Annotated in this window: 52 protein-coding genes, 2 tRNA genes, 1 pseudogene and 1 riboswitch (2 of these 56 cut by a window edge); of the genes and pseudogenes, 20 read left to right on the top strand and 35 right to left on the bottom strand. The window is 71.5% G+C overall.

The window, feature by feature from the left end; genetic code table 11:
- From ACFWBY_RS31865 to ACFWBY_RS31850, 4 genes are all read right to left on the bottom strand, one after another.
- Positions 1-191, bottom strand: the 5' end (the start) of a protein-coding gene (locus tag ACFWBY_RS31865; protein ID WP_385341187.1) for a glycoside hydrolase family 3 protein. 1318 nt of this gene lie to the left of the window's left edge; 191 of the gene's 1509 nt are visible here — the first part of the coding sequence; its start codon is at positions 189-191; its stop codon lies beyond the left edge, outside the window.
- Between the two features lie 6 nt (positions 192-197).
- Positions 198-1034, bottom strand: coding sequence for a carbohydrate ABC transporter permease (locus ACFWBY_RS31860; protein WP_385341215.1), 837 nt, complete (start codon positions 1032-1034; stop codon positions 198-200).
- Between the two features lie 47 nt (positions 1035-1081).
- Positions 1082-2107: a carbohydrate ABC transporter permease gene (locus tag ACFWBY_RS31855; protein ID WP_385341189.1), complete on the bottom strand. Its 1026-nt coding sequence runs from the start codon at positions 2105-2107 to the stop codon at positions 1082-1084.
- 218 nt (positions 2108-2325) lie between these two features.
- On the bottom strand, positions 2326-3609 hold the full coding sequence (locus ACFWBY_RS31850) for an extracellular solute-binding protein (RefSeq protein ID WP_385341191.1): 1284 nt from the start codon (positions 3607-3609) through the stop codon (positions 2326-2328).
- A 295-nt stretch (positions 3610-3904) separates the two neighbouring features.
- Here ACFWBY_RS31850 and ACFWBY_RS31845 point away from each other — a divergent pair, with 295 nt between their 5' ends.
- From ACFWBY_RS31845 to ACFWBY_RS31820, 6 genes are all read left to right on the top strand, one after another.
- Positions 3905-4669: a GntR family transcriptional regulator gene (locus ACFWBY_RS31845; protein ID WP_214949462.1), complete on the top strand. Its 765-nt coding sequence runs from the start codon at positions 3905-3907 to the stop codon at positions 4667-4669.
- A gap of 224 nt (positions 4670-4893) precedes the next feature.
- Positions 4894-7056 carry a carbon starvation CstA family protein gene (locus tag ACFWBY_RS31840; protein ID WP_385341193.1) on the top strand — a complete coding sequence of 721 codons (2163 nt, stop codon included), beginning with the start codon at positions 4894-4896 and terminating at the stop codon, positions 7054-7056.
- Positions 7053-7250, top strand: coding sequence for a YbdD/YjiX family protein (locus tag ACFWBY_RS31835; protein WP_385341195.1), 198 nt, complete (start codon positions 7053-7055; stop codon positions 7248-7250). Before ACFWBY_RS31840 ends, ACFWBY_RS31835 begins: the two co-directional genes overlap by 4 nt.
- Before the next feature lie 83 nt (positions 7251-7333).
- Complete coding sequence (locus ACFWBY_RS31830) at positions 7334-7831, top strand: GNAT family N-acetyltransferase (protein ID WP_385341197.1); 498 nt, start codon at positions 7334-7336, stop codon at positions 7829-7831.
- A 91-nt stretch (positions 7832-7922) separates the two neighbouring features.
- Positions 7923-8005: riboswitch (cobalamin riboswitch) on the top strand.
- Between the two features lie 175 nt (positions 8006-8180).
- On the top strand, positions 8181-10595 hold the full coding sequence (locus tag ACFWBY_RS31825) for a ribonucleoside-diphosphate reductase subunit alpha (protein WP_385341199.1): 2415 nt from the start codon (positions 8181-8183) through the stop codon (positions 10593-10595).
- Positions 10595-11626: a ribonucleotide-diphosphate reductase subunit beta gene (locus ACFWBY_RS31820; protein WP_385341201.1), complete on the top strand. Its 1032-nt coding sequence runs from the start codon at positions 10595-10597 to the stop codon at positions 11624-11626. Before ACFWBY_RS31825 ends, ACFWBY_RS31820 begins: the two co-directional genes overlap by 1 nt.
- 71 nt (positions 11627-11697) lie before the next feature.
- Here the strand turns inward: ACFWBY_RS31820 and ACFWBY_RS31815 are convergent, their stop codons facing one another.
- Positions 11698-11907, bottom strand: a complete 210-nt coding sequence (locus ACFWBY_RS31815) for a hypothetical protein (RefSeq protein ID WP_385341203.1) — start codon at positions 11905-11907, stop codon at positions 11698-11700.
- Positions 11908-11988: 81 nt separating this feature from the next.
- On the opposite strand from ACFWBY_RS31815, the gene ACFWBY_RS31810 reads away from it, so the two are divergent.
- Positions 11989-12969: a helix-turn-helix domain-containing protein gene (locus tag ACFWBY_RS31810; protein WP_385341205.1), complete on the top strand. Its 981-nt coding sequence runs from the start codon at positions 11989-11991 to the stop codon at positions 12967-12969.
- Between the two features lie 43 nt (positions 12970-13012).
- Here the strand turns inward: ACFWBY_RS31810 and def are convergent, their stop codons facing one another.
- The 8 genes from def to ACFWBY_RS31770 form a co-directional block, all read right to left on the bottom strand.
- Positions 13013-13654 carry a peptide deformylase gene (gene def, locus ACFWBY_RS31805; RefSeq protein ID WP_385341207.1) on the bottom strand — a complete coding sequence of 214 codons (642 nt, stop codon included), beginning with the start codon at positions 13652-13654 and terminating at the stop codon, positions 13013-13015.
- A gap of 91 nt (positions 13655-13745) precedes the next feature.
- On the bottom strand, positions 13746-14741 hold the full coding sequence (locus ACFWBY_RS31800) for a tetratricopeptide repeat protein (RefSeq protein ID WP_385341209.1): 996 nt from the start codon (positions 14739-14741) through the stop codon (positions 13746-13748).
- Positions 14742-14882: 141 nt separating this feature from the next.
- A complete protein-coding gene (locus ACFWBY_RS31795) occupies positions 14883-16151 on the bottom strand; it encodes an HD-GYP domain-containing protein (protein WP_385341211.1) in 1269 nt (422 codons plus the stop codon).
- A complete protein-coding gene (locus ACFWBY_RS31790) occupies positions 16148-17716 on the bottom strand; it encodes an HD-GYP domain-containing protein (protein ID WP_385409732.1) in 1569 nt (522 codons plus the stop codon). Before ACFWBY_RS31790 ends, ACFWBY_RS31795 begins: the two co-directional genes overlap by 4 nt.
- Positions 17717-17936: 220 nt before the next feature.
- On the bottom strand, positions 17937-18266 hold the full coding sequence (gene rsrA / locus ACFWBY_RS31785; protein ID WP_385335632.1) for a mycothiol system anti-sigma-R factor: 330 nt from the start codon (positions 18264-18266) through the stop codon (positions 17937-17939).
- Positions 18263-18907 carry a sigma-70 family RNA polymerase sigma factor gene (locus ACFWBY_RS31780; RefSeq protein ID WP_008741505.1) on the bottom strand — a complete coding sequence of 215 codons (645 nt, stop codon included), beginning with the start codon at positions 18905-18907 and terminating at the stop codon, positions 18263-18265. The genes rsrA and ACFWBY_RS31780 overlap by 4 nt, the downstream gene beginning before the upstream one ends.
- Before the next feature lie 299 nt (positions 18908-19206).
- Complete coding sequence (locus tag ACFWBY_RS31775) at positions 19207-19866, bottom strand: alpha/beta family hydrolase (protein ID WP_385335630.1); 660 nt, start codon at positions 19864-19866, stop codon at positions 19207-19209.
- A gap of 27 nt (positions 19867-19893) precedes the next feature.
- A complete protein-coding gene (locus ACFWBY_RS31770) occupies positions 19894-20709 on the bottom strand; it encodes an SOS response-associated peptidase (protein ID WP_385335628.1) in 816 nt (271 codons plus the stop codon).
- Positions 20710-20762: 53 nt separating this feature from the next.
- Between ACFWBY_RS31770 and ACFWBY_RS31765 the strand changes: the two genes are divergently transcribed.
- From ACFWBY_RS31765 to ACFWBY_RS31750, 4 genes are all read left to right on the top strand, one after another.
- Entirely contained in the window at positions 20763-21476 is a 714-nt protein-coding gene (locus ACFWBY_RS31765) for a M50 family metallopeptidase (RefSeq protein WP_385335626.1), read from the top strand.
- A gap of 156 nt (positions 21477-21632) precedes the next feature.
- Positions 21633-22988, top strand: coding sequence for a 3-phosphoshikimate 1-carboxyvinyltransferase (gene aroA / locus ACFWBY_RS31760; protein WP_385335624.1), 1356 nt, complete (start codon positions 21633-21635; stop codon positions 22986-22988).
- 8 nt (positions 22989-22996) lie between these two features.
- The gene (gene rsgA, locus ACFWBY_RS31755; protein ID WP_385335622.1) at positions 22997-24007 is read left to right on the top strand and encodes a ribosome small subunit-dependent GTPase A; all 1011 of its coding nucleotides are present in this window, start codon (positions 22997-22999) and stop codon (positions 24005-24007) included.
- A 119-nt stretch (positions 24008-24126) separates the two neighbouring features.
- Positions 24127-24450, top strand: a complete 324-nt coding sequence (locus tag ACFWBY_RS31750; RefSeq protein ID WP_328300718.1) for a multidrug efflux SMR transporter — start codon at positions 24127-24129, stop codon at positions 24448-24450.
- Here ACFWBY_RS31750 and ACFWBY_RS31745 read toward each other — a convergent pair.
- Positions 24416-25000 (bottom strand): TetR/AcrR family transcriptional regulator, encoded by a 585-nt coding sequence (locus tag ACFWBY_RS31745; protein ID WP_385335652.1) that lies wholly within the window; start codon positions 24998-25000, stop codon positions 24416-24418. The genes ACFWBY_RS31750 and ACFWBY_RS31745 overlap by 35 nt on opposite strands.
- A gap of 121 nt (positions 25001-25121) precedes the next feature.
- On the opposite strand from ACFWBY_RS31745, the gene hisN reads away from it, so the two are divergent.
- A complete protein-coding gene (gene hisN, locus ACFWBY_RS31740; protein WP_385335619.1) occupies positions 25122-25934 on the top strand; it encodes a histidinol-phosphatase in 813 nt (270 codons plus the stop codon).
- Between the two features lie 162 nt (positions 25935-26096).
- Positions 26097-26492 carry a cyclic nucleotide-binding/CBS domain-containing protein gene (locus ACFWBY_RS31735; RefSeq protein ID WP_385335618.1) on the top strand — a complete coding sequence of 132 codons (396 nt, stop codon included), beginning with the start codon at positions 26097-26099 and terminating at the stop codon, positions 26490-26492.
- 76 nt (positions 26493-26568) lie between these two features.
- Here ACFWBY_RS31735 and ACFWBY_RS31730 read toward each other — a convergent pair whose 3' ends face one another.
- Positions 26569-28041, bottom strand: a complete 1473-nt coding sequence (locus ACFWBY_RS31730; protein WP_385335616.1) for a catalase — start codon at positions 28039-28041, stop codon at positions 26569-26571.
- A 129-nt stretch (positions 28042-28170) separates the two neighbouring features.
- Between ACFWBY_RS31730 and ACFWBY_RS31725 the strand changes: the two genes are divergently transcribed.
- Entirely contained in the window at positions 28171-28587 is a 417-nt protein-coding gene (locus ACFWBY_RS31725) for a Fur family transcriptional regulator (RefSeq protein WP_385335614.1), read from the top strand.
- Between the two features lie 151 nt (positions 28588-28738).
- Here ACFWBY_RS31725 and ACFWBY_RS31720 read toward each other — a convergent pair.
- The 4 genes from ACFWBY_RS31720 to ACFWBY_RS31705 form a co-directional block, all read right to left on the bottom strand.
- Positions 28739-28812, bottom strand: a tRNA-Met gene (locus ACFWBY_RS31720).
- A 158-nt stretch (positions 28813-28970) separates the two neighbouring features.
- A complete protein-coding gene (locus tag ACFWBY_RS31715; RefSeq protein WP_385335612.1) occupies positions 28971-30926 on the bottom strand; it encodes a tetratricopeptide repeat protein in 1956 nt (651 codons plus the stop codon).
- Between the two features lie 216 nt (positions 30927-31142).
- A tRNA-Met gene (locus ACFWBY_RS31710) sits at positions 31143-31216 on the bottom strand.
- Between the two features lie 44 nt (positions 31217-31260).
- Complete coding sequence (locus tag ACFWBY_RS31705; RefSeq protein ID WP_385335650.1) at positions 31261-34140, bottom strand: UPF0182 family protein; 2880 nt, start codon at positions 34138-34140, stop codon at positions 31261-31263.
- A 147-nt stretch (positions 34141-34287) separates the two neighbouring features.
- On the opposite strand from ACFWBY_RS31705, the gene ACFWBY_RS31700 reads away from it, so the two are divergent.
- Positions 34288-34860 carry a PPA1309 family protein gene (locus tag ACFWBY_RS31700; protein WP_385335610.1) on the top strand — a complete coding sequence of 191 codons (573 nt, stop codon included), beginning with the start codon at positions 34288-34290 and terminating at the stop codon, positions 34858-34860.
- Between the two features lie 52 nt (positions 34861-34912).
- On the opposite strand, the gene ACFWBY_RS31695 is transcribed toward ACFWBY_RS31700, so the two are convergent.
- From ACFWBY_RS31695 to ACFWBY_RS31680, 4 genes are all read right to left on the bottom strand, one after another.
- Positions 34913-36001 carry a PDZ domain-containing protein gene (locus ACFWBY_RS31695; RefSeq protein ID WP_385335608.1) on the bottom strand — a complete coding sequence of 363 codons (1089 nt, stop codon included), beginning with the start codon at positions 35999-36001 and terminating at the stop codon, positions 34913-34915.
- A 68-nt stretch (positions 36002-36069) separates the two neighbouring features.
- The gene (locus tag ACFWBY_RS31690; RefSeq protein WP_385335606.1) at positions 36070-36267 is read right to left on the bottom strand and encodes a hypothetical protein; all 198 of its coding nucleotides are present in this window, start codon (positions 36265-36267) and stop codon (positions 36070-36072) included.
- A 125-nt stretch (positions 36268-36392) separates the two neighbouring features.
- The gene (locus tag ACFWBY_RS31685) at positions 36393-36854 is read right to left on the bottom strand and encodes a molybdenum cofactor biosynthesis protein MoaE (RefSeq protein ID WP_385335604.1); all 462 of its coding nucleotides are present in this window, start codon (positions 36852-36854) and stop codon (positions 36393-36395) included.
- Positions 36855-37008: 154 nt separating this feature from the next.
- Positions 37009-38202 (bottom strand): SDR family oxidoreductase, encoded by a 1194-nt coding sequence (locus ACFWBY_RS31680; RefSeq protein ID WP_385335602.1) that lies wholly within the window; start codon positions 38200-38202, stop codon positions 37009-37011.
- Positions 38203-38394: 192 nt separating this feature from the next.
- Here ACFWBY_RS31680 and ACFWBY_RS31675 point away from each other — a divergent pair, with 192 nt between their 5' ends.
- Together ACFWBY_RS31675 and ACFWBY_RS31670 are read left to right on the top strand one after the other, a co-directional pair.
- Positions 38395-39798 (top strand): zinc-dependent metalloprotease, encoded by a 1404-nt coding sequence (locus ACFWBY_RS31675; protein ID WP_385335600.1) that lies wholly within the window; start codon positions 38395-38397, stop codon positions 39796-39798.
- Positions 39795-40319, top strand: coding sequence for an NUDIX hydrolase (locus tag ACFWBY_RS31670; protein ID WP_385335598.1), 525 nt, complete (start codon positions 39795-39797; stop codon positions 40317-40319). The genes ACFWBY_RS31675 and ACFWBY_RS31670 overlap by 4 nt, the downstream gene beginning before the upstream one ends.
- Positions 40320-40394: 75 nt before the next feature.
- Here the strand turns inward: ACFWBY_RS31670 and ACFWBY_RS31665 are convergent, their stop codons facing one another.
- From ACFWBY_RS31665 to ACFWBY_RS31650, 4 genes are all read right to left on the bottom strand, one after another.
- Positions 40395-41150 carry an AIM24 family protein gene (locus ACFWBY_RS31665; protein WP_385335596.1) on the bottom strand — a complete coding sequence of 252 codons (756 nt, stop codon included), beginning with the start codon at positions 41148-41150 and terminating at the stop codon, positions 40395-40397.
- 17 nt (positions 41151-41167) lie between these two features.
- Positions 41168-41848: an AIM24 family protein gene (locus ACFWBY_RS31660; RefSeq protein ID WP_385335648.1), complete on the bottom strand. Its 681-nt coding sequence runs from the start codon at positions 41846-41848 to the stop codon at positions 41168-41170.
- Positions 41849-41877: 29 nt separating this feature from the next.
- Positions 41878-43530 (bottom strand): TerD family protein, encoded by a 1653-nt coding sequence (locus ACFWBY_RS31655; protein ID WP_385335594.1) that lies wholly within the window; start codon positions 43528-43530, stop codon positions 41878-41880.
- Positions 43531-43658: 128 nt separating this feature from the next.
- The gene (locus ACFWBY_RS31650; RefSeq protein WP_385335592.1) at positions 43659-44198 is read right to left on the bottom strand and encodes a M48 family metallopeptidase; all 540 of its coding nucleotides are present in this window, start codon (positions 44196-44198) and stop codon (positions 43659-43661) included.
- 215 nt (positions 44199-44413) lie between these two features.
- On the opposite strand from ACFWBY_RS31650, the pseudogene ACFWBY_RS31645 reads away from it, so the two are divergent.
- Both ACFWBY_RS31645 and ACFWBY_RS31640 read left to right on the top strand, forming a co-directional pair.
- A pseudogene (locus ACFWBY_RS31645) lies at positions 44414-45579 on the top strand (ThiF family adenylyltransferase).
- A 94-nt stretch (positions 45580-45673) separates the two neighbouring features.
- Positions 45674-47005, top strand: a complete 1332-nt coding sequence (locus tag ACFWBY_RS31640; protein WP_385335590.1) for an ABC1 kinase family protein — start codon at positions 45674-45676, stop codon at positions 47003-47005.
- A 39-nt stretch (positions 47006-47044) separates the two neighbouring features.
- Here ACFWBY_RS31640 and ACFWBY_RS31635 read toward each other — a convergent pair whose 3' ends face one another.
- The 5 genes from ACFWBY_RS31635 to ACFWBY_RS31615 form a co-directional block, all read right to left on the bottom strand.
- Positions 47045-47251 carry a hypothetical protein gene (locus tag ACFWBY_RS31635; RefSeq protein ID WP_385335588.1) on the bottom strand — a complete coding sequence of 69 codons (207 nt, stop codon included), beginning with the start codon at positions 47249-47251 and terminating at the stop codon, positions 47045-47047.
- A gap of 125 nt (positions 47252-47376) precedes the next feature.
- Positions 47377-47709 carry a hypothetical protein gene (locus ACFWBY_RS31630; RefSeq protein WP_385335586.1) on the bottom strand — a complete coding sequence of 111 codons (333 nt, stop codon included), beginning with the start codon at positions 47707-47709 and terminating at the stop codon, positions 47377-47379.
- The gene (locus tag ACFWBY_RS31625) at positions 47706-48077 is read right to left on the bottom strand and encodes a WhiB family transcriptional regulator (protein WP_385335584.1); all 372 of its coding nucleotides are present in this window, start codon (positions 48075-48077) and stop codon (positions 47706-47708) included. The genes ACFWBY_RS31630 and ACFWBY_RS31625 overlap by 4 nt, the downstream gene beginning before the upstream one ends.
- A 198-nt stretch (positions 48078-48275) precedes the next feature.
- The gene (locus ACFWBY_RS31620) at positions 48276-48635 is read right to left on the bottom strand and encodes a hypothetical protein (RefSeq protein WP_385335582.1); all 360 of its coding nucleotides are present in this window, start codon (positions 48633-48635) and stop codon (positions 48276-48278) included.
- 168 nt (positions 48636-48803) lie between these two features.
- Positions 48804-51047 carry an ATP-dependent DNA helicase UvrD2 gene (locus ACFWBY_RS31615; protein WP_385335580.1) on the bottom strand — a complete coding sequence of 748 codons (2244 nt, stop codon included), beginning with the start codon at positions 51045-51047 and terminating at the stop codon, positions 48804-48806.
- A 135-nt stretch (positions 51048-51182) separates the two neighbouring features.
- On the opposite strand from ACFWBY_RS31615, the gene ACFWBY_RS31610 reads away from it, so the two are divergent.
- Positions 51183-51443: a mycoredoxin gene (locus ACFWBY_RS31610; protein WP_385335578.1), complete on the top strand. Its 261-nt coding sequence runs from the start codon at positions 51183-51185 to the stop codon at positions 51441-51443.
- A gap of 165 nt (positions 51444-51608) precedes the next feature.
- Here the strand turns inward: ACFWBY_RS31610 and nudC are convergent, their stop codons facing one another.
- The 3 genes from nudC to ACFWBY_RS31595 all read right to left on the bottom strand — a co-directional run.
- The gene (gene nudC / locus ACFWBY_RS31605) at positions 51609-52544 is read right to left on the bottom strand and encodes an NAD(+) diphosphatase (protein ID WP_385335576.1); all 936 of its coding nucleotides are present in this window, start codon (positions 52542-52544) and stop codon (positions 51609-51611) included.
- 107 nt (positions 52545-52651) lie between these two features.
- Entirely contained in the window at positions 52652-54079 is a 1428-nt protein-coding gene (locus ACFWBY_RS31600) for a dipeptidase (RefSeq protein WP_385335575.1), read from the bottom strand.
- A 10-nt stretch (positions 54080-54089) separates the two neighbouring features.
- Positions 54090-55292 carry the 3' end of a UvrD-helicase domain-containing protein gene (locus ACFWBY_RS31595; RefSeq protein ID WP_385335573.1) on the bottom strand. It continues 2409 nt past the right edge of the window, so 1203 of the gene's 3612 nt are visible here — the last part of the coding sequence; its start codon lies beyond the right edge, outside the window — the gene reads right to left on this strand; it ends in the stop codon at positions 54090-54092.

Raw genomic sequence — 55292 nt, 5'->3', positions numbered from 1 at the left:
GCGGCGAGCTGCTCGGGCGAGGCGATGTTGCGCCCGAAGAGGCCGACGGCGGTGAGGCCCTCGGAGACCTGTCGCAGCAGCCAGGCGGGGGCGGTGGTGCCCTCGAAGCCGGGCTGGAGGACCGCGAGCGCGTCCCGGGCCAAGCCGTCGTTCGCGTCGGGCGCAGTCCTACGGTGCGCAAGGACAGTCATGGGCCGTTATCCCTTCACGGCGCCGGCGGTCATGCCGCCGACGGCCTTGCGCTGGAGGAAGACGAAGATGAGCAGCACCGGGACCGCGAAGAGCGAGGACGCGGCCATGGTGGCGCCCCAGTCGTTGCCGAAGGCCGTCTGGAACTGGGTCAGCCACAGCGGCAGGGTCTGCGCGGTCTTGTCCTTGTTCAGGATCAGCACCATCGCGAACTCGTTCCAGGCCGTGATGAAGCCGAAGAGCGAGGTGGACATCAGGCCGGGGGCCAGCAGGGGGAGGATCACCTTGCGGAAGGCCTGGCCGCGGGTGCAGCCGTCGATCTGGGCGGCTTCCTCCAGGGTCACCGGGACGGCGGCGATGAAGCCGCGCAAGGTCCAGATGGTGAAGGGGAGGACCATCACGAAGTAGATCGCGGTGAGCAACGGGAGGCTGTTGAGCATCTCGGAGTCGCGGGCGATCATGTACATCGCGATGACCATGACCTCCCAGGGGGCCATCTGGGCCATCATCACGCCGAGCACGAGGCCCTTGCGGCCCTTGAACTTCATGCGGGCGATGGCGAAGCTCGCCGCGAGGGCGACGACCAGGGCCAGACCGACGGCTCCGACGGTGACGATGAAGCTGTTCGTGACGTAGGTCCAGAACAGGTCGACGCCGGTGGCCTTGGTGAAGTTGTCCGCCGTCGGCGTGAAGACGAAGACGGGGTCCTTGGAGAGGATCTCGCTGGACGGCTTGAGCGCCGAGGAGAACATCCAGTAGACGGGGAAGACGAAGAGGACGGCCAGCAGCAGGGCGCCGACGTTCTTGACGACCGCGGCGGGGCGGACCGGCCGGCGGTTGCGCAGCTGCTGGGGCTTCGCGGACGGCGCGGGCTTCGGGGCGGTGGTCGTGCTCACTGCTCCTCCTCCTGCTTCAGGATCAGACGGAAGTAGAAGGACATGACGACCACGAGCATCACGATCGTCAGGACGGAGATCGCCGCGGCCAGGCCGTAGTGGCCCTGGCTCTGGCCCTCGACGTACGCGTAGATCGTCAGGGTCTCGGAGCCGCGGTCGGGGCCGCCCTTGTTCATCGCGTAGATCTGGGTGAAGGCCTTGAAGACCCAGATGACCTCGAGGAACGTGGTGACCAGGAAGAACGACTTGAGGTTCGGGAAGACGACCTTCCAGAAGGTCTGCCACCCGTTGGCGCCGTCCATGCGGGCGGCCTCGTACAGCTCGCCGCTGACGGTGGTGAGGCCCGCGTACATGTTCAGGGCGACGAAGGGAATGGACCCCCAGGCCACCAGCACCGTGATGATCACCATGGTGGACAGGCCGGTCTCGAACCAGTTGTGCTGGTCGTAGCCCGCGAAACCGAGCGTGCGCATCACCCAGTTCATGACGCCGAACTGCTCGTCGAACAGCCACTGGAAGACGGTTACGGAGGCGACGATCGGCATGGCCCAGGCCATCACCAGCGCCATCGACAGGACCAGGCGCATCCACTTGCCGAGCCGGTTCAGCAGCAGACCGATGAGGCTGCCGATCACCATGATCAGGAGGACGTTGGCGGCGGTGAAGAGGAAGCTGCGGACCACCACGGTCCAGAACTGCGCGTCACCCAGGAGCTCGGTGTAGTTGTCCACGCCGTTGAACGGGGACTTCCGCTGGATGAACTCGATCTTGTCGACCTTCTGGAACGACAGGATGATGTTCTTGACCAGCGGGTACAGCAGGAGGGTCGCCATGCTGAGCACGGCCGGCCCGATCAGGAGGTAGGGCAACCACCCTGAGGGGAGCGACCTCTTGCCCCCGCGAGGAGACGTGGACGCCGCCTTCGTCGCTCCGGTGGGCGGCGGCGTCTGGGCCGGCCCGGCGGACTCGTGTGGTGCGTCCTGTGGAGCGGAGGTCGCCGCTCCCTGGGAGTGCACGGTCATGTCTTGGCTTCCTCGCGGTTGACTGTGGCGACTCGTACCCGCTTCCCCGCTCGGAGCAGGCGGCGCTTGCGTCTGTCAATGCGCGACCGGGGGCCGCGGCGGGCGCTGCGGGCGCCCGCCGCACCCCCGGTGCGTTCACTTCTGGTACTCCGGGAACCGCCCGTACTGCCGTACTCGCGTACTGCCCGTACTACTGGTCCTGCCGGTACCGCGGGGTGTTACTTGTTGATGCGGTTCGCGATTTCCTTGTCCGCGTCCGCACCGGCCTTGGCGGCGTCCTCACCCTTCAGGACCTTGGTCATGAACTCCTTGATGGGGTTCGGCTCGGTCTCGACGTTCGCCCAGCCCGGGGTGACCGGGGTGATCTTGCCGTTGAGGCCCGCCTTGCCCATCGCCTCGGCGAAGGAGCCCGCCGGCGGGGCGAAGTTCGCGCCGACCTGGTTCGGGAGCAGCGCGCCCTTGGTCTCGGCGGCGTACTTGGTCATCTGGTCCTTGCCTGCGGCGAGGGCCAGCCACTCCTTGGCGAGGTCCTTGTTCTTGGAGCGCTCGGCGATCGCCAGGTTCGAGCCGCCGAGGAAGACGGTGCCCGGCTTGTCGGCGGTCTTGCCCGGGATCGGGAAGTAGCCGAAGTCGGCTTCCTTGCCCGCTTCCTTCAGCGCCTTCTCGGCACCGCCGGCCTCCCAGCCGAGACCGATCCAGGAGGCGACGCCGCCCTTGGGAACGATGTCGGTGGACTGCTGCGGGGTCGCCTCGTCCTTGTCCTTCGGAGCGGTGGAGAAGGACTGGAGCTTCTTGTAGAACTCCATCGCGGAAGCGGCCTGGGGGGTACCGAGACCGCCCTTCCACTTGTCGCCGTCCTTGGTGGCGAGGTCGCCGCCCTCGTCCCAGACGAGGCCCGCGAGGACGTACCAGCTCTGGCCGGGCAGGTAGATCGGCTGCGAGGCCGGGTCGGCCGCCTTCAGCTTCTCCAGACCGGCGACCCACTCGTCGCGGGTCTTCGGCGCCGTGACGCCGGCCTTCTCGAAGGCCTTCTTGTCGTAGATGACGACGCGGTTGGCCGCGTACCACGGAGCGGAGTAGAGCTTGCCGTCGATCTCGGCCGAGGCGAGCATGCTCTTCTGCCAGGCGTCCGCGCCGAGCTTGGACTTGTCCTTGGTCAGGTCGGCGAGGCCACCGGTGACCGCGTAACCGGCGGTCTGGGTGTTGCCGAGCTCGAGGACGTCCGGCGGGGTGTTCTCGGAGAGGGCCGTGGTGACCTTCTCCTGGATGCCCTTCCAGGGCTGGACCTCGACCTTGACCGTGACACCGGGGTGCTTGGCCGAGAATTCCGCGTTGACCGCGTCGATCCAGGTCTTCGGTGCGGAGCCGTCCATCACCCAGACGGTGATCTCCTTGGCGCCACCCGCGTCGGTCTTCGCCTTGTCGTCGCTGCCGTTGCCGCACGCCGCGACTCCGACCATCATGCCCGCGACACTGACCGCCGCGATGAGCTTGCGCTTCACGCCACCCTCCTCAGGGATGCTGCCTGCAACTTCCCTCGCCCGCCGCGGTGACTCAAAAGCGTCAAGTACTGCCCGTGGGGCCGGGATCTGATCCATATTGGTGTAGACCAGCAGCTGGAGCTTGGCCTAGACCTTTAGGGGTGTCAAGGGTCTAATGAGCGGGTGCTCGGTCCGTTATCGGACCGACACCTGGGGGAGGGAGGAGGCCTGTCCTCCCGCCCGTGTCACGATGTGACCGCACATATCGGAGGAGCCGGTGACGGCAACGAAACTGGAGTCGGGAAGGCGGGCGGCGATGGCCACCGAAGGGGCGACCACGGAGCCGGACGGCGGGGCAGCGACCCGCACGGCACGCGTGCCCAAGTACTACCGACTCAAGCGGCACTTGCTCGACATGACCGAGACGCTGCCCCCGGGCACGCCGGTACCGCCCGAGCGCACGCTCGCGGCCGAATTCGACACCTCCCGCACCACGGTGCGACAGGCACTGCAGGAGCTCGTCGTCGAGGGGCGACTGGAACGGATCCAGGGCAAGGGCACCTTCGTCGCCAAGCCGAAGGTCTCCCAGCCGCTCCAACTCTCCTCGTACACCGAGGACATGAGAGCCCAGGGCCTGGAGCCCACCTCCCAGCTCCTGGACATCGGCTACGTGACGGCCGACGACACCCTCGCCGGCCTGCTCAAGATCGCCACGGGCGGACGGGTCCTGCGCATCGAGCGGCTGCGGCTGGCGAGCGGCGAGCCGATGGCCATCGAGACCACCCACCTCTCGGCCAAGCGCTTTCCCGCGCTGCGCCGTTCGCTGGTCAAGTACACCTCCCTCTACACCGCCCTTGCCGAGGTGTACGACGTACGTCTCGCCGAGGCCGAGGAGACCATCGAGACCTCGCTGGCCACCCCGCGGGAGGCCGGCCTGCTCGGCACCGACGTCGGCCTGCCGATGCTGATGCTTTCGCGCCACTCGCTGGACGCCGACGGGGAGCCCGTCGAATGGGTGCGTTCGGTCTACCGCGGCGATCGTTACAAGTTCGTCGCCCGACTCCAGCGCCCCGCCCTCTGATCCGTAGTTGACTCTCGTTCCCGCTATGCGGACGGGGGCTTACCTCCAGCGGTCGGGCCCCCGTAGATTCCCTGCGCTTACGCAGATGATCGACGAGGGGACGAGAGATCATGCCGGAACCGGAAGCATCGGAAACAGAACGGAACACGGCGGGCCCGGGCACCACACCGGGCTCGCCTTCCCCGTCACAGGGCCCCGAGGGGGCCCGGGGCGGCCCCGGGGGCATGTCCCCCCGGTCGGTGGCCGTGTGGGTGCTCGTCGGGCTCGTGGGAGCCGTCGGCTGGGGCGTGCTGGCCCTCTCGCGCGGCGAGGAGATCTCGGCGGCCTGGCTGCTCGCCGCCGCGCTGGGCTCGTACGCGATCGGATACCGCTTCTACGCGCGCTTCATCGCGACCCGCGTCCTGAAGGTGGACAAGACCCGCGCCACCCCCGCGGAACGCCTTGACAACGGTGTCGACTTCCACCCGACCGACCGGCGGGTGCTTTTCGGCCACCACTTCGCCGCCGTCGCCGGCGCCGGGCCGCTCGTCGGTCCCGTACTCGCCTCTCAGATGGGCTACTTGCCCGGCACGATCTGGATCGTCGCGGGCGTGATCTTCGCGGGCGCCGTCCAGGACATGGTCACGCTCTTCTTCTCCACCCGGCGCAACGGCCGCTCGCTCGGCCAGATGGCCCGGGACGAGATCGGCCCGGTCGGCGGAGCCGCCGCGCTGGTCGCCGTCTTCATCATCATGATCATCCTGCTGGCCGTACTGGCCCTGGTCATCGTCAACGCGCTGGCGCACTCGCCGTGGGGCGTCTTCTCCATCGGCATGACCATTCCGATCGCCCTCTTCATGGGCTTCTACCTCCGCGTCCTGCGCCCGGGCCGGGTCACCGAGGTCTCCGCCGTCGGGGTGGCGCTGCTGCTGCTCGCCATCGTCGCGGGCGGCTGGGTCGCGGAGTCCTCGCTGGCGGACACCTTCACCCTGGAGAAGGAGACGCTGGTCATCTGGATGGTCGTCTACGGCTTCGTGGCGTCCGTGCTGCCGGTGTGGATGCTGCTCGCGCCGCGCGACTACCTCTCCACCTTCATGAAGGTGGGAACCATCGGCCTGCTCGCCGTCGGTGTGGTGGTCGCCATGCCGACGCTGAAGATGCCCGCGGTCACCGACTTCGCCTCGCGCGGCGACGGCCCGGTCTTCGCCGGCTCGATGTTCCCCTTCGTCTTCATCACCATCGCCTGCGGAGCACTGTCGGGCTTCCACTCGCTGGTCTCCTCGGGCACCACGCCGAAGATGATCCAGAAGGAGACCCAGGTCAAGGTCATCGGCTACGGCGCGATGCTGACCGAGTCCTTCGTCGCCGTCATGGCGATCATCACGGCCTGCATCATCGAGCCCGGCCTGTACTTCGCCATCAACTCCCCCGCCGGGGTCGTCGGCGCCACCGTCGAGACGGCCTCGCAGGCGGTGACGAACTTCGGCTTCTCCATCTCCCCGGAGGCCCTCGCGCAGGCCGCGAAGGACGTGGAGGAGGCCAGCCTGCTCTCCCGTACGGGCGGCGCCCCGACCTTCGCACTCGGGATGTCCGAGATCTTCTCCTCCGTGCTCGGCGGCGGATCGATGAAGGCGTTCTGGTACCACTTCGCGATCATGTTCGAGGCCCTGTTCATCCTGACCACGGTCGACGCGGGCACCCGCGTGGGCCGCTTCATGCTCCAGGACACCCTCGGCAACGTGCACAAGTCCTTCAAGGACGTCAGCTGGAAGCCGGGCGTCTGGTTCGCGAGCGCGGTCGTCGTCGGCGGCTGGGGCTACTTCCTGTGGGTCGGCGTCAAGGACCCGCTGGGCGGCATCAACCAGCTCTTCCCGCTGTTCGGCATCGCGAACCAGCTCCTCGCCGCGGTCGCCCTGGCCGTCTGCACCACGCTGCTGATCAAGTCCGGCCGGCTCAAGTGGGCCTGGGTGACGGGCATCCCGCTGGTCTGGGACGTGGCCGTCACGCTCACCGCCAGCTACCAGAAGATCTTCTCCGACAACCCGAAGATCGGCTTCTTCGCGCAGCGGGACCTCTACCAGGACGGCATCGACGCGGGCAAGGTCCTCAAGCCCGCCAAGACCATGGGCGAGATGCACACCGTGGTCACCAACGCCACGGTGGACGGCGTCCTGTCGGTGCTCTTCGCCCTGCTGATCGTCATCGTCCTGCTGGACGCCGCCCGGACCTGCTTCAAGGCCATCCGCGAGCCGGAGTCGGTGACGCTGGCCGAAGTCCCCTGGACCGAGTCCAAGATCGTCGCTCCGGCCGGGCTGATCCCGACCGCCGAGGAGCGGGCGGAACTCGCCGCCGCCGGCCTCGACTCGGGCGGGGGCCGCGTGAAGGACTCCGTGCGAGAACCCGCGTGACGGGCCTGCGCCGCGCGCTGGGCCGCGCCCGGTACTTCGTACGGGAGTTCTCGGGCGAGGCCGCGTACGACCGCTACGTCGCCCACGCCCGTACGCACGACCCGGACGCGCCCGTACCGACCCGCCGGGCCTTCGAGCGCGCCCGTACGGACGCCCGCGAGGCCGACCCGCGCGACGGGTTCCGCTGCTGCTGAACCGGCGGCCCGGGGCCGTCACGTCTCCCGCACCGCGGGACACGTGACGGCCCTTCTTTCCGTCCTGTCGCACACTCGGTCCCATGGACATCCTCATCAGGCCGGCCGTGGCCGCCGAATACGAAGAGCTGGGCGAGATCACCGCGCGGGCGTACCTCGACGACGGGCTGCTGGACTTCGCCGAGGGCGACCCCTACCTGGACCGGCTGCGCGACGTCGCCGGCCGGGCCGCCGACGGCGAGGTGCTCGTCGCGGAGTACGACGGCACGCTGCTCGGCTGTGTGACCTTCGCCCCTCCCGGCAGCCCGCTGGCCGACATCGCCGGACCCGGCGAGGCGGAGTTCCGGATGCTCGCCGTCTCCCGGGCCGCGCGCGGCCGCGGCGCCGGCGAGGCGCTGGTGCGGGCCTGCATGACCCGCGCCCGGGACCTCGCGGGCGTGAGCCACCTGGTGCTCTCGACCACGCAGAAGATGCTGGGAGCCCACCGGATCTACGACCGGCTGGGCTTCGTCCGGACGCCGGACCGGGACTGGTACCCGATCCCGGGGCTCCCCCTGCTCACCTACCGAGTCGAGCTGTGACGGTGTGCCGACTTCGGTGAACGACACAACATGTGGGGGCTACCGCGAGGGACCGCCCCCACATGTATGCTCATGCTCGCTGTCGTCGCAGGGGAATCCGGTGAGAATCCGGAACTGTCCCGCAACGGTATGAAATGCCCCGATCCGCTCGGCGCATCCGCAAGTCCGAGGACCTGTCGACAGTGCGCCCGGCTCGACCGAACCGGGTGCAGACACGTCCGGGCCCCGCGGTTGGGCCGGTGGACGCCACGTGCCGCTCGCGCGCCCGCCAGGCCCGCGCATTCCCACGTGCGCCGCCTCGCGCCCCGCACCACGGTGTTCCCGGAGCCGAGCGAGGAGAGCTCCCCCCGTGACCATCGCGCCTTCCGCACCGCGCGCCGAGTCCGACCCGTCCGCACACGACACGGTGGCCGGGGGCCCTGGGGCCGCGCTCTTGCGCACGCTCACCGAGCTGACCGCCGACCTGCCCGACACGGACCCGGGCCGGGTCGCCGCCGCCGCCCTGCGCGGCCGCAGCGCCGCCGCCGACGAGGCGGAGCTGCGTACGCTCGCCACCGAGGCGGCCGCAGGACTGATCTCCGAGGACCCGGCGTACTCCCGCCTCGCCGCCCGCCTGCTGACGCTGGCCGTGCGCGACGAGGCCGCCGGCCAGGACGCCACCTCCTTCTCCGGCTCCGTCGAGGTCGGTCACCGCGAGGGGCTGATCGCGGAGCGCACCGCCGACTTCGTACGCCTGCACGCGAAGCGGCTCGACGCGCTGGTCGAGCACGCGCTCGCCGAGGGCGCCGACGACCGCTTCGGCTTCTTCGGCCTGCGCACCCTGCACAGCCGCTACCTGCTGCGCCACCCGATCACCCGCCAGGTCATCGAGACCCCGCAGTACTTCATGCTGCGCGTGGCCTGCGGCCTCGCCGAGAACGACTCGGTCCAGGCCGTCGAGGAAGTGGCCTCGCTGTACCGGCTGATGAGCCGCCTCGACTACCTGCCGTCCTCCCCCACCCTCTTCAACTCCGGTACCCGCCACCCGCAGATGTCCTCCTGCTACCTGCTGGACTCCCCGCTGGACGAGCTGGACTCGATCTACGACCGCTACCACCAGGTCGCGCGCCTGTCCAAGCACGCCGGCGGCATCGGCCTCTCGTACTCCCGCATCCGCGCCCGGGGTTCGCTGATCCGCGGGACGAACGGCCACTCCAACGGCATCGTGCCGTTCCTGAAGACCCTCGACGCCTCCGTCGCCGCGGTGAACCAGGGCGGCCGCCGCAAGGGCGCCGCCGCCGTCTACCTGGAGACCTGGCACGCGGACATCGAGGAGTTCCTGGAGCTCCGCGACAACACCGGTGAGGACCAGCGCCGTACGCACAACCTGAACCTGGCGCACTGGGTGCCGGACGAGTTCATGCGCCGCGTGAACGCCGACGCCGACTGGTCGCTGTTCTCCCCGGCCGACGTGCCCGAGCTGGTGGACCTGTGGGGCGACGAGTTCGACGCCGCCTACCGCAAGGCCGAAGAGACCGGTCTCGCCCGCAAGACCATGCCCGCGCGCGACCTGTACGGCCGGATGATGCGCACCCTCGCGCAGACCGGCCAGGGCTGGATGACCTTCAAGGACGCCTCCAACCGCACGGCGAACCAGACCGCCGAGCCGGGCACCGTCGTCCACTCCTCGAACCTGTGCACCGAGATCATCGAGGTCACCAACGACGGCGAGACGGCCGTCTGCAACCTCGGCTCGGTCAACCTCGGCGCCTTCGTCCTCACAGGAGCGCGCCGGCGGGAGGACGCCATCGACTGGGAGCGGCTGGACGAGACCGTCCGCACCGCCGTGACCTTCCTCGACCGCGTCGTGGACATCAACTTCTACCCGACCGAGCAGGCCGGCCGCTCCAACGCCCGCTGGCGTCCGGTGGGCCTGGGCGCGATGGGCCTGCAGGACGTCTTCTTCCAGCTGAAGCTGCCCTTCGACTCCCCCGAGGCGAAGGCCCTGTCCACGAAGCTCTCCGAGCGCATCATGCTGGCCGCCTACGAGGCTTCGTGCGATCTGGCCGAACGCTCCGGCCCGCTCCCCGCGTGGGAGCAGACCCGCACCGCGCGCGGCGTCCTGCACCCCGACCACTACGACGTGGAGCTGAACTGGCCGGAGCGCTGGACCGCGCTGCGCGCCCGGATCGCCGAGAGCGGCATGCGCAACTCGCTGCTCCTCGCCATCGCCCCGACGGCGACCATCGCCTCCATCGCGGGCGTGTACGAGTGCATCGAGCCGCAGGTCTCCAACCTCTTCAAGCGCGAGACGCTGAGCGGGGAGTTCCTCCAGGTCAACGGCTACCTGGTGCAGGAGCTCAAGCGGCTCGGCGTCTGGGACACCCAGACCCGCGAGGCGCTGCGCGAGGCCAGCGGCTCGGTCCAGGGCTTCGGCTGGATCCCGGCCGAGGTGCGCGAGCTGTACCGCACGGCGTGGGAGATCCCGCAGCGCGGTCTGATCGACATGGCGGCGGCCCGTACGCCGTTCCTCGACCAGTCCCAGTCGCTGAACCTGTTCCTGGAGACGCCGACCATCGGGAAGCTGTCCTCGATGTACGCGTACGCCTGGAAGCAGGGCCTGAAGACCACGTACTACCTGCGTTCGCGCCCGGCGACGAAGATCGCCCGCGCCGCCTCCGGCAGCGTCGTCCCGGCCGCCGCCGCGCCCCTCCCGCAGGCCGTCGACGCCGACGCGCTGGCCTGCTCCCTTGAGAACCCCGAGTCCTGCGAGGCCTGCCAGTAATGAGCTCCAACGACACCCCTGCCGTAACGAGTAAGAACCTCCTGGACCCGGGCTTCGAGCTCACGCTCCGCCCGATGCGCTACCCGGACTTCTACGAGCGCTACCGCGACGCGATCAAGAACACGTGGACGGTCGAGGAGGTCGACCTCCACTCGGACGTCGCGGACCTCGCGAAGCTGACCCCGTCCGAGCAGCACATGATCGGCCGCCTGGTCGCGTTCTTCGCGACGGGTGACTCGATCGTCTCGAACAACCTCGTGCTGACCCTGTACAAGCACATCAACTCCCCGGAGGCGCGCCTGTACCTGTCGCGCCAGCTGTTCGAGGAGGCCGTGCACGTCCAGTTCTACCTGACGCTGCTCGACACCTACCTGCCCAACCCGGACGACCGGGCGGCCGCGTTCGACGCGGTCGAGGAGATCCCCTCGATCCGCGAGAAGGCGCAGTTCTGCTTCAAGTGGATGGACTCGGTCGAGAAGATCGACCGGCTGGAGACGGCCGCCGACCGGCGCCGCTTCCTGCTGAACCTGATCTGTTTCGCGGCGTGCATCGAGGGCCTGTTCTTCTACGGCGCCTTCGCGTACGTGTACTGGTTCCGCTCGCGCGGCCTGCTGCACGGTCTGGCCACCGGCACCAACTGGGTGTTCCGTGACGAGACCATGCACATGAACTTCGCGTTCGAGGTCGTCGACACGGTCCGCAAGGAGGAGCCGGAGCTCTTCGACGACGCCCTCCAGCAGCAGGTCACCGACATGCTGAAGGAGGCCGTCGAGGCGGAGCTGCAGTTCGGCCGCGACCTGTGCGGTGACGGCCTGCCGGGCATGAACACCGAGTCGATGCGCGCGTACCTGGAGTGCGTCGCGGACCAGCGCCTGGTCCGCCTCGGCTTCCCGCCGGTCTACGGCTCGCAGAACCCGTTCTCCTTCATGGAGCTGCAGGGCGTCCAGGAGCTGACGAACTTCTTCGAGCGCCGCCCGTCGGCCTACCAGGTCGCGGTCGAGGGCACGGTCGACCTGGACGAGGACTTCTAGGTCCCGGCCGCCCTTCGCAGCTCGCCGCCGCGGCCGGGATGTCACGGATCCCGGTCACGGGGGGGGCGGGGTCACCGTCCGGGCGCGTGCCGTACGGCGACGCGCGGCGCGCGAGCGCGCGGGGGCTCACGCCGTTGGCGTCGGCCGAGGACCCGCGCCTCCTGGCGGGCCGCGCGGATCTGCCGGTCGACGCGGCGCTCGCGCGCGGCTCCGTAGAGGGAGGGGCCCAGGAGCAGGGCGGCGACGGCGAGGACGACGAGGAAGTCGAGGGATGCGTTCATGACTCCACTCTCGCCAGGTCGCCAGAAACCGGACAGTGGCAGGACTGTCACAAGAGAACGAATTACTGCCACACTGGGGTCATGGTGAAGACTTCCTCGCTGAACAACGTGGCCGTGGCCGTGGTGAACGGGGTGGCCCCCTTCGAGATGGGCATCTTCTGCGAGGTCTTCGGGATCGACCGCAGCGCGATGGGCCTGCCGACCTACGACTTCGCCCTCTGCGCGATGGAGGACAACCCGATCACCGCCGGGGACGGCCACTACCGTCTCAGCCTCCCCCACGGACCCGAGCGGCTGGAGGAGGCCGACCTGATCTGCGTGCCCGCCGACCGCGAGGCACCCAGCCGCGACTATCCCGAGCCGCTCCTGGCGGCCCTGCGCCGGGCCGCGGACCGGGGAGCGCGCCTGTTGAGCGTGTGCAGCGGCGCCTTCGTGCTGGGGGCGGCGGGGCTCCTCGACGACCGGCGCTGCACCACGCACTGGATGCACGCCCCGGCCCTGGCCCGCCGCTTCCCGCGGGCCCGGGTCGACCCGGACGTGCTGTACGTGGACGAGGGCCCGGTGATCACCTCGGCCGGCACCGCCTCCGGGATCGACGCGTGCCTGCACGTCGTCCGGCAGGAGCAGGGCGCGGAGGTCGCCAACACCATCGCGCGCCGGATGGTCGTACCGCCGCACCGGGACGGCGGGCAGGCGCAGTACATCCAGCGCCCGCTGCCCCGCACCGCCTGCGACACGGTGGGCGAGGTGATCGGCTGGATGGCCCGCCACCTGGAGGAGGAGATCACGGTCGAACAGCTCGCGGAGCGGGCCCACATGTCCGCGCGGACCTTCGCCCGCCGCTTCCTGCAGGAGACGGGGACGACCCCCTACCAGTGGGTGCTGCGCCAGCGGGTCCTGCTGGCGCAGGAGCTGCTGGAGTCCACCGACGAGACGGTCGACGCGATCGCGGGCCGCTGCGGCTTCGGCACCGCGGCCGCCCTGCGCCACCACTTCCTGCGCACGCTGGGAACCACGCCGAACGCCTTCCGCCGGACCTTCCGCGGCCCGGCCGCCGCCTAGGCGCCCGGACGCCGGGCGGCCGGGCGGCTGTGCGGCCTGGCGGCTACGCGTTCGGGACCGTCGCGTAGCGCGGGGTGCCCTCTTCCATCTGCTTCAGCGCGTCCTTGCGGTCCCGCTTGGAGAGCCGGTCGATGTACAGGTAGCCGTACAGGTGGTCCGTCTCGTGCTGCAGGCAGCGCGCGAAGTAGCCCGTGCCGCGGACCTTGATCGGGTTGCCCTGCGCGTCCTGGCCCTCGACCTCGGCGTAGTCCGGTCGGGCCAGCGAGGCGTAGGCGGTGGGGACCGACAGGCAGCCCTCGTTGGAGTCGTCCAGCACGCGAGCGGAAGCCGGCAGCTCGATCAGCTTCGGGTTGACCACGACGCCCGTGTGACGGTTGCCGTCGTCGTCCGGGCAGTCGTAGACGAAGACCTTGGCGTCCACGCCGATCTGGTTCGCGGCCAGGCCCACGCCCTCGGCGGCCTTCTGGCTGGCGAACATGTCGTCGATCAGCCGTGCCAGCTCGTCACCGAACTCGGTGACGTCCTTGCACTCGCGGTGCAGGACCGGGTTGCCGACCACCGTGATGGGGCGGGCCGTGCCGCGCTCGCGGTAGGCGAGCTCGCGCGCCTCACAGTCCTCGGTGTCCACGACGTACCCGTCGTTCTCTCCAACGACACCGACAACGTCGTTCTCCTGCTGCGCCATGTCCGCCGTACGCCTTCCGTAAGTCCCGGGCCGTCACGCACCACGTCACCGATGTGCCGGTACAGGTGCCCGTACAGCCTACGGCCCCCGCTCAGCAGACTTCTTCGAGATCCCGCCACTCGCGGCTCTCCGGGCTGTCCGCGACCCATCCGTCGAGCAGCCCGCGCACGAGCCCGGCCGGAGCCGCGATCCCGCACTCCCGCTCCGGCACCCACAGGGATCCCGAGCCCGCCGTGCGGTGCCCCAGCGGACCGGGGTGCCCCGGTTCGCTGTGGTCGTGCGGGTCCAGGTGCTCCCCGTCGCCCTCGCCGCTCGGCATCGCGCTCTCCGAGCAGGTCCGGCACAGCAGCCGCACCGACGAGGACCAGTCCTCGGCGGCGAACCCGGCGTCTGAGGCCAACTGCTCCAGGGCGTTGCGGTCGGCCTCCGTGGCCGCCTCCAGCAGCACCACCCAGGTCGGCACCGGGGAGGGCGCCCACAGCTCGATCTCGTCGAAAACGGGGTACGAGGGCCCGGCCGCGGTGACGCGCTCGCCGTGCGGAACCCCGTCGTGCAGGACGACCTCGCCCCAGCGCCGCCCCGAGGACGGCAGCGGGATCGACAGGACCTCCATGCGGGCCGGGTCCAGCCGTCGGCCCCAGACCACCTCGGCCTCGCCCTCGGGCGACAGCCGCACGGCCGCGCTGCCGAGCTCCATGCCGACGGGCTCGGCGCCCGCGCCCGCGCCGTGCGGGTCTCCCGGCACCTTCAGCCCGTACGCCTGCCAGGCGCGGCGGGCCAGCGGCCAGTCCTGCAGCGCGGTCGCGGCGATCCCGACGTTCCACCAGTCCGGGGCGCCGGTCTCCCGGTCGAGCAGGGCCACGGCGCGCAGCCCCGCTGCCCGCGCCTGCTCCCAGTCGTGGCGGAACTTGTGGAGCAGCGCCAGGTTGAACCAGGACTCGGAGAGCCAGGGTTCCAGGTCCGCGGCTCTGGTCAGGAGCGCGCCCGCGTCCTCGTACCGCCCGTCGCCGATCAGCGTGAACGCGCGGTCGGTGGCCTGCCGCCACGAGGCGGATGGCCTATGCCGTACCTTCCCGAAGATCCTCACGATTCCCGCCTGCCGGTCCGACGATCCAACGGTGCAGCCTTGCGGACTCTTCCGGACACTCCTACTGACACATTCTCGCCCGGGGACACTCTTACTGGCATCCAACCATGCCCACTCGGACGGCCGCTCATTACTCATGGGTTACCCAGGCGGAACGGGTACGACTCTGGCACGTCCGCCACGGGCGAGCACCCTGGCCAGACACTCCACTACTTCTGGCTGATAGTCGTGCCCGGTGCCCAGCCGGAGCCGCTCCAGGGCCTCCAGTGAGCCGCCCGGGTGACCGGCCCCGCCCACGAGGTCGTCGTACGCGTTGACCGTGCGCACGATGCGTGCGGCGACGGGCTGGTCCCGGTACGGATCCGCCTGCAGCTCCACCACCACCGCGACCTCGGCGGGGACCCCGGTCTGCCGTGCCACCTCCCCGCCCAGCCCGGCGATCCGGCGGGCTTCGGCGGCGGGCAGCTCGGCGGTGGCGCCGGCCGGGACGGGGTCGACGAGGGAGAGCTGCCCGATGTCGTGCATGAGGGCGGCGTACTCCAGGACCGTGAGCTCCCGCTCCGAGAGGCCCAGCTCCCGGCCGACGGCGCAGCTGAGGGCCGCCACCCGGCGGGAGTGGCCGGGCCGGGTGTATCCGGCGATCTCGGTGGCGCGGGCCAGCGAGGTGATGGTCTCGCGGTAGGTGGTGCGGATGGCGGTGATCCGGTGGAAGGACATCTGGGTCAGCAGCAGCGGCACGCTGAAGACGGGAACGGCCCACAGGCCGGCGACGGCGGCCCCCAGGGCCATGACCACGCCGGTGGCGCAGATCGCGGAGCCGATGCCGAGCTGGGCGCGCATCTCGTCGCGGAGCAGCGGCGCGAAGGGCCAGCCGGTGCGGGCCCGGGCGAGGACGGCGGCGAGGACGGCGTCGCACAGTGCCGTCAGTCCGAGCAGGCAGATCAGGAACAGCACGAGGTACGACCCCTGGCCGACCCGGTCCTCCAGCCGGCCGGAGTTGTAGAGCGGCTGGAAGCAGACGGCGGCGAAGGTGACGGTGAGGACCCGGCGGGCCAGGTGGTCGAGGGCCGGTCCGCGGCCCCGGGCGATGTGCGGGACGATCCCGACGAGGGCGGCCGCGACGACGACGGCGACGATCTGCAGGACACCGTGACGGGTGGGCTGCCCGGCGTTCTGCCCGAGCAGGGCGTAGGCGAGCGCTCCGGCGGAGCCGAGCGGCGCGGGCCCGCGGCGGGCGGCGTCGCCGGGATCTCCGGGATCGCGGCGGACGAGCTCGCCGATGGTGATCAGGGTGCCGAAGGCCAGCGCGGTACCCGGCTCGACGAGTCCGTTCCACAGGGTGTGCCCGAGCGCGGCCGCCGTCAGCAGTCCCGCGGCCCCGCGCACGACCCCGGCGGCGCACACCCTCACGTGTCCGCTCCCGCCGGGCCGGCGCCGTCGGTGTCACGGCCCGCCGCGGCGGGCCCGGCCGCGGATCCGGCCGGGCCGGCGGGGGGCGCGGCCCCGGCCTGCGCGGGCCGGCCGGCCTGCGCGGGAAGTCCGGCGAGCACCGGGGCGCTCTGCTCCCCGTCGGTCCCCGGGGGGCGGGCGGGGGCACCCGCTCCGGCCGGGGCGCCCGAGGGGATCACCTGGAGGTCCTCGTCCGAGGTCACCTTCGGGTGCCAGCCCTGTCGGCCGATCGCCTCCACCAGGGCCCGCACCATCTCCGGGTCGTACTGCGACCCCGCGCACCGTTCGAGCTCGGCCAGGGCCACCGGCACCGGCCGGGCCCGGCTGTAGGACCGGGTCGATGTCATCGCGTCGAAGGAGTCGGCGACCGCCACCACGCGGGCCAGCACGGGGATCTGCTCGCCGGTCAGCCCGTAGGGGTAGCCGGAGCCGTCCACCCGCTCGTGGTGGTGCAGGATCGCCGCCCGGGCCTCGCCCAGGAAGCCGATGCCGCGCACCATCTCGTGCCCGTACTCGGGGTGCAGTTCGATGATCCGGCGTTCCTCGGGGGTCAGCGGCCCGTCTTTGCGCAGCAGTCGGGTGGGGACGCCCAGTTTGCCGACGTCGTGCAGGATCCCGGCGATGCGGACGACTTCGAGGCGTTCCTCGCCCATGCCCAGCTCGCGGGCGATCATGGCGGAGGCCTGGCCGACGCGCTCGCTGTGTCCGCGCGTGTAGCGGTCCTTGATGTCGACGGCCTGGACGAGTGCGCGGATGGTGGCCTGGTGGGCGGCGCGCTCGCGGTGGTACTGGGCGAAGACCCAGCAGGAGATGTACATCGGCAGCAGGACGAGCAGAGCTGCGGGGAGTCCGTACGGGCTGCGCCACATGACGGCCATCATCAGCCCGGCGAGGCCGTGCACGCAGTGCGGGGCGAGGGACCGGGTCAGCAGTCCGCGCCAGGCGGTGGCCGCGGGCCGGCGTTCGGCGGTGGCCAGGATGCCGCCGTCGAGGGCGGTGAGCACCAGGCAGAAGGCGACGGCCGCCGCGGCGGCGGGGAGCATCACGAACGGGAAGTCGGCGACCCAGAGCGCGGGGCCGGGGGCTGCCTGCGCCCCGGGAGGGCCGGTACCGCCGGAGGAACCGGAGCCCAGCGCCGCGGGCCCGCCCAGCAGCCCGTAGACGTGCCCGGCGGTCCAGGCGGCTATCGCCTGCTGGGCCGCGTGCCAGGTGCGCCGTACCGCGGCGGGCCGCTGCACCACCGTCCCGGCGAACGCGCCGGGCAGCACGACGAGCGCGGCGGCGGGCGGCGGCAGCAGGAACACGGCGGCCAGCACCACGGGGAAGAAGGAGCCGAGCCCCTCGGGCACCCGGCGGCCCATGAGCGGGCAGACCTTGACGAGTTCACAGCCGAGGTAGAGCAGGGCGAGCAGCGCGACGGAGGGCCACGCGGTGGCGGGATCGACGAGGGCCGGGGCGAGGCAGGCGCAGGCGGCGAGGACGGCGCACACGATGGAGGCGCGCGCCGCCGAGGGAAGTCCCCGCATGGCGCTCTCCTCCCCCTGGGCCGTGCAAGCCGGGTACCGAATCAAACCAGTACCGAATGGGGAGGATAAGTGGGGCCGGGAGCGAGCTGGGCCACATTTTCGCATTGCGCCATGCGGACGCCCCCGGATTACCACCTTCGGGTGAAGGAAGTGCCCTTCCGGGGGCGGCTGTTCGTGATCGATCAATCGGCGATCACGTCATCGGCGCACGCGGTCGAATTCAGCCCTTCGCCGATCCCGGCAGTGGTTCGGCGACGGTCGGCGCGGCGGTGATGTCATGGTCCGGCACGGCCTGACCGGAACGGATCAGTTCGATCCGTCCCATCACCTTCGACCGCAGGTCGGTCGGTACGTCGTCCGATCCGCAGCAGCGCTTGACCAGCTTCTTCACGGCCTGTTCCAGACCGTACTTCTCAAGACAGGGATTGCACTCGCCGAAGTGCGCCTCGAACTTCGTGCAGTCGCCTTCGGGCATCTCCTGGTCCAGGAACTCGTATAGGTGGTCCAGGACCTCGGAGCACTCCGTCTCGTGCGCATCTCCGCAGCTCATGAGCCCGAGCCTTTCAGGTCGTTCGACTCTCCCGCGCCGGCCGGGACGAGCCCGCGCTCGCGGGCGTAGTCCTCCAGCATTCCGCGGAGTTGACGGCGGCCACGGTGCAGTCGCGACATGACCGTACCGATGGGTGTACCCATGATGTCCGCGATCTCCTTGTACGCAAAGCCCTCTACGTCGGCAAGATAGACCGCGATGCGGAACTCCTCCGGAATGGCCTGAAGCGCTTCCTTCACATCCGAATCGGGCAGGTGGTCGAGCGCCTGCGACTCGGCGGAACGCAGCCCCGTCGACATGTGCGACTCGGCGCGCGCCAGCTGCCAGTCCTCGATCTCCTCCGCCGCACTGCGCTGGGGCTCGCGCTGCTTCTTGCGGTAGGAGTTGATGAAGGTATTGGTCAGAATGCGGTACAGCCATGCCTTGAGGTTGGTGCCCTCGCGGAACTGGTGGAACGACGCGTACGCCTTCGCGTACGTCTCCTGGACCAGGTCCTCGGCGTCGGCCGGATTGCGCGTCATGCGCAGGGCGGCCGAGTACATCTGGTCGAGGTAGCCGAGGGCGTCCCTCTCGAAGCGCGCGTTGCGCTCCGGGGTCGTCTCCTCCGCGTGGCCTTCGTCGGTCCCAGCGACAGGACCCACCTCCTCCGACTGCGTGGCGACTCCGAAAGCGGACCCGCTCGAATCGGAGAATAGTCGACCATCCCGGTCGGCCGCCGCCCGAAGCGTGCCGCGCTGGGGAGCAGGCAGCACTGTCCAGTCCAGGTCAGCGGCCTGCGGACGGTTCTGGCTGATGACCTGCGTCATGCGCTCGCTCTCCTCACGACATGTTCCCGTACGTACCGACATCCGGGACAACAGAAGGGCGGGGCGGCGCATTCCCCGGCGGCGCCGGTTCCGGCCCGTCCGGGTCGTCCCGTGCCGATCCGCCGGGGGCCGGATCACACGGCAAGCCGGTCGAGCCAGCCCGCCACCGCCCCGGTGATCACCTCCAGGGCCTCCTCCTGCGTCAGGTCCGCCTTCTTCGGCACGGCGAAGCCGTGGTCGCCGAAGGCCACCTCCACCAGCTCGTACGGGGCTTCGCGCCCGCCCGGCTCCGGGAACTCCGCGGGCTGCCCGAAGGGGTCGCGGCCGCCCTGGACCACCAGCGTCGGCCGCCCGGCGCCCAGCAGTTCGTCGGCCCGGGACTTCTCGGGCCGGCCCGGCGGGTGCAGCGGGAAGGCCAGTGCGAGCACCGCCGCGGCGCCCAGCTCGGCGGCGGTCCGGCAGGCCACCCGGGCCCCGGCGCTGCGCCCGCCCGCGACGACCGGCCGCCCGGACGCCGCCAGCGCGGGCCACAGGGCGCGCCAGCCCTCGTCCAGCACCTTGGGCGCGGCGGCGACCTTCTTCCCCGCGACCCGCCACGGCTGTTCGACCAGCGCCACGGTGATCCCGTGGGCGGGCAGGGCGGCCGCCAGCGCCCGGAGGTCCCGGGCCTCGATGCCGCCGCCGGCGCCGTGGCCGAGGGCCAGCACGAGGCGGGCCTTGCGGGCCGGGGCCGGATGCCAGGTGATGCGGGCCTCGCCCGCCGGGGTCGGGGCGCTCTCGGTACGCGTGGTCATCCCCCGATCATGCCGGTTCGGGGAGGGTCAGAAGAGCGTGCTCTCCTCCGGCGCGGCCAGCTCCTCCAGCAGCTCGGGCCCGTTGTTGCGCACGTTGCTCACGGCCGTGGGCACCGGGTAGGCGCGCATCAGGCCGCCCGGCGGCGGGGAGAGCAGGGCCTGGAGCTCGTCGGAATCGGTCCGCGCCGGGTCCAGCCAGGCGTCCCACCGGTCCGGGGTGAGCATCAGCGGCATCCGCGGGTGGATGTCGGAGAGGGAGCGCGGCCCGTCGGCCGGGGCGACGCCCAGCGGTCCGGTCTCGGCCTCCGCGGTGATCACCGAGCAGGTGGCCCACCAGGCCGCCGGGTGCGCGTCGGGCAGGGTCCGGTCGCGCCAGAACTCGTATATCCCGGCCATCGCGAAGACGGAACCGTCGGCGGGGAGGACGAAGTAGGGCTGCTTGCGGGCCCGCTTCCTCTTCCCCTCGACCTCCAGCTCCCGCTCGTCGTGGGCGGTGACCCACTCGTAGTAGCCGTCGGCCGGGATGATGCAGCGGCGCTGCGCGAAGGGGCGGCGGAAGGACGGCTTCTCGGCGATGGTCTCGGACCGGGCGTTGATCATCCGGGCGGCCCCGTCGGGATTCTGAGCCCAGGACGGGACGAGACCCCATCTCAGCACCCTGAGCTGGCGAACCGGACGCGGGCTCGGAGCGTCTTTCAGTGGACGGTCGAGGATGACGTGGACCTCTTTCGTCGGGGCCACGTTCCAGTCGGGGTCCAGGGTCTCCTCAGGATCCCACCGCTCCACGCCGAAGACCTCCACCAGGTCCTCGGGCCCGCGACTCGCTGCATACCGTCCGCACATGGATGCCACACTGCCACGGCACCCGACCACCACCGCAAGGAGTCCGCCACCTCATGGACAGCAGCACAGCGGCCGGCCTGTGGGACCGGCTCACCGGCATACAGACGACCCCCGACCGGTGGCTGGTGATCGCGACGGGCCTGGCCGCGCTGGCCGCCGTGGGCCCGCGGCCGCTGTGGCGGCTGTCGCGCAACGCCATCACGATCGCCCACGAGGGCGGGCACGGCCTGCTGGCCCTGCTGACCGGCCGGAGCCTGGAGGCGATACGGCTGCACTCGGACACCAGCGGGGTCACCGTCAGCCGGGGCAAGCCGACCGGCCCCGGGATGGTCCTCACCGCCGCCGCCGGGTACACGGCACCCTCGCTGCTGGGCCTGGGCGGGGCGGCACTGCTCTCCGCGCACCGGATCACCCTGCTGCTGTGGGCGGCGACGGCGCTGCTGGTGGCGATGCTCGTGATGATCCGGAACGCCTACGGAATGCTGACGGTGGTCCTGACGGGCACCACCTTCGTCCTGGTCTCCTGGATGGCCACGGCCGACGTGCAGGCGGTCTTCGCCTACGCCGTCGTGTGGTTCCTGCTGCTGGGCGGGGTCCGGCCGGTCTTCGAGCTGGGGTCCAAGCGCCGGCGCGGCGGAGCGCCCGACTCGGACGCGGACCAGCTGGGGCGGCTCACCCATGTGCACCCGGTGGTGTGGCTGCTCCTCTTCCACGTGGTCGCGCTGTGCTCGCTCATCGGCGGCGGCCGCTGGCTGCTCGCGCTCTGACCCATCCGCCGAGGTCGGCGGCCCGGTCCGACCGCGAGGCCGGCGCCGGGTCCGGCACCGAGGTCGGCACCGGGTCCCCGTGCACGGTCCGTCCGCCCGCCGAGACGCCCCCGCGATCAAGATCTGCGGCCACGGGAAGCCACTAAAGTGGTGGCCATGACCGCGACCCCCGCTCCCCCCGCCCTCTGGCCCGCCCCGCTCGCCGATGCCGCCGTCCAGGCCACCGTCACCGTGCCGGGGTCCAAGTCGGTCACCAACCGTGCCCTCGTGCTCGCCGCGCTGGCCTCCGAGCCGGGCTGGGTACGCCGCCCGCTGCGCTCGCGCGACTCCCAGCTGATGTCCGACGCGCTGCGCGCGCTGGGCGTCGGCATCGAGGAGACCGTCTCCTCCACCTCCGCCGGGGCGGGCGACAGCGGCGAGGCCTGGCGGATCATCCCGGCCGCGCTGCACGGCCCGGCCACCGTCGACGTGGGCAACGCGGGAACGGTCATGCGCTTCCTGCCGCCCGTCGCCACCCTCGCCGCCGGCGACATCCGTTTCGACGGCGACCCGCGCTCCTACGAGCGCCCCCTCGGGCAGGTCATCACCGCGCTGCGCACCCTCGGCGCCCGCATCGACGACGACGGCCGCGGCGCGCTGCCGCTGACCGTCCAGGGCGGCGGCGCCCTGGAGGGCGGCACCGTCGAGATCGACGCGACCAACTCCTCACAGTTCGTCTCCGCGCTGCTGCTCTCCGCCCCGCGCTTCAACCAGGGCGTCGAGGTCCGGCACGTGGGCACCAACCTGCCGTCCATGCCGCACATCCGGATGACGGTGGAGATGCTGCGCGCGGCGGGCGCCCAGGTCGACACCCCCGAGGCGGGCGGCGAGAAGAACGTCTGGCGGGTCGCCCCCGGAGCCCTGCTCGGCCGCGACCTGGTCGTGGAGCCGGACCTCTCCAACGCGCAGCCGTTCCTGGCGGCGGCCATGATCACGGGTGGCACGGTCACCATCCCGGACTGGCCCCGGCGCACCACGCAGCCCGGTGACGCGCTGCGCCGCATCTTCACGGAGATGGGCGGCTCCTGCGAGCTGACCGACGCGGGCCTGGTCTTCACCGGCACCGGCAAGATCCACGGCATCGACGTGGACCTCGGCGAGGTCGGCGAGCTCACGCCGGGCATCGCGGCGGTCGCGGCGCTGGCCGACTCCGAGTCCGTGCTGCGCGGCGTCCAGCACCTGCGGCTGCACGAGACGGACCGGCTGGCGGCGCTCACCAAGGAGATCAACGCCCTGGGCGGCGACGTCACCGAGACCGAGGACGGGCTGCGGATCCGGCCGCGCCCGCTGCACGGCGGCACGTTCCACACGTACGACGACCACCGGATGGCCACGGCCGGCGCGGTGATCGGCCTGGCGGTGCAGGGGGTGCTCGTCGAGAACGTGGCGACGACCGCGAAGACCCTGCCGGACTTCCCGAGGATGTGGACGGACATGCTCGGCACGACGGCGCCGGCAGGCGTGGGAGCGTAGGGCCCGCCATGCGCAGGTACGGCAAGCACACCGACGAGGACGACATCCGCCAGCGGCCCAACCCCAAGGGCAACCGGCCGCGTACGACCATCCGCCCCAAGCACGAGGACGCCGCCGAGGGGTTCGTCCTGACCGTGGACCGGGGACGGCTCACCTGCCTGGTCGAGGACCGCGCGGTGCACGCCATGAAGGCCCGCGAGCTGGGCCGCAAGGCGGCGGTGGTCGGCGACCGGGTCTGGATCGTCGGCGACCTGACCGGCAAGAAGGACACGCTCGCCCGCATCGTGCGCATCGAGGAGCGCAAGTCCGTGCTGCGTCGCACGGCCGACGACGACGACCCCTACGAGCGGGTGGTCGTCGCCAATGCCGACCAGCTGGCGATCGTCACGGCGCTGGCCGATCCGGAGCCGCGGCCCAGGATGATCGACCGCTGCCTGGTGGCCGCGTACGACGCCGGGCTGGAACCGCTGCTGGTGCTCACGAAGTCCGACCTGACCTCCGCGGACAAGATCCTGGAGATCTACTCGACCTTCGGGCTGAACTACGTGGTCACCAACCGCGAGGAGCTGGCGGCGGGCGACGCGGCCGACCGGGTGCGCGAGCACCTCAACGGCCGCATCACCGCCTTCGTCGGCCACTCGGGCGTCGGCAAGACCACGCTGGTGAACTCGCTGGTCGCCGAGGGCCGCCAGCGCGCCACCGGAGTGGTCAACGCGGTGACCGGCCGCGGCCGGCACACCACGACCTCGGCGCTCGCGCTGCCGCTGCCGGGCGGGGACGGCTGGGTCATCGACACGCCGGGCGTGCGCTCCTTCGGCCTGCACCACGTGGACCCGTCCCGGGTGATCCTGGCCTTCCCGGAGCTGGTGCCGGGGACGGAGGGCTGCCCGCGCGCGTGCAGCCACGACGAGCCGGACTGCGCGCTCGACAAGTGGGTGGAGGACGGCCACGCGGATCCCGCACGGCTGTACTCGCTGCGGCGGCTGCTCCAGACGCGGGAGCGACGCGAGGGCGACTGACCGACGGTCGACCGCCCAGCGGGGTTTGCCGTATGCGATGCCTGGTAAATGCATAATCGCACCAAGTGGTGCGACGGCCGGGCCGAGAGCGCACCACGTGACGCGGGGAGGCATACGCCATGGCGTGGCTGTTGGTCGTGGTCGCCGGAATCCTGGAAACGGGCTTCGCGGTCTGCCTCAAGCTGTCGCACGGCTTCACCCGACTGTGGCCGACCGTCGCCTTCGCGTGCTTCGCGCTCGGCAGTTTCGGCCTGCTGACCCTGGCCCTGAAGAAGCTGGACGTGGGTCCGGCCTACGCGGTGTGGACGGGCATCGGTGCCGCCGGGACCGCCATCTACGGGATGATCTTCCTCGGCGACCTGGTCTCCACCCTCAAACTCGTCTCGATCTCGCTGGTCATCCTCGGCGTCATCGGACTCCAGCTGTCCGGCTCGGCACACTGAGGCCCGGCCCGTCGAGCAGCCGCAGCAGTTCGCCGGAGCCGGGTCCCGGCGGGCCGGCCGGGGCGATGAGGTAGGACACCGCGAGGCGCACGGCCAGCTCGCACCGGTGCGCTCCCTCGCCCGGGGCGAAGACGTCGCCGGCCCGTTCGCGTACGGCGCGGACCAGCTCCGCGGGACCGAGCGCGGGCAGTCCCGGCCGCACTCCCCGACCGGCCGGCACGGGTAGGTTCCCGTTCCAGCAGCCCGTCAGCAGGGCCCGTACGAGGGGGCGCGCCCCGGCCGCCCGCACCGTCCACTCCGCGACGGACGCGAGCCGCTCGGCGGGGGCGCCCGGGGAGGCGAGCACCCGGTCCACGCCGTCGAGGTACCAGGCGGCGTCGCGCCGGACCAGCGCGTGGCCCAGGCCCGCCTTGCCGGCGAACTCGTTGTAGAGGGTCTGGCGCGACACCCCGGCGGCGGCCGCCACGTCGACCATCCGAACGGCCGGCCAAGGGCGCGCCGCGAGCGCCGCTCCCGCCGCTTCCAGCAAGGACTCCCGGGCCGTCGGCACCGTCGCCTCCCCCTTTGACGTCACCGTCAGAGTTGACGGGCCGACAGATCCTGTCAAGGGTGCGCGCGGCGCACGGTGGACGCCCCGCACGGGGCCCCGGCGGTCTCGGTACTGTTCGGCCATGCCCGAGTATGACGATGACCTGCGCCTTGCCCTCGAACTCGCCGACGCGGCGGACGCCGCCACGATGGAGCGGTTCCGCGCCCTCGACCTGAGAGTCGAGACGAAGCCCGACATGACCCCGGTGAGCGAGGCGGACACCGCCACCGAGGAGATCATCCGGGCCGGGATCTCCGCCGCGCGGCCCGACGACGCGATCCTGGGAGAGGAGTACGGCCTCAAGGGCGACGGCCCCCGCCGCTGGGTCGTGGACCCGATCGACGGGACGAAGAACTACGTGCGCGGCGTGCCGGTCTGGGCGACGCTGATCTCCCTGATGGAGGCGGACCCCGAAGACCCGGCCGGGGCCTTCCGGCCCGTGGTCGGCGTGGTGTCCGCCCCGGCGCTGGGCCGCCGCTGGTGGGCGGCGCGCGGCCAGGGGGCGTACGCGGGGGGCGCGCTGGGCGAGACCACCGCACTCGGCGTCTCCAAGGTCGCCGACCTCGCCGACGCCTCCTTCGCCTACTCCTCGCTGAGCGGCTGGGAGGAGCAGGGGCGGCTGCCGGGCTTCCTGGACCTGACCCGGGCGTGCTGGCGCACTCGGGGCTACGGGGACTTCTGGCCCTACATGATGGTCGCCGAGGGCTCGCTCGACCTGTGCGCCGAGCCGGAGCTGAACCTGTGGGACATGGCGGCCCTGGCGGTCGTGGTGGAGGAGGCCGGCGGCCGTTTCACCGCCCTGGACGGAACGGACGGGGTGCACGGCGGGAACGCGGCGGCCTCCAACGGCCTGCTGCACGAGCGGATGCTCGGTCTCTTGCGCCCGCGCGCCTGACCCGTGCGCCCGGTCCTGCCGAGCGCGCCCTCTTGATGACACTCCGTGTCCGTGGGAATCTGGGACTCCTCCGCTTGTGCGCTTGTGAAGGCCTTCTCTAAGTGCGGGCCCGCACGACGCACCCCACCCGAGCGGAGGGACTCACAGGAGGTGGCTCTCTTCATGCTCGTCCGTGACGCCATGAGCACCGTGATCCTCACCCTCGGACCCACTCACACCCTGCGTCAGGCGGCCTGCCTGATGTCCGGCCGCCGCGTCGGCGCGGCCGTCGTCCTCGATCCGGAGCACAGCGGCATCGGCATTCTGACCGAGCGCGACATCCTCAACTCGCTCGGGGCCGGACACGACCCCGACCGCGAGGCCGTGGGCGCGCACACCACCAACAACGTGGTTTTCTGCACGCCGGACGCCACCGTGCAGGAAGCCGCCGAGGCGATGGCCCACGGCGGCTTCCGGCACTTGATCGTGCTGGAGGACGGCGGTCCCGTGGGCATCGTCTCCGTCCGCGACGTCATCCGCTGCTGGGCTCCGCTCCGGCACACCCGCGTACCCGCGTAGGAGCCGGAAAACGGCCGACGGACCGGCGCCCCACTCGGGGACCCCGGCCCGTCGGCCTCCTACGGCAGGCGCCGGATCAGCCGCGAAGGGCCTGGACCGCGGCTTCCAGACGCTTGCCGAAGTCGCCGTCCGCCTGGCGGAAGTTGTCGATCGCGCGCTCGACGATGTCGTCGCGCGAGACCTTGGCGATGAAGCCGGACAGGTTCTCGATCAGGCGGGCCTTCTCGTCCTCGGAGTACAGGCGGTAGAGGTTGCCCGCCTGGACGAAGTCGTTGTCCTCGCTGTGCACCGCGGCGGGGTGGTTGCCCGTGCCGCCGGTCACCGCGGTGGATACCCACAGCGGACGGTCCGTCTGGTGCGGGCCGCCGAAGCTGTTCGGCTCGTAGTTCTTCGCGCCCTTGTGGCGGCCGTCGTACAGGTAGCCGTCACGGGAGTTGGTGCGCGCCTCGGTGGCGTGCGGACGGTTCACCGGCAGGTGGTCGGCGTTGATGCCGACGCGGTAGCGGTGGGCGTCGCCGTAGCCGAAGAGACGGCCCTGGAGCATCTTGTCCGGGGAGGGACCGATACCGGGGACGAAGTGCGCCGGGGAGAAGATCGACTGCTCGACCTCGGCGAAGACGTTCTCCGGGTTGCGGTTGAGCTCCAGCTTGCCGATCTCGATCAGCGGGTAGTCCCCGTGCGGCCACACCTTGGTGAGGTCGAACGGGTTGAAGCGGTACTGGGCCGCCTCGGCCTCCGGCATGATCTGGACCTGCACGGTCCAGGACGGGAAGTCGCCGCGCTCGATCGACTCGCGCAGGTCGCGCTGGTGCGAGTCGGGGTCCTCGCCGGCGAGCTGGTTGGCCTCGGCCTGGGTGAGGTTCTTGATGCCCTGGTCGGTCTTGAAGTGGTACTTGACCCAGAAGACCTCGCCGGCCTCGTTGTTCCACTGGAACGTGTGCGAGCCGAAGCCGTTCATGTGGCGGTAGGACGCCGGGATGCCGCGGTCGCCGAACAGCCAGGTCACCTGGTGGGTGGACTCGGGCGACAGACCCCAGAAGTCCCAGACGTTGTCCGCCTCCTGCGAGCCCGTGTACGGGTCGCGCTTCTGGGTGTGGATGAAGTCGGGGAACTTGATGGCGTCCTTGATGAAGAACACCGGGGTGTTGTTGCCGACGAGGTCGTAGTTGCCCTCTTCGGTGTAGAACTTCAGCGCCCAGCCGCGGGGGTCGCGCACGGCGTCGGCGCTGCCGAGGTTGCCCGCGACGGTGGAGAAGCGCAGGAAGGTCTCGGTCTCCTTGCCGACCTCGGACAGGAACTTCGCACGGGTCCACTGCGAGACGTCACGCGTGAGCGTGAACGTGCCGTACGCGCCGGCGCCGCGGGCGTGCACCACGCGCTCCGGGATGCGCTCGCGGTTGAAGTGGGCGAGCTTCTCGAGAAGGAGCTGGTCCTGGACGAGTACGGGCCCACCGACGCCAGCGGTCTCGCTGTTCTGGTTGTCCGCGACCGGAGCCCCGGCCTCCGTGGTGAGCGGTCCCTGCTGCGTCACGTGCGCCTCCTGCGTCATTCCTGCATGTCCTGTCCTTGGCCTGTGCCGTTTTCGATCCTACAATGGACAATGTCTAAGTCAAGTAAACATCCAAGTCCGCACCGGTTCGGGAGTTACACCGAACCCCGCGCTGTTAGGGTGACGCCCATGAGTGACCTGCTGGAACGACTTCGCGGACGCGGATGGCGCATGACCGCACAGCGGCGCGTCGTGGCCGAGGTGCTCGACGGTGACCACGTTCACCTGACGGCCGACGAGGTGCACGCGCGCGCCGTGGCGAAGCTGCCGGAGATCTCCCGCGCGACCGTCTACAACACGCTGGGTGAGCTCGTCACCCTCGGCGAAGTGCTGGAAGTCTCCACGGACCGGCGCGCCAAGCGGTACGACCCGAACGCGCACCGGCCCCACCAGCACCTCGTCTGCGCCCGGTGCGGCGCGATCCGCGACGTCCACCCGGCGGGCGATCCCCTGGCCGACCTGCCGGACGCGGAGCGCTTCGGCTTCACCGTGTCGACGGTCGAGGTGACGTACCGCGGCGTGTGCCCGAACTGCGTCGGCGCGTAGCCGCCCGGCAGAACGGCAAAAAGGGGGGTGGGGCTCGTCGAGCCCCCACCCCCCTTCTTTCGTCCGCGCGCCGATCCCCGCTTTTGCGGTCTTGGCATCCGGAAACGACTGAAGGCCCGGATCCAGGGGATCCGGGCCTTCGAGCCTTCAGTAGCGGGGACAGGATTTGAACCTGCGACCTCTGGGTTATGAGCCCAGCGAGCTACCGAGCTGCTCCACCCCGCGTCGGTAAACCTGACTGTACGCGAGCCATGCGAGCAGATGCAAATCGGTTAACCAGCCGGACCCCGACCCTCGTGGGGACGCCCCGCGGGCCGTCCGGAAGCGGCGGGGCGAGCCGGGGGCCGGGACCCGGGGTCGGGATCCCGGCTCGCAAACCGCCGTCAGGTTGAGAGCTCCTCGGCCAGGGCGTCGCGCAGCCGGGCCGCGCGCTCCGAGACCTCCGCCGGGCCGAGTTCCTCCGCGCGCACGCACCACTTCTGGCCCTCCGCCAGGTCCCCCTGGCGGGCGGCGAGCAGTCCCAGCCGCAGCGCCGCGCGGCCGTGGCCGGCCACCGCCGCCCGCGTCCACCACAGCGCCGCCTCCGGCTCGTTCCCCTCCCGCGCCAGCAGCAGCCCCAGGTTGAACGCCCCGTTGCGCGAGCCGGCTTCCGCCGCCTCCCGGTACCACCGCGCGGCGACGGACAGCTCGCCCCGCGCGGCGGCGAGCATGCCGATCCGGACCTGCGCCCGCCGGTGGCCCAGCTCTGCGGCCCGCTCGTACCACTCCTCGCCCTCGCTCTTCGGCGCGCCGCCCACCGGCTCGCCCAGGGCGACCGGCTCCGGCGGCGGGGCCAACGACTCCAGCAGCGAGGCCAGCCGGAAGGCGGCCTCCGCGCTGCCGCCGCCCGCCGCGCAGCGCAGGTGCCGTTCCGCGGCCCGCTCCTCGCCGTCGCGGACCAGCGCGATGCCGACCTGCAGGGCCGCGTCGGTGTGTCCGGCCGAGGCGGCCCGCTCGTACCACTTCAGCGCGGTGCGGTCCTCGTCGCGGCTGGCGAAGAGGATGCCGAGGTTGAACGCGGCGTCCACGCTGCCGGCCTCCGCCGCCTTGGAGAACCACGGCTCCGCGCCCGCCGCGTCCCCGACCTGGAGCAGCATGATGGCCAGCGCGTTGGCCGCCTCGCGGTGCCCCGCGTACGCGGCGCGCCGGTACCACTGCTCGGCCTGCGCCGTCCGTTCCTGCGCGGCGCACAGCAGCGCGAGGTTGTACGCCCCGTTCTGGTCGCCCGCGTCCATCGCGGCCCGGTACCACTTCTCCGCGGTCTGGGTCTCGCCGCGGGCGGCGTGCAGCGCACCCAGTGCGTTCGCCGCGTTGCCGTCGCCGTCCTGCGCGGCGCGCAGCCACCACGTGGCCGCGTTCTCCTCGTCGCCGGCGTCGCGCAGCAGGAAGCCGAGCGCGCACGCCGCCCGCGGCTCGCCCTGCTTCGCGGAGGTCAGGTACCAGCGCCCCGCCTCCTTCAGTTCGCCGCGCGCCTCCAGCAGCGTGCCGAGGTGCAGCGCGGCGCGCCGGTGCCCGCGCGCGGCGGCCTGCCGGTACCACTGCTCGGCCTCGGCCGGGTCCCCCTTGCGCAGGTGCCGCGCCAGCCGGTACGCGGCCTCGCGGTGTCCCTGTTCGGCGGCGGCCCGGAACCAGCGCTCGACTCCCTTGTCCCCGCGGTGCTCCAGCAGGTCCGCGAGCCCGTACGCACCGAGCGCATGGCCGGATTCCGCCGCCTGGCGCATCCAGTACTCGGCGGCGGGCTCGTCGCCCCGCTCGCGGTAGTGGCGTCCCAGGGCGTGCGCGGCCGGGGCGGATCCGGCCACGGCGGCTACCCGCCACCAGCCCGCGGCCTCGTCGGGGTAGCCGCGCTGGTGCAGGAGCACACCGAGGTTGTTGGCGGCGGCGCGGTCGCCCTCGGCCGTCGCCCCGCGCAGGTACGGCTCGGCTCCGGCGAGGTCGCCGCGGCGCAGCAGGAGCGCCCCGAGCACGCTCATGGCGCCCGGGTCCCCCTTGTCGGCGGCGGCCCGGTGGCGGGCTTCCAGCTCGGCGTCGCTGGCCGCGTCGGCCAGTGCGAACGCCTCGTCGTCGAACACCGCGTCGTCCTGTGCCGTTTGCGCCGGCTGCTCCGTCCGCTCGGCTCGTGTGGCTGGAAAAGCCCGCACGGAGGCCGCGGCTGCCGTGTCCCATGCCGGCCGCGTGGTCATCGCGGTCCGCACGTCAACAGTCTGAGCCGCCCCATCGGTCTCCGTACCCGACTCGGCCTCCGCCCTCACAAACCGCCCTGTCTCCAGCAGAGTTGACCTGTCCCCCATAAATCCCATCGTCGCATCACCTGCTACCCGCGTACACCTGGTATGTCGCAGTCAGTGAGGTCACTACAGCGTTTTGTCGACATGCCCACAGAGAGACAAGTCAAACACGTTCGCACCTCAACTCACCCACCCCAGCGACCCCAGAGCCCCCACGTCGGTGAAAAACGCGAGTGCGCCGGACATGACGAAGGCCCGGATCCATCGGATCCGGGCCTTCGACTTCAGTAGCGGGGACAGGATTTGAACCTGCGACCTCTGGGTTATGAGCCCAGCGAGCTACCGAGCTGCTCCACCCCGCGTCGGTAAAACCACAGTATCACGACACGGGGTGGGGCCATTACCGCTATCCGGTCGGCTCGGGAGTCGTCAGCTTCGCCTCGGCATCGATCGCCCGCTTCAGCGCGGCCTGCAGGTCGCCTTGAGCCTTGCCGTACGCCGCCCAGTCGCCGGCCTTCAGCGCCTTGTCGGCGTCCTCGACCGCCTTCTGCGCGTCCGAGAGGGCCGCCTTGACCGTCGGGTCCTGGCTGACAGGCGGCTGGTTGGTGCCGTCGCCCGGCGGCGGCGGGTTGGTCGGCGTGGTCGGCGCCTCGGCCCCGAACACCACGTTCAGCGCCTTCTCCAGGGTGTCCTCGAAGGCCGTCTGGCCGCCGTAGGTCACGAGCACCTTGCGCAGCAGCGGGTACTTCAGCCCGGAACTGCGCACGTACACCGGCTCGACGTAGAGCATTCCGCCGTCGAGCGGCACCGACAGCAGGTTTCCGTATTCGACCTCCGAGTCGCCACCGCGCAGCAGGCGGATGGATTCGGCGATCTTCGGCTCGGACTGGAACTTGCTCTGCACCTGCTTGGGACCGTCGACCGGCTTGCTGGTCGGCAGCTTCAGGATTCTGATCTTGCCGTAGTCCGGTGTGCCCGGATCGGCGTTGACCGCCATGAAGGCGCTCAGGTTGTCCCGCTCGTTCGGCGTGAACGTCGTCGTGAGCGAGAAGACCTGGTCCTTCTCCTTCTGGCCCGGCATCTTCATCGACTGGTAGTACGGCGGAACCGCCGTGCCGGCCTTGGTCGTCGGGTCGTCCGGGACGGCCCAGGCCTCACTGCCGCTGAGGAAGGTCTGCGGGTCGGTGACGTGGTACCGGGTCAGCAGCTCGCGCTGGACCTTGAAGAGGTCCTGCGGGTAGCGGATGTGGTCCATGAGCGACTTGGAGATCTCGCTCTTGGCCTTGACCGTGCCGGGGAACGCCTTCATCCAGGTCTTGAGGATCGGGTCCTGGGTGTCCCACTGGTACAGGTCGACCGTGCCGTCGTACGCGTCGACGGTGGCCTTCACCGAGTTGCGGATGTAGTTGACCTGGTTCTCCTGGGCCACCACCGCGCGCTGGTTGTTCGTCAGCGAGTCGTGGGTGCTCTCGCCCAGCGTGGTGCGCGAGGCGTAGGGGTAGCCGTTGGTCGTCGTGTACGCGTCGACGATCCACTTGATCCGGCCGTCGATGACCGCCGGGTACGGGGCGCCGTCGATGGTCAGCCACGGGGCGACGGCTTCGACGCGATCCTTGGGCGTGCGGTTGTACAGGATCCGCGAGCCCTCGCCGATGGCGCCGGAGTACAGGATCTGCGGCTCGCTGAAGGCGAGAGCGTACGCGGCGCGGTTGACCGGGTTGTCGAGGTTGACGCCGGAGTCGCCCTTGTAGCTCGTCTCCTTCTCACCCTTGTCGTCCGAGTAGTCGAGCTCCTTCTGCGGTCCGCCGACGATCGAGTACTGCTTCGTCTGCTCGCCGTAGTAGATCCGCTGCTCGAAGTCCGTGCCGAACATCCCCTTGGAGGGGAGGTCGGACTGGGTGAAGTCGGGGGCGCCCTGGTCTCCGACGGTGGTGCCCTTGGCCGCGACCACGCCGTAGCCGTGGGTGTACTTGAAGTGGTCGTTGATCCAGTTGTTCTTCGGGATGCCGCCGATGTTCAGCTCGCGCAGCCCGATGACCGTGTCCTGGCCGCTGTACCGGTCGACGGCGAGCGTCGACGGGAAGGCGTAGTAGCCCTTGACCTGCTGGAGCTGCTGGAAGGCCGGGGAGACGATGTTCGGGTCGAGGAGGCGGATGCTGGCGGTCGTGTCGGCCGCCTTGCGCAGCTGGGCCTTCTCGGTCCCCTCGGCCGGGACGCCCGCGTAGTCCGTCACGTCCGTGCCGGCGACCCCGTACGCGTCGCGCGTCGCCTTGATGTTCTTCTCGACGTACGCCGATTCCTTGGCCTGCTCGTTCGGCTGGACCTGGAACTTCTGCACGATCGCCGGGTACAGCCCGCCGATCAGGATCGCCGAGAGGACCATCAGGCCGAAGCCGATGACCGGGAGCTGCCAGGTGCGCCGCCACAGCGTCGCGAAGAACAGCAGAGCGCAGATCGCCGCGATGGCCACGAGGATCGTCTTGGCCGGCAGGTAGGCGTTGGCGTCGACGTACCGCAGGCCGGTCCAGTTGTCCGCGGCCTTGAAATCGCTGGACTTCACGGCGAGGCCGTACCGGTCGAGCCAGTAGGCGACCGCCTTGAGCGTGACGAAGAGGCCGAGCAGGACCGACAGGTGGCCGGTCGCCGCGGCGGTCGCCCGCGCACCGGGGCTCGTGACGCGCAGTCCCCCGTAGAGGTAGTGCACGACGGCGGCGGCGATCACCGAGAGCACGGCGGCGGCGAAGCCGAAGCCGAGCAGGAAGCGGTACCAGGGCAGGTCGAAGGTGTAGAACGACACGTCCAGGTTGAACTGGGGGTCCTTCTGCCCGAAGGGCACCCCGTTCACGTACATCAGCCAGGTCTTCCACTGGCCCGCCGCCGACGCGCCCGCGATCAGTCCGACCAGCGCGGCGATGCCCAGGAGCAGCCACTTGCGGTACGGCGCGACGCTCATCCGGTAGCGGTCGAGGCTCTGCTGCTCCATCGACATCGCGCTGAGCGGCGGCCGGAGCCGGTAGGCCAGCCAGATGTTCAGCCCGACGGCACCGGCCATCAGCAGGCCGAAGACGGCGAAGAGGCCGACCTTGGTCCACAGGGTGGTGGTGAAGACGGTGGAGTACTTGACGGAGCGGAACCAGAGCCAGTCCGTCCAGAAGCCCGCGAACATGATGAACGCCATGGCCAGGACGGCCAGGACGCCCAAGGTCATCAGAAGAGTCCGGGCGCGCCGGGACGGGCGGCCGACTCTCATCCGTGGCCCGGAGGGGCCTCCGCCGCGGTCCGGCATCTGGAAAGCCAAGGTGCGCACCTCGAAAGTCGCTGTGTGTAAGTGATGCTGAGATTCTTCAAAGCATGGGCCCCCGATCGTAGGGCCCACTCATGCAACTTACTGAGGCTTTAGTCAGTTCCCGTTATCCGGGAGAAAGGAGGCAGGATGTTGTCCATGTCCAACCTTTCGCCGTCCCCCGGCACCCCCATGGCGGCCAGCCCGCTGACCCGTGCCGTCCTCGAAATCGACGAGTACGCCTCCACTCTCGGCTGGGACAAGCCCGCCAGGCTCTTCGCCCTGGTCGACACGGCCAAGCTGCGCAAGGAGGCGCCGGGAGTCGCCCGCCAGCTCGGCCTGGACCAGGACGACACGGGCAAGAAGCAGCTCACCCCGATCGAGCAGGACGAGGTGCCGGCCGGGACCCCGCTGGACAAGTTCCTGGGAACGATCGCCTGGCCGCCGTCGATCCTCGGCTGCGCGCTGACCGTGGAGCGCCTGATGCTGCCGCCGTCGGCGGAGTCCTCCGTACCGGAGGGGCTCAGCGACAAGCAGCTGGCCACGTGGGTCGCCGCCCACCCGGACCGCCAGGAGGTGCGGCTGACCGTGGGCGTCCTGCGCGACGGATCGCGCGAGTCGGCCGTACGGCTGCGGGAGAAGGACTCGGCGAACGAGGTGCTGACCGGCGCGATGCTGGTGCCGGGTCTCGCCGAGGCGCTGTCCGCCACCTTCCTCGACTAGGCCGTCTCTTTCGGATCTTGCCGGGCCGGCGGGCGGGGCCGGGGGGACGCGGTCAGGACGCGGTGCACTGCGTCAGTCCGGCCGTGTCCCCCTTGCCGATCTTCTCCAGCGCCTTCACCGCGTCGTCGATCGTGGAGACCTTCAGCAGCGTCAGCCCGTCGGGCACGTTCGTCGCGGCGGAGGGGCAGTTCTCGGCGGGCGTCAGGAAGTACTCTGCGCCGGCCTGGCGTGCGCCGATGGTCTTCATCTGGATGCCGCCGATCGGACCGACCTTGCCCGCGTCGTCGATGGTGCCGGTGCCGGCGATGAACTTGCCGCCGGTCAGGTCCTGCGGGGTGAGCTTGTCGACGATGCCGAGCGCGAACATCAGGCCGGCGCTGGGGCCGCCGACGTCGGCGAGCTTGATGTCGATCGCGAACGGGAAGGTGTGGTCGGTGTCGGCCCGGATGCCCACGATGGCGTGACCGTCGTCCTCGGCCTTGCCCGCGGTGATCGTGACCTTCGTCGTGCCGGTGGGCTCGCGGTTGGCCTTCTCGGCCTCGGCGGCCTCGGCGGCGGGCACGATGGTGAATTCGACCGGCTCGCCGGGCTTGTGCTTGGTCACGAGCTTGGCCACGTCCCCGGGGGCGTTGACCGGGGTGCCGTCCACGGCCTTGATCACGTCACCGGCGTGCAGCACACCCTCGGAGGGGCTGCCCTTGACCACGGTGGCGACGATCACGCGGGCGGCGACCGGAATGCCGAGCTGCTTGAGGGCGGCCACCTTGGCGCTCTCCTGCGACTGGCTGAACTCCTCGGCGTTCTCCTGCGTGGACTCGCGGTCCGTCTTGCCGTTCGGGTACAGGTTCTCGTGCGGTACGACGATGTTGTCGCCGGCCGCCCAGCCGTACACCGCTTCCAGGAGGTTCATGTCGTAGTCCGCGCCGGTGACGCGGACCGTCGTCATGTTCAGGTGCCCGGTGGTCGGGTACGTCTTGCGCCCCGAGATGTTCAGGACCGGCTCGCCGTGTGAGTCCCCGAGCGTGTTCACCGTCGGGCCCGGACTCATCTCGGAGTACGGGACCTTCATGAACACCCCTGCGCAGAGCAGGGCGAAGAGCATGAGGGTGGAAGCGAGCATCGTCGCAGTGCGGCGTGGCATGGATCGACAGTACGGGACGGCCCTGACGAGCGGCCTGCGGGGCCGGTCCGTACGGGGGCGGGGGCGCCTCAGACGGCGTCGGAGCCGGAGTGCGCGTCCGCCTTCGCCCGGATCTGTTCGGTCTTGCCCATGGCTTCACGGAATCTCGCGTATCCCGCGAGCTCGGATATGTCTCCGGTCGTGCGGTCGCGAGCCGCCCAGCTGCCCCATATCGCCGCTCCGATCGCGGCGAACAGCGGAATCAGCAACCACGCCAGTGACGCCATGGGCGTGCCTCCTTACCCCGAAAATACGTGTTGTTGGTGGCTTCAACGCTGGTGCCCGGGAGGGGGTTACGCAAATCGAGGGCGTGTTGCGCGTCCGAATGGGGTAAAACGGACGGCTTCGGGGGTCAGCAGGCGCCGACCCACTCCTCCGTGCCGTCCGCGAACGTCTGGTGCTTCCAGATCGGAACCTCGTGCTTGAGGTCGTCGATCAGCATCCGGCAGGCCTCGAAAGCCTCGCCCCGGTGCGGGCAGGAGACGGCCACGACGACGGCGAGGTCGCCGACGGCGAGGTCGCCGACGCGGTGGACGGCGGCGAGGGCGCGGACCGGGTACTTCGCCACGACGCGCTCGGCGACACGGCGCATCTCCGCCTCGGCCGTCGGGTGGCAGGAGTAGCCGAGCTGGTCGACGTCCGCTCCGCTGTCGTGGTTGCGCACCGTGCCGACGAAGAGCGTCGTACCACCCGTCGCGTCGTCGCCGACGGCCTGGAAGACCTCGTCGATCGAGAGCGGGGTGTCACGGATTTCGAGGAGCCGGATCGGGTCCGAAGCGGCCTGCTCGCCGGGGTGGTCGAAGTGCGGTGCCATAGCTTCCATCGTGCCCTAACCGCCGACGCGGTGGAATAGCCGATTCACCCGGCCCGCACCCCCGCCCTTGGGAGCCTCCTACAGGAACCCCGATCCGGCCCCGCCGGGGCGCCCGTCCCGGCGGCGGCCCGGGCGGCGGCAGGGGCCGGGCCCGTCAGATCCCCCGGCGCCTGCGGGCCGCGCGGACCACGGCGGCGGCGCCCAGCAGGGCGACCGTCGCACCCGCCGCACCCGCCGCGGTGGCGTCCTTGCGCCCCAGCCTGCGGCCCGCGACCGTGTGCCGGCCCGCGACCTCCTGGAGGAGCTCCGCCAGGACTTCCTCGTTGGTCCAGCGCGGCCGCCAGCCCGCCGCGTGCAGCCCGCTGACACTGACCACCCACGGGTGCATCGTGTACGCCAGGTCCCCCGCCGGGGACGGGGTCAGGCCGATGCGGTGCAGCCGGGCCGCCGCGCCCAGGGCGACGGCGGACGGGAGCTCCATGCGGCGGATCCCGCTGAGCTCCTCGACCTCCTCCTGCTCCAGCCAGCCCTCGCAGCCCACCGCCAGCTCGCCCTCGACCTTCTCCAGCGCCGCGTACTCCAGCGCGCTGACCAGGTCCTCCACGTGGCAGAACTGCCAGGTCGGGCGGGACCCGGCCACCACCAGCAGGCGCGGGGACTCGAAGTAGCGGGTCAGCGCGGTGTCCGTACCGCCGACCAGCACGGCCGGGCGGACCACGGTGACGTTCAGGCCGGGGTGGGCGCGCGGCGCCCGGCGGCCCAGGCGCTCGATCTCCAGCAGGTCGCCGACGCCGGTCGCCTCGGCGGTGGCCCGCAGCTCGGCGTCCTCGGAGAGCGGGATGTCGTTGTCCGGCAGGGCCCCGTAGACCATCGCCGAGGTGCAGAGCACGACCCGGTGCACTCCGGCCGCCGCCGCGGCGGTGAGCACGGTCTGGGTCCCGCGCACGTTGTACGCCGTACGGGCCGCCGGGTCCGTCTCCAGGTCGAGGTCGAGCGCCAGGTGCACCACGACGTCCGCGCCGCGCAGCTTCTCCGCGATCGCGGGGTCCCGTACGTCCAGGAGGTGCCACTGCGCGGCCGCGCAGTCCCCGCGCCGCTCGTCGATCGCGACGACCTGCTTGACCTCGTCGGACGCGGCCAGCCGGCTCACCAGTGCGGCGCCGACACCCGAGGCCGCGCCCGTCACGGCGATCACGGGGCTGCGCCGCGCCGTACCGTCGGGGTTACGCGGCTGGCGAACGCCTTGGGCGCCGTCACCGTGCTCAGCCCGGCTTTCGGCCTCGTGGGGCCCTCGGCCGTGCTCGTCGGAGCCGTGATTGTCCAAAGCGTGCGGATCTGGGGAACTCACCAGGCGTCTCCAGCGGTTGTCTTCAGTAGGTGCGCGCCGCAGCGCGTACCTACCAGGTGATGTCCATCCTGCCGCAGGCCGGGAGTCGACGGAGCACCGAGCCCGGAAGCGGGTCCGGTGTCTAGGCTGGGTGATGTCGTCCGACCATTGCCCGCCGGCCCCCGCCGGCGGCCCTACGAGCCGAGGAAACCCGTGAGCGACACCCCATTCGGATTCGGCCTTCCGCCCGAGGAGCCGGACAACGGCGACGAAGGCGGGAAGAAGGGCAATCAGGGAGGTCAGAGCGGCCCGAATCCGTTCGGGTTCGGTGCGGGCCTGCCCGGGGGAGCCGGCGGCCAGGGCGGCGCCGACAATCCGTTCGCGGCGATGTTCGGCTCGATGAACCCGAACGACCTGGGCGCGGCCTTCCAACAGCTCGGCCAGATGCTGAGCTACGAGGGCGGACCGGTCAACTGGGACATGGCCAAGGACATCGCCCGCCAGACCGTCGCGCAGGGCACTCCGGACGGGGTCAAGGACGCCAGCGTCGGCCTCGCCGAGAAGTCCGCGGTCGAGGAGGCCGTGCGCCTCGCCGACCACTGGCTGGACGACGTCACCTCGCTGCCGTCGGGCGCCGCGACGGCCGTCGCGTGGAGCCGCGCCGAGTGGGTCGAGGCGACCCTCCCGGTGTGGAAGGAGCTCGTGGACCCGGTCGCCGAGCGCGTCGGCGCGGCCATGGGCGGCGTCCTGCCCGAGGAGATGCAGGCCATGGCGGGCCCGCTGCTCGGCATGATGCGCTCCATGGGCGGGGCCATGTTCGGCCAGCAGATCGGCCAGGCCGTGGGCACCCTCGCGGGCGAGGTCGTCGGCTCGGCCGACATCGGTCTGCCGCTGGGCCCGGCCGGCAAGGCAGCGCTGCTGCCGCTGAACATCGAGGGCTTCGGCAAGGACCTGAGCGTCTCCTCGGACGAGGTCCGGCTGTACCTGGCGCTGCGCGAGGCCGCCCACGCGCGTCTCTTCGCGCACGTGCCGTGGCTGCGCTCGCACCTCTTCGGCGCGGTCGAGGGGTACGCCCGGGGCATCAAGGTCGACACCTCCAAGCTGGAGGACGTGGTCGGCCAGCTCGACCCGTCGAATCCGGAGCAACTGCAGGAAGCCCTCCAGGGCGGCATGTTCCAGCCGCAGGACACCCCCGAGCAGAAGGCCGCGCTGGCCCGTCTGGAGACGGCGCTCGCGCTGGTCGAGGGCTGGGTGGACGCCGTCGTGCACGAGGCGGCCAAGCCCCGGCTGACCTCGGCGGACGCCATGCGGGAGACCATGCGCCGGCGGCGTGCCTCCGGCGGCCCGGCGGAGCAGACCTTCGCGACGCTGATCGGGCTGGAGCTGCGGCCGCGCCGGCTGCGCGACGCCTCGCGGCTGTGGGCCTCGCTGACCGACGCGCGGGGCGTGGACGGGCGGGACGGGCTGTGGGAGCACCCTGACATGCTGCCGACCGCCTCCGACCTGGACGACCCGGACGGGTTCGTGCACCGCGAGCAGCTGGACTTCTCCGAGATCGACAAGATGCTCGGCGAAGCCGCCCGCAAGCACGAGCAGGACGGTGAAGGCGAGAAGTGAACCTGCACGACGACGCGGTGGCGGTCCTGAAGGCGTACGGGGACCAGCCCGAGCTGCGCGACCTGTATCTGGAGCACCTGGCCGCCCACCCTGACGGGGTCTACAAGCCCTGCGGTGCCGGGCACGTCACGGGCAGCGCGCTGGTGATCGACCCGGAGCGGGGCCGCGTACTGCTGACCCTGCACAAGAAGCTCGGGATGTGGCTGCAGATGGGCGGGCACTGCGAGCCCGGTGACACGACGCTCGCCGGGGCCGCCCTGCGCGAGGCCGTCGAGGAGTCGGGCATCACCGAGGGGCTGACGCTGCTGCCCGGCGGTCCGGTGCGCCTCGACCGGCATCCCATCCCGGCGCCGTGCAACTGGCACCTGGACGTGCAGTACGCGGCGCTGGCGCCCGCCGAGGCGGTCGAAGCGATCAGCGAGGAGTCGCTGGACCTGCGCTGGTTCCCGTACGAGGAGGTGCCGGCGGTCGCCGACACCTCGGTCGTGCGGCTGGTGGAGGCGACCCGGGCCCGGCTCTGACCCCGGCACGGGACACGCGGGAGGGGCGGCTCCGCCGGTGCGGGACCGCCCCTCTCGCGTCTGCTGCGCGCCGGATCAGTTCCAGGCGTTGTTCTGGTTCTGGGCGTGGGCGCCCTGCTGGCCCACGCCGAACTGCGCCGCCGCGCCCTGGCCGATCTGGGCGTTCTGCGGCGGGAGCACCTCGCTGGGCTGGACCAGCGCGAAGCCGGTGCCGAGGAAGCTGAGCTCCCAGCCCTCGCCGGTGTTGCCGCGCCGCCGCCACACGCCGGTGGAGTGCGTCTGGGCCTGCATCTGCACGCGCAGCGAGGTGGACCAGGCGACGACGGCGTCCGCGTCGGCGTTGACGTACTTGTCGGGCGTGACCTGCATCATCAGCGGCTGCCCGGAGGTCATGAGCGCGACCTTGCCGCGGCCGGTGATGTTGAGCTGGTACTTGCCGGAGCCGGAGATCCCGTACTGGCTGTCCACCGCGATGACCTCGGTGTGCAGGGTCGAGTCGAGAGCCAGTACGTAGCTGCTGTCGACGGTGAGGCCCTCCTGGTCCACGTCCAGGACGTGGACGTACTGGGCCAGGTTGGCCAGGTAGACCGTGCCCTGGCCCGAGCAGCGCATCAGGTCCAGGCCCTCGCCGGTGCGGCGGCGGGCGTTTCGCTGGTTGGCGCTCTGGTACTCGCCGTCGAAGTCGATGATCCCCTGGTAGGCGACCATGGCGCCCTTGCGGGCGAGCACGTCGTCGGAGCCGCTCAGGGAGACCCGCAGCAGCTGCGGGTTCTGGACGGCGTACCGCTCCTGGGACTGCGCCTCGGCGTGGGCGAAAAGTGAACTCTGCATGCTGTGCCTTCTCCCCCTCAGCCCCGGGCCCGGAGCCGGTCGGTGCTGTCCTCGCTGGGCTGTACGACGACGATGCCCTGGCCGGAGAAGGCCATCTGGTAGGCCTCCCCGCTGCCCCGGCCGATCAGCGACGAGGCCTTGAAGCTGCTCTTCCCCTTGACCTTGAGGTTCGGGGACCAGGCGACGAGCGCGTCGGGGTCGACGAACGTCTCGTCCTCGCCGCGCCCGCAGTCGACCACGATCGGGGTGCCGCGGGAGGTGATGGCGACCCAGCCTGTGCCGGCGACGGAGACGTTGAAGAGTCCCTGGCCGGCGAACTTGGCCATGCCCTTGACCCGCTCGACGCCCCACTGGAGGTGGGCGTCGAAGGCCAGGAGGTTGGTGCCGTTGACGGAGAGGGAGTCGTTGTTGAGGTTGATGACGACGACGTCCGCGCCGTAGTCGGCGAGGTAGAGCAGGCCGTCGCCCGTGCACTTCATCAGCGGGGCGCCCTCGCCGGTGAGCCACTGCGAGGCCATCTGGCGCACGGCCGGCGGGTTGGGCTCGTACTGCACGAAGCCCTCGTAGGCGACCATCGATCCGGTGCGCGCGAAGAGGTCCTGGCCGCTCTGCATGGCGACCTTGAGCATGGCCCGGCCGTGGTTCTCCATGCGGGCCGTGACGGGGGTCGGGGCGTAGCCCGCGAGCTGCTGGTTCATAGCGTTCATGGCATTCATGTGGGGCTCCCTCAGACCTCGTACGGCTGGACGACGATGAAGTTGCCGGGAGCGCCGCGGAACTGGAGGTTCACGGTCTCCCCGCTGTGGCCGGGGTAGGCGTTGCGGCGCAGCCGGACCTGGCTGGAGATGATCACCTGGGCGGCGGACGACCACGCGACGATGGCGTTGCTGTCGGCGAAGGTGGTCGGGGTGACGGGCAGGACGACGGGCACGCCGTGCGTCTTGACGATCACCGTGCCGGTGCCCTGGAACTGCATGGTGAACAGCGCGCCGCCGGGGATGCCGTGGCCCTCGATGCGGCGGACCTCGTGCTGGAGCGACTCGTCGAAGGCGAGGACGCTTTCGGCGGAGACGCAGATGCCGTCGCCCTGGAGCTCGATGGCGTGCAGGTGGGCGCCGGCCTCCGCGAGGAAGACCTGGCCGCGGCCGGTGCAGCGCATCAGCTGCATCTCTTGGCCGGTGGCGTTGCCGACGACGCGGCCGGCGAAGCCCGCGCCCTTGTAGCTGAAGTCGACCTTGCCCTGGTAGAGGACCATGCTGCCCTGACGGGCGAGGACGCCCTGCCCGCCCATCGACAGGTCGACCCGCATGAGCTGCTGGTTCTGCGGGGTCCAGCGCAGGCCCGTCGGGGCTTCCTTGTACGGCTGGAGCGCGGCGGCGAGTCCGGCGCCGGCGGCGGGCGCCGCCTGCGCGGGCCGGCCGTAGCCGGGCTGCTGCCCGTACGGGGGCTGCTGTCCGGGGAACTGGCCGGGAGGCGCTGCGGGAACCTGGCCGTACGAAGGCTGCTGCGGCTGCCCGTACGGCGCGGGGGCCGGGGCGGGCGGCGGGACCTGGCCGTACGAAGGCTGCTGCGGCTGGCCGTAGGGCGCGGGGGCCGGCGGGGCCAGGGGGGTGCCCATCGGCGCGGCCATGGTGGGGGCCGCGTGGACGGGCTGCTGGTACTGAGCCGGGGCGGGGACCTGCGCCGGGGCCTGGGGCGGCGCGCCGGCCGGGGCTCCGAAGGCCGGGGCGGGAGCCTGGGGCCCGCCCTGCGCGGGCGCGCCGAATGCGGGCGCGGGGCCGGCGGCCTGCGGCGGCGGGGCGAAGCCGGGGGCGCCGGCCGGGGCCTGCGCCTGCGGCTCGGGCTGCTCCTCCTCGGCGACCTCGCCGCCGAAGTTCTTGAGCAGCGCGGCGAGACCGCCGTCGAAGCCCTGGCCGACGGCGGCGAAGCGCCACACGTCCTTGAGGTAGAAGTCGCCGATCATCAGCGCGCGCTCGGTGGTGAACTCCGAGCCCGTGAAGGTGTACCGGACGACCTCTTCGCCGCCGGCCACGATCCGGATGTAGCCCGGGCCGATCTGCGACATCTGGCCGGCGCCGTCGATGGAGGCGGCGAAGGAGAGCTTGTGGATGTTCGCCGGAATGCGGTCCAGGGTCACCCGGAAGGATTCCGCGTCACCGGCCTGGGCGCCGAGCTGCTGGATGGACTCCTCCGGCGACTTCGGCTGGTTGAAGAAGACGAAGTACCGGTCGTCAGAAAGCTGCTCGTTCGCGTCGAGGCCGAAGCAGCTGATGTCGATGGCAAGTCCGGGCCCGGCGATCTGGACGCCCACGTAGAGGTCCGTGCCCGCCGTCAGATCGCTGATTTTGGCCTTGTGACCGCGTTGGAATTCCCTGGCCATACGTAAGACCGTCCCCCATCCCGACTGTGAATGCGTGCCGCTCAGGCTAACGGCAACCGCGGACATCCGGCCAAGTCGGTACCGACCCGGTACATATCACGGGGTGCGACATCACCGGCAATTGCGGATCATTCGTCCCGCGTGGAAGGGACTTTCGGAAGGCGCTCGGCGGCGACGACCCCTTCGAGGTAACCGCGGGCCCGCTCGGTGCGCGGGTACGCCTCGAGCAGCTCCCAGAAGCCGGGGCCGTGGCCGGGCACGAGGAGGTGGGCCAGCTCGTGCAGCAGCACGTAGTCGACGACGTACTCCGGCATCCCCTGGAGGCGGTGCGAGAGCCGGATACTGCCCTCGGCCGGGGTGCAGGAGCCCCAGCGGGTGTTCTGGTTGGTGACCCAGCGGACCGTGCGGGGACGGGCGCGGCCGCCGAAGAACTGCTCGGACAAACGCTCGGCGCGCTCGGTGAGTTCCGCGTCCCCGAGGGTGCGCTTGCCCTCCTGCGCCGCGAGCTTGTCGAGCATGACGCCCACCCAGCGCCGCTCCTCCGCCTCGGACATCCGGGCAGGGATGAGGACGACCGTACGATCACCCTCGCGGTAGGCGGATACGGTCCTGCGGCGGCGTGCGCTCCGGCGGACTTCGACGGCGCGCTGCGGTGGATCGGCGGACACGCCACGACGGTACCCGCTCGCCGTGGCGGAAGTCCCGCCCCTCGGGGCTCGAAGGTGATCGATTCGCAGCCGCCCCGGAGAGAACCCCAATCATCCATTTCATATGCCTTATACCCCTCGCCTGTGGACAAACTTTCACGCCCCCTCCGACGGCCGGGCAATCTTGCGGAAAGCGACGCGAGACGAGGCGGCGCGTGAATCGAGGGAGGGTCCCGATGTATCCGAAGGTGAAGTCCGCATTGGCCCGGGCCTGGCGGGACACTCAGACCGTGCAGTTCGGGGTGACGCCCGCTCACGCGGTCGTCCTGGGTCCGGTCGACACGGCCACGGGCGCGTTCCTCGACCTGGTCGACGGGACCCGGGGCATGGAACTGCTGCGCGCCCAGGGCAAGGAGATGGGATTTCCGGACGGGCGGGTCGACGAGGTGGTGCGGCGGCTGGCGGCGGCCGGGCTGCTGGACGACGCCACCGCGGGCGGCCCGCGCGCCCAGGCCGTGCGGGACCGGCCGCAGGCGCTGGCCCGGCTCGGCCCGGACCTGGGTTCGCTCTCCCTGGTCCACCCCCGGCCGGGCGGGGACTTACAGGGTGTGGCCGCCCGCCGGGCGATACGGGTCCAAGTGCGCGGGAGCGGCCGGGTGGGCGGGGTGATCGCCTCGGTACTGGCGGGAGCCGGCGTCGGCCGCGTCGACGTCCTCGACGGGGGCCGCACCCAGCCCCAGGACGTGGCACCGGGCGGGCTGGGCCCCGACAGCGTGGGCCGGCTGCGCGCCGAGGCCGCGCGGGCGGCGGTCCGGGAGGCGGCCCCCGGCCGGGGACCGCGGACCGGGGAGAGCGGCCGACGGAACCGGGGCTGTCACTGGTGGTGGTCGCGCCCCGGGACGGGCTGCACTCCTGGGCCCCGGACCCGCAGACCGCCGCCGACTGGATCGCCACCGGCACCCCCCATCTGTACGCGGGGGTGCTGGAAGGGACCGGGCTGGTGGGGCCGCTGGTGCTCCCCGGGGCCACGGCCTGCGCCGGCTGCATGGAGCGCGACCGCGTGGACCGGGATCCGGCCTGGCCGCGGATGCTGGTCCAGTGGCGGTCCGCCCACCGCCGCCGCGGCGTCGGCGCCTGCGATCTGGGCTTGTCCACGGCGGTGGCCGGCCTCGCCGCGGCGCACGCGCTGTCCTTCCTCGACGGGGAGCTGCCCGCCTCCACCGCCACCCGCTGGGAGACCTCGCTCCCCGCCCTCCACTGGCAGCCGACCCCAGTCCTCCTCCACCCCGACTGCCCTTGCGGCGCGAGTGGACGCCCCGAGCCTGTCGCGGTGGGATCGACCGCGGCACCACCGCTTGGACCGGCTGCGGGATCGGACTCCGGGACGCGGAGAGGGCCATGACAGGATTGCCCGTGGCCGAGGCGCCGTCCGAAGGCCGTCGGGGCTCTCCCGAAGCGCCGCTTGCGGCTCAGCTGTCTGGGAACTGGAGGGGCGTATGTCTGATCTTCCCCGGAAGGCGGTCACCCGTACCGTCAAGCTGGCCGCGCTGCCCTTGGGCATCGCGGGCCGGGCAACGTGGGGCCTCGGCAGGCGGATCGGGGGCAAGTCGGCGGAGATCGTGGCCCGCGAGCTCCAGCAGCGCACCGCCGAGCAGCTGTTCCGCGTGCTGGGCGAGCTGAAGGGGGGCGCCATGAAGTTCGGGCAGGCGCTCTCGGTCTTCGAGTCGGCCCTGCCCGAGGAAGTCGCCGGCCCCTATAGGGCGGCGCTGACGAAACTCCAGGAGGCGGCCCCGCCGCTGCCCGTGGCGACGGTTCACCAGGTGCTGGCGGAGCGGCTCGGCGCGGACTGGCGGGAGCTGTTCGAGGAGTTCGAGGACAAGCCGTCCGCGGCGGCCTCGATCGGGCAGGTGCACCGCGCGGTGTGGCACGACGGCCGGCAGGTGGCCGTCAAGGTCCAGTACCCGGGGGCAGGCGAGGCGCTGCTGTCGGACCTCAAGCAGCTGGGCCGGTTTGCGGGGCTGCTGGGACCGCTGATCCCGGGCATGGACATCAAGCCGCTCATCAAGGAGTTGCGCGACCGGGTCTCGGAGGAGCTCGACTACGAGCTCGAGGCCGAGGCGCAGCGGACGCACGCGGACGCCTTCGACGGCGACGAGGACGTGTTCGTGCCGGACGTCGTGCACCAGGGCGACCAGGTGCTGGTGACCGAGTGGATGGAGGGGACCCCGCTGTCGGAGGTGATAGCCGACGGCACCCAGGAGGAACGCGACCGCGCCGGACAGCTGCTGGCCCGGTTCCTCTTCTCCGGCCCCGCCCGCACCGGACTGCTGCACGCCGATCCGCATCCGGGCAACTTCCGGCTGTTGTCCGGGGCGGACGGCCGGACCCGGCTGGGCGTACTGGACTTCGGGACGGTCGACCGGCTGCCCGGCGGCTGGCCCAAGCCCATCGGCAGGTCGCTGCGACTGGCGCTGGACGCCGACGCCGAGGGGGTCTACGGGCACCTGCGCGGCGAGGGGTTCGTGCGCGAGTCCATCGAGCTGGATCCCGACGCCGTGCTCGACTACTTGAGGCCGATGCTCGAACCGGCCGAGGCCGAGGAGTTCACCTTCGCCCGGCCGTGGCTGCGCGGCCAGGCCGCGCGGATCGCCGATCCCCGCTCCCCCGCACACCAGTTGGGGCGCCAGATCAACCTGCCGCCTTCGTACCTGCTGATCCACCGGGTGACGCTGAGCACGATCGGCGTCCTGTGCCAGCTCGGTGCGACGGTCCGGCTCCGCGACGAACTGGAGTCCTGGCTGCCCGGGTTCCTGCCCGACGAGGGCTGAGCCGGCCGGCGGCGTCCGCCTCGGCGGTGCGGGTGGCGCTCACCACCAGGCGGAGTCGAGACGGCCCTCGATGGCGCGGAGGTTGGCGCGCGCGCAGTCGACGCAGAAGTACTGTCTGGTCCCGTTCTCCACGGAGCAGGTCCAAGTGGGCGGGGCGCCGGCCGGGGACTGGGCGCCGCAGCGCGCGCAGACGACGGGCGGGGCCTCGTTTCCCGGCGGGGCCGGGCGGGGCTTCGGCTGGTCCACCTCCAGACGATATCGCCGCGAGGGGTGGAGGGCCGACAGCAACGCACCGGGGGGACCCGTCCGTTCGGACGGGTCCCCCCGGTGCGTCGCGGCGGAGCCGGAGCTCCTCGCCGCCTGTGACGCTGTCAGTGCATGACGGCCATGGCCAGCGCGCGGCGGGCGCGCAGCGAGACGCGCTCGGCTCGCCGCTGCATGCGCCGCGCGGCGACCACGCGCAGGGCGCGACGTTCCACGTCGACCTCACGCATACGGTCGGCCATATGGGCACGAGCCAGGGCTTCTGGGATGAGTTGCATTTCGCGGGTCCTGTTCTGACGCGAGGTGATCGCGCCGGCGGTGATGAAGTCTGCGGTGGCGGCGCCGTGCGGCTGCTCGCTCGTGGTGGCGTAGGGGGACATGAGGGCCTGCTTCAGGGGGTCGTGCGTCAGGGGGCGGTCGATGGTTCCGTTGGCGGTCATGCCGCGACAACCGGGTTCTTGCGCGGACGGCCACGGGGACGCTTCCGGGCTACGACGACGCCCTGGACGAAGAGCTCTCCACCCCAGACACCCCAGGGCTCGCGGCGCTCGAGCGCACCGGCGAGGCAGGCCTCGACCAGCGGGCAGGTGCCGCAGAGGGACTTCGCGTACTCGACGTCCGCCGGGGACTCGGCGAAGAAGACCTCGGGGTCGTAGGTACGGCAGGCGACGGGTACGCCGAGGTTCTCGATGGCGTCGTCGAGCGCGGTCAGCGTGGTGAGGGGAGTCAAGGTGGAGTCCTCCGGGACTGCGGGCGGGGAGAGGGTCTGGGTCTTCGGTACGGACGGGGCGTGCGCTTCGAGTTGCACGGTGGTTTCTTCCTCGTCTTGTTCGTCTGGTCGTTCCGGCCGGTCGGCCGGGGGCGGCTGGGCTACGTCGTCACACCGACCGGCCTTGCCGGGTCCCGTGCCCCCTTCGCTCCGTCGCCCCCTGTTCGGGGACAAACAGAAGGGCCGCGGATCCCGGGTGGGTTCCGCGGCCCTGAAGGCGCCGGCCTGATCATGCGATCAGGCTGGATCACTCCAGGGTTCGAGCCCACGGAAGGCCCACATCAGGTGGTGCTGCTGCTTCGTCTGCTTCGTCTGGCGCTTGAATCCGGCACTGGCGGCACCGGCTGCGGCCGCGAAACCATAGGCGCCATGCGCCTGGGCTTCTGCTGCCAGTACTGCCACCGGTGCCTGGGTCGGTCGCTCATTGCGCTCACTGACCAGCAGCGCGGCGGGCGCGGCGGCCAGGACAGGGCTGTCGGCGAGGCAAATCGCGGACAGACCGGTACCCGTGAGCGGGAGGAGCGAGGAGGAGCCGAGCGTGCAGGAAGCGGCAACCGAGCGATCGGTCATTTTGGTGGTCGTCATGAAGCTGGTCACTGGTTTCGCCTCCTCTCGGCGTCTCGGGGACTCGGCCCGGAGGCCTCGTCCCATGCGTATTCGGATAAGTACAGCACGGATCCCGGGCTTCGGAGAAGCCACCGTTTCCGTTGCTAAGAACCTATGGGGATTCGCTGGGCATGTGCAAACTATTTTTCCGACGAGTTTCTACGCGTCGTCAGAAGCTTCACCCTCAGGCTCCCGACCTGCGCAGATGGCCAGCACGTCGGCCCCGTACCGCTCGAGCTTGCGGCCGCCCACGCCGGAGATCATCGAGAGCTCTCCGGCCTCCGAGGGCGTGGCCTCCGCGATCGCCATCAGCGTCTTGTCCGTGAAGACGCAGTAGGCGGGCATGCCCTGCTCCTTCGCCTGGACGGCGCGCCAGTCGCGGAGCCGCTCGTAGAGCCCTTCGTCCATGTCCGACGGGCAGTCCTCACAGCGCATCAGCTTCAGCTCGCCGGCCTCGGTCAGCGTCTTGCCGCAGACGCGGCACAGGACCGGGCCGCGACGGCCGCGCTTGCGGGCGCCCAGGGTCTCGGCCGCGCCGGCCGCCTTGGTTCCCGGGGCCACGGAGCCCGGCCGCAGGCCGTTCAGGAAGCGGCTGGGGCGCCGGGACCCCCGGCCGCCCGGAGCCCGGGAGAGGGCCCAGGAGAGCGTCAAGTGGTGCCGGGCCCGGGTGACGCCGACATAGAGCAGCCTGCGCTCCTCCTCGACCTGCTCGTCGGTCTTGGCATAGGTGATCGGCATCATGCCGTCGGTCAGGCCGGCGAGGAACACCGCGTCCCACTCCAGGCCCTTCGCCGCGTGCAGCGAGGCGAGGGTGACGCCCTGGACGGTCGGGGCGTGCTGGGCGGCCTTGCGCTCGTCCAGCTCGGCGGTCAGGTCGGCCAGGGTGGCGGCCGGGCGGCCGCGCGCGAAGTCCTCGGCGAGGCGGACCAGCGCGGCCAGCGATTCCCACTGGTCGCGCACGGCGCCGGAGCCGGCGGGCGGCTCGCTGGTCCAGCCGGTGGAGCTGAGCACGGCCCGGACCTGGGAGCCGAGCTCCACGACGTCGTCGAGCAGCGGGTCGTTGCCGCCGGAGCGGGCGGCTCCGCGCAGCGCGAGGATCGCCTTCTGCACCTCGCCCCGCTCGAAGAAGCGCTCGGCTCCGCGCAGCTGGTACGGGACCGAGGCGTCGGCGAGGGCCTGCTCGTAGACCTCGGACTGGGCGTTGATGCGGTAGAGCACGGCGATCTCGCCCGCCGGGACGCCCGCGGCGATGAGGTCCCGGATCCGGCGGGCGACGCCCTCGGCCTCGGCGGGCTCGTCGGGGTACTCGGCGTAGACCGGATCGGGACCGGGCTCGCGCTGGGAGACCAGTTCCAGGCGGTGCTCGGCGGCCCGGCCCTTGGCCTGGTTCAGCAGGCCGTTGGCGAGGTGGACCACCTGGGGGGTGGAGCGGTAGTCGCGGACCAGCTTGACCACGGTGGCCTGCGGGTACTTGGTGCGGAAGTTCAGCAGGTGGTCGGGGGTGGCGCCGGTGAAGGAGTAGATCGTCTGGCTGGCGTCGCCGACGACGCAGAGGCTGTCGCGCTCGCCGAGCCAGAGGTCCAGCAGCCGCTGCTGGAGCGGGCTGACGTCCTGGTACTCGTCGACGACGAAGTGCTGGTACTGGGTGCGGATCTGCTCGGCGATGTCGTGGCGGTCTTGCAGGATGCCGACGGTGAGGAGCAGCACGTCCTCGAAGTCGATCATGCCGCGGTCGCGCTTGAGCTGCTCGTACGTGCTGTAGATCTGGGCGGTCTCGGCCAGGTCCCGGGGTGCCTCGCGGCCGGCTTTGAGGGCTGCCGCGGGGTAGTCGGCGGGCACCGTCTGGGTGACCTTGGCCCACTCGATCTCCCCGGTGACGTCGCGCAGCTCGCCCCGGTCGAGGCGGATGCGGCAGCGCGCGCCCGCCTCCGCGACGAACTGGATCTTGCGCTCCAGTAGCCGGGGCACGTCGCCGCCGACCGCCTTGGGCCAGAAGAACTGGAGCTGGCGCAGGGCGGCGGAGTGGAAGGTACGCGCCTGCACCCCGCCGGCGCCGAGCTCGCGCAGGCGGCCCCGCATCTCGCCGGCGGCGCGGTTGGTGAAGGTGACGGCCAGCACGCTCGCCGGCATCAGCTGCCCGGAGCGGACCCCGTAGGCGATGCGGTGGGTGATCGCCCGGGTCTTGCCGGTACCGGCGCCCGCCAGCACGCACACCGGCCCGCGCAGGGTCGTCGCGACCTCGCGCTGCTCCGGGTCCAGGCCCAGGAGCACCGCGTCGGCCGAGTCGGCGCCGGCCGTGAAGGATGAGGAGTGCGTTGCTGCTGTCACCCTGCCATGCTGCCAGGTCCGGTGAGGAGGGCGGGAAATCCGTCCACAGGCCGGGGGCTTTCGTCCTACCGGCATACCGTCACACCGCGAGACGGCGCGGTGGTGCTCCACGGACCCGTGCCGGAGCCGGAGTACCGGGCGGGAATGGCCGCGCGGTCCCGTACGTTCGACTACTCGGACCAACGAGCACCCACGAATGGAGAGCGCAGCATGCAGGACACGGGCACGGTCACGATGTACAGCACGACCTGGTGCGGCTACTGCCGCCGGCTGAAGAGCCAGCTGGACCGCGAGGGCATCGCCTACACCGAGATCAACATCGAGCTCGACCCGGAGTCCGCGGCGTTCGTGGAGAAGGCGAACGGCGGCAACCAGACGGTTCCCACCGTGCTCGTGAAGTCCGCCGTCGGCAGCGAGTCGGTCATGACGAACCCGTCGCTGGCCCAGGTCAAGCAGGCCCTCGCCGTCTGACCCGCGCCCGGCCGGCGTCACGCCGCCCCGCACGTCGGACACGTAACGCGCGTCGGACACGTCACATGTCACGCGCGTCACACACGTCACGCGCGACACGGGCGTCATGCACGTCGCGCGCACGGAAAGGCCCCCGCCTCGGCGGGGGCCTTCTGCTCGTCCGGACTACGCCTTCGGCTTCGGCAGCGGTTCGCCGTACCAGAGCTCGACGAGCCGGGCCGCGATGGAGATGCCGGCCGGCGCGAGCACCTCGCCCGACTCGATCGCCGCGCGCAGGTCCTCGCGGGAGAACCAGCGGGCCTCCTGGATCTCCTCGCCGTCGACGGTGATCTCCGAGGTGGTGGCGCGGGCCGTGAAGCCCAGCATCAGGCTGTACGGGAACGGCCAGGGCTGGCTGGCGACGTAATCGACCTCGCCGACCCGGACGCCCGCCTCCTCCCACACCTCGCGGATCACGGACTGCTCGATCGACTCGCCCGGCTCCACGAAGCCGGCCAGCGTCGAGAAGCGCCCCTCCGGCCAGTGCACCTGCCGGCCCAGCAGCGCCCGGTCCTGCTCGTCGGTGACCAGCATGATCACGGCCGGGTCGGTGCGCGGGTAGTGCTCGGCACCGCAGCCCGGGCAGCGGCGGATGTGCCCGGCCGCCGCGACCACCGTGCGCTCGCCGCAGCGGGAGCAGAAGCGGTGCATGCGCTGCCAGTTCTCCAGCGCCACCGCGTGCACCACCAGCCCGGCGTCCCGCGGGGAGAGCAGCATCCCGGCCTCGCGCAGGCCGGCCGGGCGGGCCGACTGGTCCATGCGGCCGGGCAGCGAGTCCTTCTGGAGGGCGAAGTACCGTACGCCGTCCTCGTCGGTGCCCAGGAAGTACCGGTGGGTCTCGGTGACCGGGGCCTCGAAGGCCGGGGTCGTCACGATGGCGGTGCCGCCGTCGGGGGTGTCGTCGATCAGGACCTGGCCGCCGGAGACGACGAAGACGCGGGTGCTCGGGTGGCTCCAGGCGGCGGCGAGCCACGCCTCGTCGAGGCGGTGGTGCGCGGCGCGGTCGATGCCGCTGGGCGCGGCGAGCGAGATCGGGCGCTCTGACTCGGTATGGGTGCTCACAGGTACTTCCAACTCCCCCGGTGGTGGGACACAGGCAGGCTCAGCAGGACGGTGTGCGGCGGGCGGTGACGACTGCGGCGGGCGGCTCGGGCGGGCTGAGGTGGGGCTCAAGCGGCTCCGGCCGGCTTCCAGTGGGCGGCGAGGTCGCCCCAGAGGTACGCCGTCGTCTCGACGCCCTTGGCGAGCAGGTCGAGCTCCACCTTCTCGTTGGGCGAGTGCCAGCCGTCGGAGGGTACGGAGATCCCGAGGAAGAGGACGGGGGCGTCCAGCACGTCCTGGAGGTCCGCCGCCGGCCCCGAACCGCCTTCGCGGGTGAAACGGATCTTCTCGCCGAAGGCCCGGCCCATGGCACGGACGACCGACTGCAGCGCCGGGTGGTCCAGGGGGGTCAGGCACGGCCGGGTGGGGGCGCCGAAGGTGATGGAGTGCCGGATCCCGGCCGGGACGCGCTCCGCGACCCAGTCCTTGACGGCGGCCTCGACCACGTACGGGTCCTGGCCGGAGACCAGGCGGAAGGACAGCTTCAGATGCGCGGAGGCGGGCACGATGGTCTTGCCGCCGGGACCCTGGTAACCGCCGCCGATGCCGTTGACCTCGGCGGTCGGTCGGGCCCAGACGCGCTCCAGCGTGGAGTAGCCCGCCTCGCCCGAGGCCGCGTACGACTTGGCCGTACGGAGCCACTCGCCCTCGTCGAAGGGGAGCTCGGCGATCAGCTCGCGCTCGGCGTCCGTCAGCTCGGCGATGTTGTCGTAGAAGCCGGGGATCGTGACCCGCTCGTCCGCGTCGTGCAGGGCCGCGACGAGGCGGGCCGCGACGGTGGCGGGGTTGGGCACGGCGCCGCCGAAGGCGCCCGAGTGGATGTCCTGGTCGGGCCCGTGCAGGTCGATCTCGCAGTCGGCCACGCCGCGCATGCCGGTGCAGACGGTGGGGGTGGTCTCGGACCACATGCCGGTGTCGGAGACGATCACGATGTCGGCGGCGAGGCGCCGCGCTTCGCGTTCGACCAAGTCGCGGAAGTGCGGGGAGCCCGACTCCTCCTCGCCCTCGATGATCATCTTGAGGTTGACGGCGGGGGCGGACGCGCCGGTCGCGGCGAGGTGCGCGCGCACGCCGAGGGTGTGGAAGAACACCTGGCCCTTGTCGTCGGCGGCGCCCCGCCCGTACATCCGCCCGTCCTTGACGACCGGCTCGAACGGGTCGGTGTGCCAGCCGTCGGCGAGGGCGGCGGGCTGCACGTCGTGGTGCCCGTACACCAGGACGGTGGGGGCGGCGGGGTCCCCGCTCGGCCAGTGCGCGAAGACGGCGGGCGCGCCGGGGGCCCCGGCGGTCCCGGTCGGCCAGACCTCGACGACCGGGAAACCGGTCTCCCCCAGCTTCGCCGCCAGCCAGTCGGCGCTGCGCCGTACGTCCTGCGCGTGCTCGGGCTGGGCCGAGACGGAGGGGATGCGCAGCCAGTCGGCGAGGTCCTCGAGGAAGGCGCCGCGGTGCGTGTCTATGTACGTGCGGACGACGTTGTCCGCCGGGGTGTCGCTCATGGACACGAGCCTAACCTTCTGTTCCTTGGTCGCTTTCCGGGTCCCGTTCGCCTTGGAGGATCCGCTCAAGGCGGGCGCGGCCGGGCAGGTCGCGGGGGCGGACGACACGGCCGCTGCGGACGTGCAGGAAGGCCGCGGTGACCTCGGCGAGAGGGGTGTTCGTGGCCTCCGCCCAGGCCAGGCGGTAGACGGCGAGCTGGAGGGGGTCCGCCTCGGCGGTCCGGCCGGTCTTCCAGTCGACGATCTCGTACGTGCCGTCGGGGCCCTGGTACACGGCGTCGATCCGGCCGCGGATCACGCGGCCGGCGAGGGTCAGCTGGACCGGGACCTCCATGCGGTACGGGGTGCGGTCGGCGTACTCGCTCCGCTCGAAGGCCGCCTTGAGGGAGTCCAGGTCGGCCTCGTCGGCGATGTCCTGGCCGGAGCCGGCGCCGGGCAGCTCGGTTCCGGGGTCGAGGACGTCGAGGAGCGGGAGGGGGAGCTCGTCGAAGCGGGACTCCACCCAGGCGTGGAAGCGGGTGCCCTGGCGCGCCGCGGGCTGCGGGGGCTTGGGCATGGGACGGGCGAGGTCGCGTGCGAAGCCCTGCTCGTCGGCGGCGAGGCGCAGCAGCTGGCTGGCGGAGAGCGCGGCGGGCAGCTCGACGTCGCGGACGGCCGCCCTGGCCCGGCGGAGTTCGCCCTCCAGGGCGTCGAGGTCGCGGTCCCAGGAGGCGACGGCGCGGGCGTCCTCGGGGGTGAGGCCGTCGGGCGCGGGGCGCGGCCCGGCCGCGGCCGGGGACCGGTCCGCGTCTTCGGGCCACAGGTCGTCGTCGCCTGGCCCGGCACGGCGGGGCCCGGCCTCGGCCCGGCCCCCGGACCGGACTTCGGTCCGATCTATGGCCCGGTCCCCGGCGCCGTCCTCCGGCCAGAGGTCGTCGAAGCCGGGCTCGTCCGTCTCCGGGTACGCGCCGGCTGCCTCCGGCCAGAGGTCCTCCGGGGAGGGGGGCGGCTCTTCCTCGTAGGCGGGGTCCTCGCAGTCGGGGGGCCAGAGGTAGGCGTCCTGCGGGGCCGGGGGCGGGGGCGGCGGGGAGGAGGCGGTGGTCAGGTGCGCGGTGGTCAGGTGGGACTCGACCAGGGCCGCGGCCGCGCGGCGCAGGGCGAGGGACTCGGGGTCCAGCGGAAGGGGCCAGGAGTGGTCCGGCGTGGACTCGGTGGCCAGGGCCGGGTTCTCGGC

The organism is Streptomyces sp. NPDC060049 (genome assembly GCF_042736715.1).
GTDB lineage: Bacteria > Actinomycetota > Actinomycetes > Streptomycetales > Streptomycetaceae > Streptomyces.
This window is presented reverse-complemented; position numbering and strand designations above follow the sequence as displayed.

What these genes read in the sequence shown, in the direction of transcription:
- ACFWBY_RS31695 (WP_385335608.1), bottom strand. Translation starts at nt 36,001, where the DNA reads ATGCCACGCCGCACTGCGACGATGCTCGCTTCCACCCTCATGCTCTTC.
- rsgA (WP_385335622.1), top strand. Translation starts at nt 22,997, where the DNA reads ATGCGCAGGTACGGCAAGCACACCGACGAGGACGACATCCGCCAGCGG.
- ACFWBY_RS31855 (WP_385341189.1), bottom strand. Translation starts at nt 2,107, where the DNA reads ATGACCGTGCACTCCCAGGGAGCGGCGACCTCCGCTCCACAGGACGCA.
- aroA (WP_385335624.1), top strand. Translation starts at nt 21,633, where the DNA reads ATGACCGCGACCCCCGCTCCCCCCGCCCTCTGGCCCGCCCCGCTCGCC.
- ACFWBY_RS31665 (WP_385335596.1), bottom strand. Translation starts at nt 41,150, where the DNA reads ATGCAGAGTTCACTTTTCGCCCACGCCGAGGCGCAGTCCCAGGAGCGG.
- ACFWBY_RS31820 (WP_385341201.1), top strand. Translation starts at nt 10,595, where the DNA reads ATGAGCTCCAACGACACCCCTGCCGTAACGAGTAAGAACCTCCTGGAC.
- ACFWBY_RS31840 (WP_385341193.1), top strand. Translation starts at nt 4,894, where the DNA reads ATGTCCCCCCGGTCGGTGGCCGTGTGGGTGCTCGTCGGGCTCGTGGGA.
- ACFWBY_RS31775 (WP_385335630.1), bottom strand. Translation starts at nt 19,866, where the DNA reads ATGACCACGCGTACCGAGAGCGCCCCGACCCCGGCGGGCGAGGCCCGC.
- ACFWBY_RS31685 (WP_385335604.1), bottom strand. Translation starts at nt 36,854, where the DNA reads ATGGCACCGCACTTCGACCACCCCGGCGAGCAGGCCGCTTCGGACCCG.
- ACFWBY_RS31615 (WP_385335580.1), bottom strand. Translation starts at nt 51,047, where the DNA reads ATGCCGGTAGGACGAAAGCCCCCGGCCTGTGGACGGATTTCCCGCCCT.
- ACFWBY_RS31830 (WP_385341197.1), top strand. Translation starts at nt 7,334, where the DNA reads ATGGACATCCTCATCAGGCCGGCCGTGGCCGCCGAATACGAAGAGCTG.
- ACFWBY_RS31790 (WP_385409732.1), bottom strand. Translation starts at nt 17,716, where the DNA reads ATGCGGGGACTTCCCTCGGCGGCGCGCGCCTCCATCGTGTGCGCCGTC.
- ACFWBY_RS31815 (WP_385341203.1), bottom strand. Translation starts at nt 11,907, where the DNA reads ATGAACGCATCCCTCGACTTCCTCGTCGTCCTCGCCGTCGCCGCCCTG.
- ACFWBY_RS31845 (WP_214949462.1), top strand. Translation starts at nt 3,905, where the DNA reads ATGGCCACCGAAGGGGCGACCACGGAGCCGGACGGCGGGGCAGCGACC.
- ACFWBY_RS31770 (WP_385335628.1), bottom strand. Translation starts at nt 20,709, where the DNA reads ATGTGCGGACGGTATGCAGCGAGTCGCGGGCCCGAGGACCTGGTGGAG.
- ACFWBY_RS31630 (WP_385335586.1), bottom strand. Translation starts at nt 47,709, where the DNA reads ATGACCGCCAACGGAACCATCGACCGCCCCCTGACGCACGACCCCCTG.
- ACFWBY_RS31715 (WP_385335612.1), bottom strand. Translation starts at nt 30,926, where the DNA reads ATGGGATTTATGGGGGACAGGTCAACTCTGCTGGAGACAGGGCGGTTT.
- ACFWBY_RS31725 (WP_385335614.1), top strand. Translation starts at nt 28,171, where the DNA reads ATGAGTGACCTGCTGGAACGACTTCGCGGACGCGGATGGCGCATGACC.
- def (WP_385341207.1), bottom strand. Translation starts at nt 13,654, where the DNA reads ATGGCGCAGCAGGAGAACGACGTTGTCGGTGTCGTTGGAGAGAACGAC.
- rsrA (WP_385335632.1), bottom strand. Translation starts at nt 18,266, where the DNA reads ATGAGCTGCGGAGATGCGCACGAGACGGAGTGCTCCGAGGTCCTGGAC.
- hisN (WP_385335619.1), top strand. Translation starts at nt 25,122, where the DNA reads ATGCCCGAGTATGACGATGACCTGCGCCTTGCCCTCGAACTCGCCGAC.
- ACFWBY_RS31655 (WP_385335594.1), bottom strand. Translation starts at nt 43,530, where the DNA reads ATGGCCAGGGAATTCCAACGCGGTCACAAGGCCAAAATCAGCGATCTG.
- ACFWBY_RS31690 (WP_385335606.1), bottom strand. Translation starts at nt 36,267, where the DNA reads ATGGCGTCACTGGCGTGGTTGCTGATTCCGCTGTTCGCCGCGATCGGA.
- ACFWBY_RS31700 (WP_385335610.1), top strand. Translation starts at nt 34,288, where the DNA reads ATGTTGTCCATGTCCAACCTTTCGCCGTCCCCCGGCACCCCCATGGCG.
- ACFWBY_RS31610 (WP_385335578.1), top strand. Translation starts at nt 51,183, where the DNA reads ATGCAGGACACGGGCACGGTCACGATGTACAGCACGACCTGGTGCGGC.
- ACFWBY_RS31705 (WP_385335650.1), bottom strand. Translation starts at nt 34,140, where the DNA reads ATGCCGGACCGCGGCGGAGGCCCCTCCGGGCCACGGATGAGAGTCGGC.
- ACFWBY_RS31810 (WP_385341205.1), top strand. Translation starts at nt 11,989, where the DNA reads ATGGTGAAGACTTCCTCGCTGAACAACGTGGCCGTGGCCGTGGTGAAC.
- ACFWBY_RS31600 (WP_385335575.1), bottom strand. Translation starts at nt 54,079, where the DNA reads ATGAGCGACACCCCGGCGGACAACGTCGTCCGCACGTACATAGACACG.
- ACFWBY_RS31765 (WP_385335626.1), top strand. Translation starts at nt 20,763, where the DNA reads ATGGACAGCAGCACAGCGGCCGGCCTGTGGGACCGGCTCACCGGCATA.
- ACFWBY_RS31730 (WP_385335616.1), bottom strand. Translation starts at nt 28,041, where the DNA reads ATGACGCAGGAGGCGCACGTGACGCAGCAGGGACCGCTCACCACGGAG.
- ACFWBY_RS31750 (WP_328300718.1), top strand. Translation starts at nt 24,127, where the DNA reads ATGGCGTGGCTGTTGGTCGTGGTCGCCGGAATCCTGGAAACGGGCTTC.
- ACFWBY_RS31735 (WP_385335618.1), top strand. Translation starts at nt 26,097, where the DNA reads ATGCTCGTCCGTGACGCCATGAGCACCGTGATCCTCACCCTCGGACCC.
- ACFWBY_RS31640 (WP_385335590.1), top strand. Translation starts at nt 45,674, where the DNA reads ATGTCTGATCTTCCCCGGAAGGCGGTCACCCGTACCGTCAAGCTGGCC.
- ACFWBY_RS31660 (WP_385335648.1), bottom strand. Translation starts at nt 41,848, where the DNA reads ATGAACCAGCAGCTCGCGGGCTACGCCCCGACCCCCGTCACGGCCCGC.